Origin of the sequence: Kitasatospora sp. NPDC048298 (assembly GCF_043201465.1) — a bacterium.
GTDB lineage: Bacteria > Actinomycetota > Actinomycetes > Streptomycetales > Streptomycetaceae > Kitasatospora.
The window spans coordinates 1-54,394 of record NZ_JBICYZ010000063.1 but is presented as its reverse complement, the minus strand read 5'-3'; the positions used below and the strand labels follow the sequence as shown (position 1 = coordinate 54,394).

At 71.9% G+C, this 54,394-nt stretch carries 57 protein-coding genes, 1 pseudogene and 1 riboswitch (1 of these 59 cut by a window edge); of the genes and pseudogenes, 23 read left to right on the top strand and 35 right to left on the bottom strand.

Annotated elements, in window-relative coordinates; all coding sequences use genetic code 11:
* From ACGF0D_RS34085 to ACGF0D_RS34065, 5 genes are all read right to left on the bottom strand, one after another.
* A protein-coding gene (locus ACGF0D_RS34085) for a helix-turn-helix domain-containing protein (RefSeq protein WP_392922848.1) crosses the window boundary here: on the bottom strand, positions 1-593 show its 5' portion. Its footprint begins 241 nt before the window's first position; 593 of the gene's 834 nt are visible here — the first part of the coding sequence; its start codon is at positions 591-593; its stop codon lies off the left edge, out of view.
* The gene (locus ACGF0D_RS34080) at positions 590-1,117 is read right to left on the bottom strand and encodes a DUF6879 family protein (protein ID WP_392922845.1); all 528 of its coding nucleotides are present in this window, start codon (positions 1,115-1,117) and stop codon (positions 590-592) included. Before ACGF0D_RS34080 ends, ACGF0D_RS34085 begins: the two co-directional genes overlap by 4 nt.
* Complete coding sequence (locus ACGF0D_RS34075; RefSeq protein WP_392922842.1) at positions 1,101-1,292, bottom strand: hypothetical protein; 192 nt, start codon at positions 1,290-1,292, stop codon at positions 1,101-1,103. Before ACGF0D_RS34075 ends, ACGF0D_RS34080 begins: the two co-directional genes overlap by 17 nt.
* 245 nt (positions 1,293-1,537) lie before the next feature.
* On the bottom strand, positions 1,538-2,107 hold the full coding sequence (locus tag ACGF0D_RS34070; RefSeq protein WP_392922839.1) for a hypothetical protein: 570 nt from the start codon (positions 2,105-2,107) through the stop codon (positions 1,538-1,540).
* 59 nt (positions 2,108-2,166) lie between these two features.
* Positions 2,167-2,520: a UBP-type zinc finger domain-containing protein gene (locus tag ACGF0D_RS34065; RefSeq protein WP_392922837.1), complete on the bottom strand. Its 354-nt coding sequence runs from the start codon at positions 2,518-2,520 to the stop codon at positions 2,167-2,169.
* Positions 2,521-2,661: 141 nt separating this feature from the next.
* Here ACGF0D_RS34065 and ACGF0D_RS34060 point away from each other — a divergent pair, with 141 nt between their 5' ends.
* A complete protein-coding gene (locus ACGF0D_RS34060; protein WP_392922834.1) occupies positions 2,662-3,222 on the top strand; it encodes a YceI family protein in 561 nt (186 codons plus the stop codon).
* 134 nt (positions 3,223-3,356) lie between these two features.
* Here the strand turns inward: ACGF0D_RS34060 and ACGF0D_RS34055 are convergent, their stop codons facing one another.
* The gene (locus tag ACGF0D_RS34055) at positions 3,357-3,842 is read right to left on the bottom strand and encodes a ricin-type beta-trefoil lectin domain protein (RefSeq protein ID WP_392922831.1); all 486 of its coding nucleotides are present in this window, start codon (positions 3,840-3,842) and stop codon (positions 3,357-3,359) included.
* A gap of 505 nt (positions 3,843-4,347) precedes the next feature.
* Here ACGF0D_RS34055 and ACGF0D_RS34050 point away from each other — a divergent pair.
* Positions 4,348-5,745, top strand: coding sequence for an IPT/TIG domain-containing protein (locus tag ACGF0D_RS34050; RefSeq protein WP_392922828.1), 1,398 nt, complete (start codon positions 4,348-4,350; stop codon positions 5,743-5,745).
* A gap of 53 nt (positions 5,746-5,798) precedes the next feature.
* Here ACGF0D_RS34050 and ACGF0D_RS34045 read toward each other — a convergent pair whose 3' ends face one another.
* Complete coding sequence (locus tag ACGF0D_RS34045; protein WP_392922826.1) at positions 5,799-6,476, bottom strand: class I SAM-dependent methyltransferase; 678 nt, start codon at positions 6,474-6,476, stop codon at positions 5,799-5,801.
* A 201-nt stretch (positions 6,477-6,677) separates the two neighbouring features.
* Between ACGF0D_RS34045 and ACGF0D_RS34040 the strand changes: the two genes are divergently transcribed.
* Positions 6,678-7,316 (top strand): nucleotidyltransferase domain-containing protein, encoded by a 639-nt coding sequence (locus tag ACGF0D_RS34040; protein ID WP_392922823.1) that lies wholly within the window; start codon positions 6,678-6,680, stop codon positions 7,314-7,316.
* A gap of 63 nt (positions 7,317-7,379) precedes the next feature.
* On the opposite strand, the gene ACGF0D_RS34035 is transcribed toward ACGF0D_RS34040, so the two are convergent.
* Complete coding sequence (locus ACGF0D_RS34035; RefSeq protein ID WP_392922820.1) at positions 7,380-7,889, bottom strand: RICIN domain-containing protein; 510 nt, start codon at positions 7,887-7,889, stop codon at positions 7,380-7,382.
* Positions 7,890-8,121: 232 nt separating this feature from the next.
* Between ACGF0D_RS34035 and ACGF0D_RS34030 the strand changes: the two genes are divergently transcribed.
* Complete coding sequence (locus ACGF0D_RS34030) at positions 8,122-8,667, top strand: hypothetical protein (protein WP_392881494.1); 546 nt, start codon at positions 8,122-8,124, stop codon at positions 8,665-8,667.
* Positions 8,668-8,718: 51 nt separating this feature from the next.
* On the opposite strand, the gene ACGF0D_RS34025 is transcribed toward ACGF0D_RS34030, so the two are convergent.
* Positions 8,719-8,922: a DUF397 domain-containing protein gene (locus ACGF0D_RS34025; RefSeq protein WP_392881492.1), complete on the bottom strand. Its 204-nt coding sequence runs from the start codon at positions 8,920-8,922 to the stop codon at positions 8,719-8,721.
* Positions 8,915-9,781: a helix-turn-helix domain-containing protein gene (locus ACGF0D_RS34020; RefSeq protein WP_392881489.1), complete on the bottom strand. Its 867-nt coding sequence runs from the start codon at positions 9,779-9,781 to the stop codon at positions 8,915-8,917. Before ACGF0D_RS34020 ends, ACGF0D_RS34025 begins: the two co-directional genes overlap by 8 nt.
* Before the next feature lie 232 nt (positions 9,782-10,013).
* On the opposite strand from ACGF0D_RS34020, the gene ACGF0D_RS34015 reads away from it, so the two are divergent.
* Together ACGF0D_RS34015 and ACGF0D_RS34010 are read left to right on the top strand one after the other, a co-directional pair.
* Entirely contained in the window at positions 10,014-10,376 is a 363-nt protein-coding gene (locus tag ACGF0D_RS34015; RefSeq protein WP_392881486.1) for an ATP-binding protein, read from the top strand.
* Positions 10,373-10,624 carry a hypothetical protein gene (locus ACGF0D_RS34010; RefSeq protein ID WP_392881484.1) on the top strand — a complete coding sequence of 84 codons (252 nt, stop codon included), beginning with the start codon at positions 10,373-10,375 and terminating at the stop codon, positions 10,622-10,624. The genes ACGF0D_RS34015 and ACGF0D_RS34010 overlap by 4 nt, the downstream gene beginning before the upstream one ends.
* Before the next feature lie 100 nt (positions 10,625-10,724).
* Here ACGF0D_RS34010 and ACGF0D_RS34005 read toward each other — a convergent pair whose 3' ends face one another.
* The 5 genes from ACGF0D_RS34005 to hisC all read right to left on the bottom strand — a co-directional run bounded on the left by ACGF0D_RS34005 (position 10,725) and on the right by hisC (position 16,248).
* On the bottom strand, positions 10,725-11,390 hold the full coding sequence (locus ACGF0D_RS34005; RefSeq protein ID WP_392922817.1) for a DUF5666 domain-containing protein: 666 nt from the start codon (positions 11,388-11,390) through the stop codon (positions 10,725-10,727).
* A 10-nt stretch (positions 11,391-11,400) separates the two neighbouring features.
* Positions 11,401-12,612, bottom strand: a complete 1,212-nt coding sequence (locus tag ACGF0D_RS34000; protein ID WP_392922814.1) for an ABC transporter permease — start codon at positions 12,610-12,612, stop codon at positions 11,401-11,403.
* Positions 12,609-13,448 carry an ABC transporter ATP-binding protein gene (locus ACGF0D_RS33995; RefSeq protein WP_392922811.1) on the bottom strand — a complete coding sequence of 280 codons (840 nt, stop codon included), beginning with the start codon at positions 13,446-13,448 and terminating at the stop codon, positions 12,609-12,611. Before ACGF0D_RS33995 ends, ACGF0D_RS34000 begins: the two co-directional genes overlap by 4 nt.
* Before the next feature lie 9 nt (positions 13,449-13,457).
* Entirely contained in the window at positions 13,458-14,861 is a 1,404-nt protein-coding gene (locus ACGF0D_RS33990; RefSeq protein ID WP_392922808.1) for an efflux RND transporter periplasmic adaptor subunit, read from the bottom strand.
* 307 nt (positions 14,862-15,168) lie between these two features.
* Positions 15,169-16,248: a histidinol-phosphate transaminase gene (gene hisC, locus ACGF0D_RS33985; RefSeq protein ID WP_392881469.1), complete on the bottom strand. Its 1,080-nt coding sequence runs from the start codon at positions 16,246-16,248 to the stop codon at positions 15,169-15,171.
* Positions 16,249-16,590: 342 nt separating this feature from the next.
* Between hisC and ACGF0D_RS33980 the strand changes: the two genes are divergently transcribed.
* The 5 genes from ACGF0D_RS33980 to ACGF0D_RS33960 all read left to right on the top strand — a co-directional run bounded on the left by ACGF0D_RS33980 (position 16,591) and on the right by ACGF0D_RS33960 (position 22,860).
* On the top strand, positions 16,591-17,748 hold the full coding sequence (locus tag ACGF0D_RS33980; RefSeq protein WP_392881466.1) for a LacI family DNA-binding transcriptional regulator: 1,158 nt from the start codon (positions 16,591-16,593) through the stop codon (positions 17,746-17,748).
* Positions 17,749-18,169: 421 nt separating this feature from the next.
* Positions 18,170-19,327: a metallophosphoesterase gene (locus ACGF0D_RS33975; RefSeq protein ID WP_392881930.1), complete on the top strand. Its 1,158-nt coding sequence runs from the start codon at positions 18,170-18,172 to the stop codon at positions 19,325-19,327.
* Between the two features lie 289 nt (positions 19,328-19,616).
* Positions 19,617-20,507, top strand: coding sequence for a hypothetical protein (locus ACGF0D_RS33970; RefSeq protein WP_392922806.1), 891 nt, complete (start codon positions 19,617-19,619; stop codon positions 20,505-20,507).
* A gap of 130 nt (positions 20,508-20,637) precedes the next feature.
* Positions 20,638-22,137: an alpha/beta hydrolase family protein gene (locus ACGF0D_RS33965; RefSeq protein ID WP_392922804.1), complete on the top strand. Its 1,500-nt coding sequence runs from the start codon at positions 20,638-20,640 to the stop codon at positions 22,135-22,137.
* Between the two features lie 159 nt (positions 22,138-22,296).
* Positions 22,297-22,860: a hypothetical protein gene (locus ACGF0D_RS33960; protein ID WP_392881457.1), complete on the top strand. Its 564-nt coding sequence runs from the start codon at positions 22,297-22,299 to the stop codon at positions 22,858-22,860.
* Between the two features lie 23 nt (positions 22,861-22,883).
* Here the strand turns inward: ACGF0D_RS33960 and ACGF0D_RS33955 are convergent, their stop codons facing one another.
* Entirely contained in the window at positions 22,884-23,813 is a 930-nt protein-coding gene (locus ACGF0D_RS33955; RefSeq protein WP_392922801.1) for a LysR family transcriptional regulator, read from the bottom strand.
* 130 nt (positions 23,814-23,943) lie between these two features.
* On the opposite strand from ACGF0D_RS33955, the gene ACGF0D_RS33950 reads away from it, so the two are divergent.
* Positions 23,944-24,330, top strand: coding sequence for a VOC family protein (locus tag ACGF0D_RS33950; protein ID WP_392922798.1), 387 nt, complete (start codon positions 23,944-23,946; stop codon positions 24,328-24,330).
* Positions 24,331-24,393: 63 nt separating this feature from the next.
* Here ACGF0D_RS33950 and ACGF0D_RS33945 read toward each other — a convergent pair whose 3' ends face one another.
* The 5 genes from ACGF0D_RS33945 to ACGF0D_RS33925 form a co-directional block, all read right to left on the bottom strand.
* On the bottom strand, positions 24,394-24,831 hold the full coding sequence (locus ACGF0D_RS33945; protein WP_392922796.1) for an SRPBCC domain-containing protein: 438 nt from the start codon (positions 24,829-24,831) through the stop codon (positions 24,394-24,396).
* 137 nt (positions 24,832-24,968) lie between these two features.
* Positions 24,969-25,391, bottom strand: a complete 423-nt coding sequence (locus ACGF0D_RS33940; protein WP_392881446.1) for a hypothetical protein — start codon at positions 25,389-25,391, stop codon at positions 24,969-24,971.
* A gap of 260 nt (positions 25,392-25,651) precedes the next feature.
* Positions 25,652-26,059 carry a type II toxin-antitoxin system VapC family toxin gene (locus ACGF0D_RS33935; RefSeq protein WP_360242984.1) on the bottom strand — a complete coding sequence of 136 codons (408 nt, stop codon included), beginning with the start codon at positions 26,057-26,059 and terminating at the stop codon, positions 25,652-25,654.
* Entirely contained in the window at positions 26,056-26,286 is a 231-nt protein-coding gene (locus tag ACGF0D_RS33930) for an antitoxin (RefSeq protein WP_392922794.1), read from the bottom strand. Before ACGF0D_RS33930 ends, ACGF0D_RS33935 begins: the two co-directional genes overlap by 4 nt.
* 124 nt (positions 26,287-26,410) lie before the next feature.
* On the bottom strand, positions 26,411-26,563 hold the full coding sequence (locus tag ACGF0D_RS33925; protein ID WP_392922792.1) for a thiamine biosynthesis protein ThiC: 153 nt from the start codon (positions 26,561-26,563) through the stop codon (positions 26,411-26,413).
* Positions 26,564-26,789: 226 nt separating this feature from the next.
* Here ACGF0D_RS33925 and ACGF0D_RS33920 point away from each other — a divergent pair, with 226 nt between their 5' ends.
* Positions 26,790-28,181: an FAD-binding oxidoreductase gene (locus ACGF0D_RS33920; RefSeq protein ID WP_392922790.1), complete on the top strand. Its 1,392-nt coding sequence runs from the start codon at positions 26,790-26,792 to the stop codon at positions 28,179-28,181.
* A gap of 165 nt (positions 28,182-28,346) precedes the next feature.
* Here ACGF0D_RS33920 and thiC read toward each other — a convergent pair whose 3' ends face one another.
* The 4 genes from thiC to ACGF0D_RS33900 form a co-directional block, all read right to left on the bottom strand.
* Positions 28,347-30,155 carry a phosphomethylpyrimidine synthase ThiC gene (thiC, locus tag ACGF0D_RS33915; RefSeq protein ID WP_392922787.1) on the bottom strand — a complete coding sequence of 603 codons (1,809 nt, stop codon included), beginning with the start codon at positions 30,153-30,155 and terminating at the stop codon, positions 28,347-28,349.
* Positions 30,150-30,284: riboswitch (TPP riboswitch) on the bottom strand. It overlaps the preceding gene by 6 nt.
* 180 nt (positions 30,285-30,464) lie before the next feature.
* Complete coding sequence (locus tag ACGF0D_RS33910; protein ID WP_049653234.1) at positions 30,465-30,665, bottom strand: DUF5326 family protein; 201 nt, start codon at positions 30,663-30,665, stop codon at positions 30,465-30,467.
* 224 nt (positions 30,666-30,889) lie between these two features.
* Positions 30,890-31,561, bottom strand: coding sequence for a thiaminase II (tenA, locus tag ACGF0D_RS33905; RefSeq protein WP_392881434.1), 672 nt, complete (start codon positions 31,559-31,561; stop codon positions 30,890-30,892).
* A gap of 44 nt (positions 31,562-31,605) precedes the next feature.
* A complete protein-coding gene (locus ACGF0D_RS33900; RefSeq protein WP_392881927.1) occupies positions 31,606-31,923 on the bottom strand; it encodes a cupin domain-containing protein in 318 nt (105 codons plus the stop codon).
* Positions 31,924-32,043: 120 nt separating this feature from the next.
* Here ACGF0D_RS33900 and ACGF0D_RS33895 point away from each other — a divergent pair, with 120 nt between their 5' ends.
* A complete protein-coding gene (locus tag ACGF0D_RS33895) occupies positions 32,044-32,424 on the top strand; it encodes a phage holin family protein (RefSeq protein ID WP_392881431.1) in 381 nt (126 codons plus the stop codon).
* Between the two features lie 127 nt (positions 32,425-32,551).
* On the opposite strand, the gene ACGF0D_RS33890 is transcribed toward ACGF0D_RS33895, so the two are convergent.
* A complete protein-coding gene (locus ACGF0D_RS33890; RefSeq protein WP_392881428.1) occupies positions 32,552-32,977 on the bottom strand; it encodes an SsgA family sporulation/cell division regulator in 426 nt (141 codons plus the stop codon).
* Positions 32,978-33,173: 196 nt separating this feature from the next.
* A complete protein-coding gene (locus ACGF0D_RS33885) occupies positions 33,174-33,974 on the bottom strand; it encodes an IclR family transcriptional regulator (protein WP_392881426.1) in 801 nt (266 codons plus the stop codon).
* Positions 33,975-34,215: 241 nt separating this feature from the next.
* Between ACGF0D_RS33885 and ACGF0D_RS33880 the strand changes: the two genes are divergently transcribed.
* On the top strand, positions 34,216-34,776 hold the full coding sequence (locus ACGF0D_RS33880) for an NUDIX domain-containing protein (protein ID WP_392881423.1): 561 nt from the start codon (positions 34,216-34,218) through the stop codon (positions 34,774-34,776).
* On the opposite strand, the gene ACGF0D_RS33875 is transcribed toward ACGF0D_RS33880, so the two are convergent.
* From ACGF0D_RS33875 to pdhA, 4 genes are all read right to left on the bottom strand, one after another.
* Positions 34,777-36,345: a globin domain-containing protein gene (locus tag ACGF0D_RS33875; RefSeq protein WP_392922784.1), complete on the bottom strand. Its 1,569-nt coding sequence runs from the start codon at positions 36,343-36,345 to the stop codon at positions 34,777-34,779.
* Positions 36,346-36,577: 232 nt separating this feature from the next.
* Entirely contained in the window at positions 36,578-37,924 is a 1,347-nt protein-coding gene (locus tag ACGF0D_RS33870) for a dihydrolipoamide acetyltransferase family protein (RefSeq protein ID WP_392922860.1), read from the bottom strand.
* Positions 37,924-38,892, bottom strand: coding sequence for an alpha-ketoacid dehydrogenase subunit beta (locus tag ACGF0D_RS33865; RefSeq protein WP_392881923.1), 969 nt, complete (start codon positions 38,890-38,892; stop codon positions 37,924-37,926). The genes ACGF0D_RS33870 and ACGF0D_RS33865 overlap by 1 nt, the downstream gene beginning before the upstream one ends.
* A gap of 77 nt (positions 38,893-38,969) precedes the next feature.
* Positions 38,970-40,112, bottom strand: coding sequence for a pyruvate dehydrogenase (acetyl-transferring) E1 component subunit alpha (gene pdhA, locus ACGF0D_RS33860; RefSeq protein ID WP_392922782.1), 1,143 nt, complete (start codon positions 40,110-40,112; stop codon positions 38,970-38,972).
* A gap of 164 nt (positions 40,113-40,276) precedes the next feature.
* Between pdhA and ACGF0D_RS33855 the strand changes: the two genes are divergently transcribed.
* Positions 40,277-40,723: an Lrp/AsnC family transcriptional regulator gene (locus ACGF0D_RS33855; RefSeq protein ID WP_392922779.1), complete on the top strand. Its 447-nt coding sequence runs from the start codon at positions 40,277-40,279 to the stop codon at positions 40,721-40,723.
* Between the two features lie 31 nt (positions 40,724-40,754).
* Here the strand turns inward: ACGF0D_RS33855 and ACGF0D_RS33850 are convergent, their stop codons facing one another.
* Positions 40,755-41,339 (bottom strand): TetR/AcrR family transcriptional regulator, encoded by a 585-nt coding sequence (locus ACGF0D_RS33850; protein ID WP_392881414.1) that lies wholly within the window; start codon positions 41,337-41,339, stop codon positions 40,755-40,757.
* A 139-nt stretch (positions 41,340-41,478) separates the two neighbouring features.
* On the opposite strand from ACGF0D_RS33850, the gene ACGF0D_RS33845 reads away from it, so the two are divergent.
* The 6 genes from ACGF0D_RS33845 to ACGF0D_RS33820 all read left to right on the top strand — a co-directional run bounded on the left by ACGF0D_RS33845 (position 41,479) and on the right by ACGF0D_RS33820 (position 51,744).
* Positions 41,479-42,747, top strand: coding sequence for a hypothetical protein (locus tag ACGF0D_RS33845; protein WP_392881412.1), 1,269 nt, complete (start codon positions 41,479-41,481; stop codon positions 42,745-42,747).
* Between the two features lie 161 nt (positions 42,748-42,908).
* On the top strand, positions 42,909-44,609 hold the full coding sequence (gene paaN, locus ACGF0D_RS33840) for a phenylacetic acid degradation protein PaaN (RefSeq protein ID WP_392922777.1): 1,701 nt from the start codon (positions 42,909-42,911) through the stop codon (positions 44,607-44,609).
* A 146-nt stretch (positions 44,610-44,755) separates the two neighbouring features.
* Positions 44,756-46,246 (top strand): FAD-dependent monooxygenase, encoded by a 1,491-nt coding sequence (locus ACGF0D_RS33835; protein WP_392922774.1) that lies wholly within the window; start codon positions 44,756-44,758, stop codon positions 46,244-46,246.
* 445 nt (positions 46,247-46,691) lie between these two features.
* A complete protein-coding gene (locus ACGF0D_RS33830; protein ID WP_392922771.1) occupies positions 46,692-48,848 on the top strand; it encodes a protease pro-enzyme activation domain-containing protein in 2,157 nt (718 codons plus the stop codon).
* 300 nt (positions 48,849-49,148) lie between these two features.
* On the top strand, positions 49,149-50,156 hold the full coding sequence (locus tag ACGF0D_RS33825) for an XRE family transcriptional regulator (protein WP_392922768.1): 1,008 nt from the start codon (positions 49,149-49,151) through the stop codon (positions 50,154-50,156).
* Positions 50,157-50,424: 268 nt separating this feature from the next.
* A complete protein-coding gene (locus tag ACGF0D_RS33820; protein ID WP_392922765.1) occupies positions 50,425-51,744 on the top strand; it encodes a peptidoglycan-binding protein in 1,320 nt (439 codons plus the stop codon).
* A 39-nt stretch (positions 51,745-51,783) separates the two neighbouring features.
* Here ACGF0D_RS33820 and ACGF0D_RS33815 read toward each other — a convergent pair whose 3' ends face one another.
* Positions 51,784-52,530, bottom strand: a complete 747-nt coding sequence (locus ACGF0D_RS33815) for a TrmH family RNA methyltransferase (protein WP_392922762.1) — start codon at positions 52,528-52,530, stop codon at positions 51,784-51,786.
* A 5-nt stretch (positions 52,531-52,535) separates the two neighbouring features.
* Complete coding sequence (locus tag ACGF0D_RS33810) at positions 52,536-53,171, bottom strand: TetR family transcriptional regulator (protein WP_392922760.1); 636 nt, start codon at positions 53,169-53,171, stop codon at positions 52,536-52,538.
* Between the two features lie 100 nt (positions 53,172-53,271).
* On the opposite strand from ACGF0D_RS33810, the gene ACGF0D_RS33805 reads away from it, so the two are divergent.
* Positions 53,272-53,919, top strand: a complete 648-nt coding sequence (locus tag ACGF0D_RS33805) for a hypothetical protein (protein ID WP_392922758.1) — start codon at positions 53,272-53,274, stop codon at positions 53,917-53,919.
* Positions 53,920-54,291: 372 nt separating this feature from the next.
* Here ACGF0D_RS33805 and ACGF0D_RS33800 read toward each other — a convergent pair.
* Positions 54,292-54,394: pseudogene (locus tag ACGF0D_RS33800) on the bottom strand (transcriptional regulator); the annotation flags it as partial.

Sequence of the window (54,394 nt, the reverse complement as noted above, 5' to 3'; positions counted from 1 at the left end):
ACCCGGATGTCGACATGGGAGAGTCGGGAAGCGGAGAGGATGCGGTCCAACTGTCCAGCCATCATCGCGGGCGGCACAAGACGCCAGCGGAGAACGGACTCGGTGATGACGAACCGGAGTGTCTTGGTGGCATCGTAGAGCGACTGCTGTCTCGCCAACCGCGCGGCAACCGCTCGCAACAGCTGATCCTCGCTGATGTCCTTCCTCCCGAAGACCGCTCGCACGTACTCCGGGGTCTGCAGGAGTCCGGGAACGAGGGAGGGCTGGAATACCCGGAGGAGCCTGGTGGAGTCGTCCAGGGCTTTGATCTGCTGCTGTTTGCGATGGTGACCGAGGCGTCGGATCAGCCGCCAGGCCGTTGCTTCTGTGGCCTGTGCCCGTGCGACGGCCATGTACTCGGCCTTGACCTCCTCGGGCACTCCTATGGCCGTGAGGATGCGCTCCACGTCCACGACGGTGGGCGACACCTTGCCGGTCTCGATCTTGCTGAGCTTGCTGGGAGACATGACAGCACTGCGGGCCACGGCCTTCGCTTCCTTACCGGAAGCCTGCCGAAGTTCCCGCAGCGCCGCCCCGAGCTGGGTTCTGTTCACTCGCTGTGCTCGGCCCACCATTCCGAGAAGGGCACCGCATGTGCCATCGCAGTGTCCCGGTACGCCTTGTAGTCGGCTGCCCGACTTCCTTCGAGGAACTCGGCGCCGAGGTACTTGCCGTTCTCGTCGTAGCCCATCGAGACGGCGGTCTCGTCGTCGAAGAGCCAGAAGTCCGGGGCCTCGGGAAGCGGGTTCTCCCGACCGGTGGTGTCGAGGATGAAGAACTCCTCGCCGGCCGCCATGTTGCGGTGGTATCCCCAGGCGAGCTCGAACCGGAGGTAGTCCGTGAGTGGCCGCGAGAGGATGTGCACCCGGTACATGCGCTTCCCGGCCTTCGCTGCTGCGGCCACCGTCCTGACCCATCCGGCGTTCCTGTAGTCGTCCGGCTGCTCCTCGCCCGCGAGGAAGGCGCGGTAGGCGTCGACTCCACCGGACTGGCTGTAGTCGTCGAGCGTCTCCAACCGGAAGGCCTCGTGTTCGAACGCCGAGAACCAGTCCCCGAGGGTCCTAGATGAGGTTGTCACGGACGGCCTTTCGAATGAGTTCGACAGGAATCTCGACCACGGACTCATGAGCCGGGATCCGGAGACCGTGCTCGGTCATGTGCTCGCCCTGGACGGCGATGGTGCCTCGATCCGTGAGGTACAGAGTCGGGCACTCGCCCTCGTCGCAGGAACCTACAAGCCGGGTCAGCTTCACAGTGCCTCCTTGCTCGTTCCGGTCTCCGGACGATGCTCCCGAAGTGAGCCAGGTGCGGGCAAGACGTTCACGTTGCCGGTTCTGGAAACTGGGCTTACATCGAACACCTGCCGGAAAACGCAGCGTCACACGGACGACCCGGCGGCCCCTTGCGAGGCGCAAGGGGCCGCCGGAACGAAGCCAGTCCACGAGTTGGGCTGATCATTGAACGCCGACAGAAGGCGGAAGCGTCGCCATCGGACGGGTCAAGCCGAACAGCTGACGCCGAGCTGGCCGGCGGCTTGCTGGGAATTCTGCAAATGTGACACGGCGCCGCCGAGGTCAGAACTCGCTGCTTGAACTGCCACAGTCACACTGTTCGGATCGTACACATTGGCGGAGCCAAGATCTGCGGACGCCCTGTAAACGCTCTGCGAGCCAGCCGCCTGCTCATTGATGATCGTATCCACATCCGAATGGTTACTTCCCGGTCGAGGTATCGCCTGGAGGTCACCTACGAGCTTCTGCTGGTCCCCAGCAAGAGAGTTGACCGCGTCTGTGAGGCTGTTGAAATCTCCCTGTGGAACCGATCCCACCTGGGCGTCTTGGTACACCACGGCGAGCGCTTCCTGTGCACTTCTCAGGTCCTTTTTGACGTCCCTGGCGTCCTGGTTGCAGACGCTCGTGGCTTTCGACTTCCATTCACCGATCGAAGACGGTTTCGGCCACAGCGTGAAATAGAGCGTCAACGCTGCCGCGATCGCCGCCACGATTCCGGCCAGCCATCCGATCTTCACCGACAGGCTGCTCTTCTTGGCCGCTTGATTCTCGCTCATCCTGCACCACCTGAAATCGGGGGCACCGCGTGTGCTGCCTTCTCCATCGAACGTGGGCGTCAGTGGAGCTGGGACTGCCAGTCGGCGGGGACCTGGCCGGCGGGGCCCGGGGTGGGTTGGGTGGTGGGGTGGGCGGTCGGGGGTGCGAGGGGCGGGCCTTCGTAGTAGGCGCCGGTGTCGAGGTTCCAGAACCAGTCCTCGCCGGGCTCGAAGCTGACCAGGAAGGGGTGGCCGGCCTGGCGGGCGTGCTTGGTCGCGTGCTGGCCGGGGGAGGAGTCGCAGCAGCCGATGTGGCCGCAGGCCGCGCAGCGGCGCAGGTGGAGCCACCAGCCGCCGCCGGCGAGGCACTCCGCACAGCCGTCGCCGCTGGGCGCCGCGGTGGGGTCGATTCCGGGGATCGGGTCGCCGGTCATGCCTGCCTCCTCGGCTGGGCGGTCCGTCCCCACCAGCGTGGCCCCGCCGTGGTGGTGCTGCCAGTCCGGCGTGGTCCTACGCTGGCTGAGGGGGCTCGGGGCAGCACCGTCATCACCGGCACCACCTCACACGGAGTCGCCATGGCCGCCACGAAATGGTTCTTCGAGCCCAGCCACACCGGCGCGGAGTTCCGCGCCCGCCACATGATGGTCACCTATGTGCGGGGCCAGCTGAAGAACGTGCAGGGCCTCCTGGAGGTCGATCCGGACGCCCCGGAGAAGGCCCGGGTCGAGGCGACCATCGACGCGACCCAGGTGTACACGGGCGCGCCCGAGCGGGACGCGCACCTGCGCAGCGCCGACTTCTTCGACGTCGAGCACCACCCGACCTGGACGTTCGTCGGTTCGAAGGTCCACCAGGTGAGCGCGAGCTGCTTCGAGGTCACGGGGGAGCTCACCATCCGCGGTGTGACCCGCCCGGTCACCTTCGACGTGACGTACCTCGGGCAGTGGGACACCCCGTGGTGGGAGGACGGGCGTGACCTGGGCCCGCGGCGGCGCGCCGGCTTCACCGCGACCACCCGGATCAACCGGCAGGACTTCGGCGTGAGTTGGAACGACGTGGTGGACCGGGGCGGTGTGGTGGTCGGCGACATGGTCGACGTCGAGGTCGATGTCGAGGCGGTCCTGGAGAGCGTCTGACCGGCCCACAACGGACAGCCGGGCACCCCGGTACAGCGGGGTGCCCGGCCGATGAAGCCGGATGAAGGCCCTACCGGCGTCCACTGCCACGGGGTGACGATCGGGAGCGGCGGGTCGGGGAGGGCCGGCGGGTATCAGGCGAGCGCCAGGCTGATCTGCTCGTTGAAGACCACCCAGTGCTGGCCCGGGTCCTTGGCGTCACACGGCTTGGTGGAGATGTTCGGGGTGCCCCAGGCGTTGGCGAGGCAGTAGGCCGGGGCGAAGGTCAGGGAGATCTGCTGGCCGTTGACCGTCCAGTACTGCCCCTGGTCGTTGGGGTTGCAGGCCTTCGTGGAGACATCCGGGGCGTTCCAGGTGTTGGCGAAACAGTAGGCCGGCGCCTTGGCGAGGGAGATCTGCTCGCCCGAGAGCTTCCAGTGCTGGCCGTTGTCGTTGGCGTCGCACGGCTTGGTGGAGACGTTCGGGGTGCCCCAGGCGTTGGCGAGGCAGTAGAGACCGGGGGTGCGCGTGGCGCGGTGGGTGGTGTCGGTGTCGGCGGCCCCGGCCCCGCCGGCCGGCAGGAAGGAGGCCGTCAGGGCCAGCGTGGCGACGGCGAGCGTCTTGCGGAGTGCAACAGCCATGAGGCGGATTCCGTTCTCGCTGGAGGCCATGCGGTTCGCGCACAGCCATGGGGGTTCTTTCCCTGCTCGGGCCCGAGCGCAAGGAAAGTGATAGCAGCGATCGCGGACGAACCCATGGTGTCGTGCAGGATGTTCATCCGAACGAGCAACCCGGTGCACCGGGCTGACGGGACGTGTGACCAGCTCGGAGATCCGGGGCCGCTTCCCGGAGCACGCGTTCGACGCAGCCGGTTCCGGGCCGGCCGCAGCCGCGGTGGCATCAGATCCCGCTTTCGCGCCGGGATTTGAGGGAACTGGCCTCCGGTTGTGAATACTGTGCGATGATCGCCGTCGGTGGCACACCCCGCACAACCGGCTCCCTGACGTGACCAGCGGCGGCTGGGTGCGGTGGGCCCCACCGACGACTGCCGTTCAGCGGGCGGCCGCGCTCCGCGCGCCCCCGCTTCGCCGCGCCGGACCGGGATCGCCCGTCGTGGCGCGGCCCAACTCCCTTCGAAGGGCGTCCATGTCTCGTTCCGTCCTCGCCACGACGTCGGCCCGCCGCACCGCGGCGCTGCTCACCACAGCGACCGCCACGCTCGGCCTGCTGACCGTGGCAAGCCCCGCTCACGCCGACTCCGCCGTACAGCTCGCCGGCCCGGCCGGGCCCCTGCCGACGAACACCGCCTACACCGTTACCGTCAACCTCCCCAACAACAACCCCAACTTCCGCCTCAACTCCTCCAACATCAAGTTCGCGCTGTCCGGCGCCGCCGCCACGGTGACGTCAGCGCGGACCTCGGACGGCTTCTGGAACTGCGACTTCGCTGCCGGATCGTCCGGATCGTGCTGGCACCTCGCCAACATGGCATCCCCTGTGACGATCACCCTCACCGTCATGCCGACCGCGGGCGGGACCGTCACCACCGACGTCAAGGCCTTCGACTTCACCGGCGCCAAGCAGGTGGGGAGCGACAGCAGCAGCACGCGGATCGCGTCCCCGGCTCCCGCGGTGACCGGCCTCGCCCCCGACCACGGCCCGCTCGCCGGCGGCACCAAGGTCGTCCTCACCGGAACCCACCTCACCGGGACGACCGCGGTGAACTTCGGTACCACGCCCGCCACCGCGTTCACTGTCGACAGCGACACGCAGATCACCGCCACCACCCCCGCCGGGAGCGCCGCGGGACCGGTCGACGTCACCGTCACCACCCCGGGTGGCACCGGCGCCGCGGGGAAGTACACCTACGAGGAGGGCTCGTACGTCTTCTCGCAGACCTCCGACCCCACGTCGGGTTCGACCGTGAAGACCGGTGACAAGGTGACCTACACCGTCACCGTCACCCAGCGGGGCACGGGCGAGGTCAGGGGCGCGACCGTGACCGGCGACCTGTCGAAGGTGCTGGACGACGCCGCCTACAACGGTGACGTCAAGGCCACCTCCGGCACCGCCGAGGTCAAGGACGGGAAGCTGTCCTGGGCCGGCGACCTGCCGCAGGGCGGCACCGCGACGATCACGTACTCCGTGACCGTCAACGGCAACGGCGACAAGCAGCTGCACAGCGCCGTCACCACGTCGGACGGCAAGCGCGGCACCTGCGCGGCGGAGAAGGACTGCGGCACCGACCACACCGCGACCGCCGCAAGCACTCCGACGCCCACCCCGACGCCCACGCCCACCGGCGGCCAGACCCCCGACCCCACCGCGTCGACCACGGCGCCGGTGACCCCGGAGTCCTCCTCGGCTCCCACCACACCGCGGACGTCGTCCGACACTCAGACCCGGTCGACCGCGCGGGCCTCGGGCGGCTCCCTCGCCAGCACCGGATCCACCACCCTCACCACGGCGACGATCAGCGGCGCCCTGCTGATACTCGGCGGCCTCACCGTCGCCCTCAGCCGCCGCCGGCGCCGCCACGGCTGAACCGGCAGACTCTGACGGCGTACGGCCCGAGGGTTCGGGCCGTACGCCGCAGTTCAGTGACGGGGCGCCCTTCGGGCCTTGGCGGTGACGATCAGAGTGCCGATGTGCCCCTCGGTCGGCGCGTCGAGAACCGTGGCTTCCGCCGACTCGAATCCACTCCGCAGGAGCAGGCCGACCCACCTACGGGGTGTGTAGGAGTAGCGGTACGCATAGAGCGCCCTCCCGGCGAATCCACCCTTGTACATGCCCTGCGGGCCATACGCGCCGGGGATGGCAGGGGGTTGCGAGAAGGCCAGGATGCCGCCGGGGTTCAGGCGGGAAGCGATGAGGGGGAACAGCTTCAGCGGGTCCGTGAACCACACTGCGCCGAAGATCGAATAGACCGCGTCCCACGTCTCGTCTGTGCCGCTCAGATAGTCCAGGACCTCCGCACACCGGATCCGGACGCCGGACGCCCCCCAGCGCTCGGAGACCTTCTCGACCATGACGGGCGAGAGATCCACTCCTGTGACCTTCACGCCCAGATCGGCCAGCGCGGCCATCGCGCGGCCGGCACCGCACCCGATCTCCAGGGCGCTGGCCGGCGACCCGAGCAACTCCGCGCCGGGCCCGTGATCGGCGTACTGGGTCCAGCGGAACACCGGCCCGGTGTCGAAGACGTCGTCCTTGATGCCGGCGGCGTACGTGTTCCAGAGTTCGCGCTCGGACTCGATGTCGTGCTGTGCAGGCAACGGGCTTCCCTTGAGGAGGAGTTGGCAGGCGAGTGCCCCTGCCCCAAGGTACGAGACAGGGGCGGCCCGGTGTCAGGGGGACGCAGGGCGGAGTGGGAAGTCGGCCGGCCCGACTTCCCACGCAGGTTGGCGTCGGAGCGGCCCTGAGCTGTGGTGGCCGGGCCGGCGGGATTCGGCCGGTGCGGCACGTAGGTTGGCATGATGACCGACTCATTGCCGCCCGGCGGCGTCGTGCTCGATGCGGACGAACTGGCAGCCCGGTGGGCGAATCCGTGGCGGCCGGAACAGGCGGCGGAACGGCTGGCCGGGGTGAGCACCAGCTGGTGCGTCGCGGCGGGTTGGGCGCTGGACCTGTTCCTCGGGCGGGAGTCGCGGCCGCACGGTGACCTGGAGATCGCGGTGCCCGCGGCGGGATTCCCGGAGATCCGGGACCGCTTCCCGGAGTACGTGTTCGACGCGGCAGGCTCGGGACGGGTCTGGCCGGCGGCCGGCGCCGAGGCCCTGGCGGCCACCCACCAGACCTGGCTGCGGGATCCGGCGGACGGTCGCTTCCTGCTCGACGTCTTCCGCGAGCCGCACGACGGCGGGACCTGGATCTGCCGACGGGACGAGGGGCTGCGGCTGCCGTACGAGGAGATCATCGAGCGGACGGCCGACGGGATTCCGTACATGGCACCAGAGTTGGTGCTTCTGTTCAAGGCGAAGGCGGTACGGCCCAAGGACCAGGCGGACTTCGGCACCGTGCTGCCGCTGCTGAGCCGGGCGAGGCGAGAGGCCCTTGGTGGATGGCTGGAGCGCGTGCACCCCGGGCATCCATGGCTGGTGGAGCTGGCGGGGTAGCGGACACTTCGAACGTCGTGGCCCCGTCGAGCAACGGCTCGACGGGGCCACGACGTTACGGGCCTAGAAGTAGATGAGGGTCCAGAGCTGGTTGAGCGAGGGCTTGCCGTACGTCTGGACGAGCTTGACGTTCTTGCCGACACCCTCCGCCGTCAGGACCTCGTTCAGGTTCTTCCTGCTTGCGATCGTGGTGTGCTCCTGGCCGGTGTCCACGACCCACTGCTGCGTCAGTTTCCCGGGCTCGCAGGGCTCCAGTCGGACGTCCTGCCCGGTCCCCTTGTCGGTGACGCAGTTCCTGCTGTTGTCTCCCTCGATCGTGTAGATCCCGGTCCCTTCGGCGGTTTCATCGACCTTCGTGAAGTACCAGCCCTCCAGGGAGGTGGCCCCCGGCTTCTGAGTCACGACTGCCCAGGTGCTGGTGTACGCGAGGTTGGTGTCGTCCGCCTCGTTCTGCGCTCGCGCCCAGAAACCCACCGTGTCTGCGGCGGCCGCCACAGACGAGGTGCCGACCACGGCACCCGAGAGCATTACTGCCCCCATCGCGGCTACGGCGATCTTCCTGGTGATGCTCACTCGTTCTCTCCTTGATATTTCCCGCACCCACGACCATGGGTGCCGACGGGAACGTAGCAGCACAAGGTTCGTACAGAGTCTTTTCGGACATGAGATCGTTGGCGAACAACTCGGATGACCTAGCCGGTTGATTCAATCGGGTCATTGCCGGGCGAGAACATGCGGTCGCAGCTCACCACGGGAACCATTCGATGGCATGAGGTCGCACAACTGAACGCCCGAGGAGAAAGCAGTGGCCATGACCAGGAGAGTATCCGTCGCAGCCGCGGGGGCGGCCCTGATTTCGGCCTTCACGGCCGCTACTGCGGTACCGGCCGCAGCCGACTGCGAGGATCCGCCGACTGCCGCCCGGGCGAGATTCTTCGCCAACGTCCGGAACGAGGGGGATGGGACATATCTCTATCACCCCATCGGCAACTACGTCCAAACCTTGGACTCGATTTCTACCGCCCACCCGTTGGATGTGACCTGGGATTTCCAATACGTCGGAGAAACGGATGGAGGGACCGGGATCTATGCGATCAGGTCAGATGGAACCACGTCGTGCATCACGAACAACGGTCTCGGCAACCGCGCCATCCTGGCACCTTGCGACAAGGCCGACCTCGCTCAGCAATGGGCGGTGACAACGGCCCAGGAGCACAGCGCGATCGTGAACATGAAGTTCAAGAACACCGCACTGCGATCGAATGGGACCGGCAACGATGTCACGCTCGTCTCGACCGTCGGCCCGCCCACCAGAAATCAGCTATGGACCTTCAGCTACGTGGGGCAGTGAGCCTCGCCCTCTGGCCTGTCGCGCAGGAGCGACAGGCCAGAGGGCGGATCGCTAGGCGGTGGTGGTGGTCAGGTGATCGAAGTCGCCGGCCTTCGTGCCCTCGAGGAGGGCGGCGAACCTGGGGGTGGTCGTGCGGACGATGACGTCGCCCTCGTCGGACTCGCGGAGTTCGATCGCGGCGCCAGACACACGGACCTCAACACAGTCGGCGTTCGAGCCGGAGTAACTTGACTTCTGCCAGGGAGAGTTACGCATATTTACTTTCCATGTTCTTCTTGATTGACCGAATGAACTCTCGGGAGTCCTCCTCCGAGAGAGCAGCCGAACCAATCTGGGCGAGCAGTGACCGAAATCTGGCTGTGTGGGCTGGCGCATCGAAGAGCAGGTTGCCTACACCCGAGTCCGCTTGGACTGCGTCAAGCTCCCGAACTGGCCCTTCGGCATACGTGAAGTTCTCATTGGGGAGCGGGATCGTGTCGGCATCGAACAGCACGACTCGAATCGAGATGTTGGGCCGTTCGGAGGCTTCGACAAGGGCACCGAGTTGCTCTGCTTGGACCCTGGCTCCACTGAACTGCATGCGCAGTGCGGCCTCGTGGATGTATGCGGCGAACGGAGTCGATTCGGCTTGGACGATGTGCTGACGCCGCAAGCGAAAGGCCGTCCTCAAGTCGACCTCGTGACCCGGAAGAAGTGGATAGGAACGAGCAAAGATGGCTGAGGCATAGTCGTTCGTCTGAAGCAGCCCATGGATGAAGGCCATCGTGTAGGCCGAGAGCCCTCGTGCGTGACCTTCGATCTCGGCGATCTCAAGGAAGTCCTGCGAGAGGCGCCCGCGGTACTCCTCCCACCAACCGCCCTTGTCGCGGTCCGTGATGATGTCCGCCAGCGCATCGATCAAGGGCTCGTTCACGCACATGCACAACGCGGCGATCGTACGCAGGCGTTCGACGCTGATGCCGGTCTTCCCGCTCTCCATCTGGGTCACGTGGGCGGGGTTGATACCAAGAGCGCGAGCGAGTTGGCTGCCGCCGAGACCGGCCTGCTCCCGCATCCTGCGCAGCTCGGCTCCCAACCGCAGCTGACGGAGGGTCGGGTTCGATCGTAGGGCCATGGGATCAGTCTGCCTCAGAGCGGTAGCCACGTCCGGGTGAACTTCTCGCAGATCGCCACAAGTTTGTGGCGATCAACGCTATCGTCATTCCCAGATCGATCCGACGGATCGTCAGCATCCCATGGTTTCCGGGCAGTAGGCGCCTGCTGCCCTCCTGCCGAAGAGCAACCGCACCCCGGCCTGGCTCACGGCTCCCCTCTCCTCCCCACACCACAGCCTCGCGGAGGTTCCCGTGTGCACCCGTAACACCCCCTCGATCACCCTCACCCGGCAGGCCCTGCGGGACGTCCTGACCCGCGCCGCCTGGGACTCCGAGACCATCATCGCCGCCGAGTTGGCCCTCGACGAGCTGATCGTCAACGCCTGGCGGCACGCCGACACCGCCTCGCCCGTCGTCTACTTCTCCCTCCTCGACCGCACCCTCCGGGTCTGCGTCGCGGACGAGAGCTCCATGCTCCCCGACGAGCAGTCCCTCAACCTCCACGCCGAGTCCGGCCGGGGCCTCCAGCTCGTCGCCGGGCTCACCCACCGTTGGGGCGTCGACCCCCAGAAGCGTGGCAAAACGGTCTGGTACGAGCTGGACTCGGCCGCGTGACCCGCGAGCCGGTCGCGCCGGACGACCCCCGGATGCGGGACTTCACCCCCTCCCACATCACCGCCCTGCTCGGCGAACTCCACCGGCGCGGCCTCCCGTACGGGCTCCTCTGGGGCTCCGCCTCGGCCGGCGAGACCATCCTGGACGGCCGGCTCCTGGTCGACTTCGGCAACGCGCCGGTCTCCACCCTCCTCAACCTCCTCCACCTCCTCCGGGACCTGGACCGAGAGGCGGCGTGGGAGCGCTGACCCTTCCCCGACCGCGCTGACTTCCGACCGCGCCGAGCACATGCGGAGGCCCTCGCCCAGGGAAGGGGCGAGGGCCTCGCGGTCGTCCGTCGGCTCCGGGTCAGCCGCCGGACGGGTTCCTGGGCGCACCACCGCCACCTCCACCGCCACCACCACCGAAGCCGCCGCCGAACCCGCCCGTGCCTGCGGCCCCTTCGACGAGCTGGCTGGCGGTGTAGCCACCGTTGGCGTCGGGGGTGCCGACGACGGTCACGCTCTGGCCGGGCTGGAGGTCGGCGACCTTGCCCTCCTTGTTGAGCTGGACCTTCGTCGCGTCGCCGGTGGTGACCTTGATGGTGTTGCCGTTGCTGTCCGTCAGGTAGACGGTGTTGCCGTCCACGGCCTTGACCGTGCCGCGCGCGAACCCGCCCTGGCCCTGGCCCTGTCCACCCTGCCCCTGACCACCCTGGCCCTGGCCCCTACGACCGGAGCCGCTCTGCCCGTAACCACCGGCAGCTGTCTGGGCAGCCGCCGGACGGGCGGACTTCCCGCCCCCCGAGGAGGACCCCTGGCCCTGCTGGAACCAGACCCCGCCCGCGAACGCGCCGCTGGCGATCACGCCACCGGCCAGCACCAGGCTGAGCCAGGGCAGCTTCCTCCTCGGCGGCGCCGCCAGTTCGGCGCTCACGTCCCGCGCGTCCGGCGGGGTGGCGAGCAGGGCGACCTGCTCGGCCGGCGTACCGGCCTCGGCCGTGGCGACCGTGGCGATCTCTTTGCTGCTGCTCATGGATGGAGTCCTACTCGTGCCGGAGGGCGTCGATCGGCCGCAGCGAGGCGGCCCGGTTGGCGGGGTAGCTGCCGAAGAACAGCCCGATGGCGACGGCGATGGCGAACGCGCCCAGCACCGACTCGGGGATCACCACCGGTTTGATGCCGACGATGCTGAAGTGCGAGCCGGCGATCCCGGCCGCCACGCCCAGCCCCGCGCCGATCACCGACAGCAGCGTCGACTCGGTGAGGAACTGCCCCAGGATCACCGCGCGCGGCGCGCCGAGCGCCTTGCGGATGCCGATCTCGCGCGTCCGTTCGGTGACCGTCACCAGCATGATGTTGGTGATCCCGATCCCGCCGACGAGCAGCGAGATCGCCGCCACCGCGCCGAGCAGCACGGTGAAGGTCTTGGTCGTGCTCTCCCTCGCCGTGAGCAGCGAGGCCTGGCTGGTGATCCGGAAGTCCGCCTTGGCCGGGTCGGCGATCGCGTGCGTCCCGAGCAGGACCCGGGTGATCTCCGACTGAGCCGCCGTGGTGCTGTCCGCAGACGAGGCCTGGACCAGGATCTGGTTGACGGAGCCGAAGCCGGTGAAGGCGTTCTGCACCGTCGGGAGCGGGGCGATCACCACGTCGTCGGGGTCGGTGAAGCCGCTGCCGCCCTTGGCCTGGAGCACGCCGACCACGGTGAACGGCGTGCCGCCCAGCACCACCGACTTGCCGACCGGGTCCTCGGTGTCGAACAGCTGCTTGGCCGTGGTCGCGCCGAGCACCGCGACCTTGCGCGAGGCGAGGACGTCGTCGTCGGTGAAGTACTCGCCGTGCGCGACCTTCTGGTTGGCGGTCTCGAAGTACGACGGGTAGGTGCCGACGACCGAGCCCGGGCTGTACGAGATGTTCCCGTAGAGCGCCGTCGCGCTGGTGGTGACCACCGGGGCGACCGACCTGATCGCCCCGCTGGAGGAGTCGCTCGCCAGCGCCTTGGCGTCGGCGACCGTGAGCTTCTTGACCGAGGAGGTGGCCCGGGAGCCGCCGTTCGCCGAACCGGAGCTGACCGTCAGCGAGTTGGTGCCGAGCGAGGTGATCGACTCCTTCACCGCCACCGACGAGCCGTTGCCGACGGCCAGCAGCAGGATCACCGAGGCCACGCCGATCAGCACCCCGAGCATGGTGAGCGCCGAGCGCACCTTGTTGGCGGCCAGGCCGCCGACCGCGAAGCGGAGCGTCTGCCAGAGGATCACGCCGGCACCCCCGCCCCGTACGACGCCCCCGCCTCGTACGACATCCCCGCCTCGTCGAGGTAGGGCGGCGGGCCCTCCACGGGCGCCTGCCGGAGGTCGCTCACGATCTGCCCGTCCACCAGCCGCAGCACCCGCTTGGCGTGCCGCGCGACCTCGTCCTCGTGGGTGATCAGCACGACCGTGCGGCCGGTGGCGTTGAGCCCGTCGATCAGGGCCAGCACCTCCTCCGTCGAGCGGCTGTCGAGGTTGCCGGTCGGCTCGTCGGCGAGCAGCATCGCGGGCGCCGTCACCAGCGCCCGGGCCACCGCGACGCGCTGCTGCTGGCCGCCGGACAGCTCGTTGGGCTTGTGGCCGGCCCGCTCGGCGAGCCCGACCAGGGAGAGCGCGGCCATCGCCCGGCGGCGCCGTTCGGCGGTGCGGACGCCCGCGTAGGCGAGCGGCAGCTCGACCTGGGCGAGGGCGGTGGTGCGGGGCACCAGGTTGAAGGACTGGAAGACGAAGCCGATCTTGCGGTTGCGCACCAGTGCGAGCTGGTGTTCGTCCAGGTGGCCGACGTCGGTGCCGTCCAGCAGGTACTGGCCGGAGGTCGGGACGTCCAGGCAGCCGAGGATGTTCATCAGGGTGGACTTGCCGGAGCCGGAGCTGCCCATCACGGCGACGTAGTCGCCCTGCTCGATGTCCAGGCCGACGCCCTGCGGTTCGCCGCTCCGCGGGTCGGACGGGCCGCGCAGCGCGTGCACGGTGGCGTCGCCGTGCCCGTACGCCTTGGCGAGCCGGCGGAGCCGGATCACCGGGACGGGGTGCGCCGGGACGCGCTTGTCGATGACGTGACGCATGACCTGGTCTCAGCCCCTGCCGCCGCGGCCGGTGCCGCCACCGGCCCCACCGGCCCCACCGCCGCTGCCGCCCGGGAAGACCTGGCCGCCACCGCCACTGCCGCCGCGGTTGCCGCCGACCCCCGGGAAGGAGGCGTTCGGGAAGCCGTTCCCGCCGCTGGTGGTGGGGAGTTCGACCTTGTCGCCCTCCTTCAGCCCGGAGACCACCTGCACCGTGCTGTCGCCCTCGACCCCGACGGTGACGGTGACCCGCTCGGAGGCGCCGTCCGGCTGCACCAGGGTCGCGGTGCGCGAGGCGCCGGTGCCGGAGAGCGCGGAGGTGGGCAGCGAGAGCGCGTTGTCGGCCTCACCGGTGATCACCTGGACGGTGGCGCTGAGGCCGGTGCGCAGCGTGCTGGTGTCGCCGGAGAGCTGGAGCGTGGCCGCGTACTGGACGGCGGCGGAGCCGGCCGCACCGCCGGAGCCGCTGCTGCTGGGCAGCGAACTGACCGACAGGACGGTCGCGTTGAGCTTGGTGTCGGACTGGGCGTTCAGGGTGACGGTGGCCGCCTCGCCCTTCTTCAGCTTGAGCGAGTCCAGCTCGGAGAAGTTGGCGGTGACCTGCATCCCGGTCGGGTTGGTGAGCACGATGAAGCCGCTCGGCGCGGCCGTCGAACTCGCGCCCGTCCCCGTGGACTTGCCGGAGGAGGAGGTCCCGGAGCCCGAGCCGGAGCCGGTGGCCCCGACGGTGTCGCCGACCTTGCCGGAGATCGAGGCGACGGTGCCGTCCACCGAGGCGGTCAGGGTGGTCCCGGCCAGCGCCGCCTGGGCGTTGGCGAGGTTGGTCTGGGCGGTGGTGACCTGCTGCTGGGCCTGGGCCACGGCCGCGTCGTCGACCTTGGTGGTGGTGATGGTGGTGGTCTGCGGGGCGGGCGTACTGCTCCCGCCCGCCCCGCGGCCGCCACCACCGCCGCCGCCGGCCCCGGCGCCGGGAGAGGCGTCGGAGGTGGCGCCCGGCAGCGGCTCGGTGGTCGTGGTGGTGACACCCGCCTGGGCCTTGGTGAGGTTGGCCTGGGCCGTGGTGAGGGACGCCTGGGCCGCGTCCACCTGCTGCTGGGCCGCCGTGGTGTCGACGGTGGCGAGCACCTGCCCCTTCTTCACGGCGTCCCCGACCGCGACCTTGAGCGCGGTGAGCCGGCCGCCGGTGGTGAAGTCCTGGGCGGCGTCGGTCGGTGAGACCAGGGTGCCGGTTCCGGACACGGTGGCCAGGACGGTGCCCTTGGACACCGTCGCGGTACGGGCCGTCGGCTTGGCGGAGGCCGGGCCGGAGCTGCCACTGACCGTGGCGTACACCAGGGCGGCCCCGCCCAGCAGGGCCACGCCGAGCGCGGAGTTGACGAGGACGGCGCCTCGCCGCCGTGGGAGCACCTTCATGCCGGACAGCTTCCCGGTGCGCTCTTGCGCTGCCCTGGGCACCGACTGGGAGAAGACTGACCGACCGGATCCGGGCATTCCGGGCGGATGCCCCGTCCTCCGTCGGCGCCTTGGCCGCTCCGTGGCCAGCCGTTGGCCGAACTCCCAGCGGGCTCCCAGCGACCCACAGCCTTCCGGGAGGAGGCACGGCGGGCGTCGAAGGACGTCGAAGACCCGAGGAGGCCCGTCGACGACCCGGGCGGAACGCCGCAGGGGCGCGCCGGAGGACCGGCGCGCCCCTGCGATCAACAGCAGGACGTCAGAGACGTCAGAGCGACTTGCGGAAGGCCTCCGCCACCGACAGGAAGATCGAGTTGCCCTCGGCCTCGCCGATCGACACCCGCACGCCCTCCGGGAACGGCCGCACGACCACGCCGGCCTCGGCGCACGCGGCGGCGAACTCGAACGAGCGCTCGCCGAGCCAGAGCCAGACGAAGTTGGCCTGCGAGTCCGGGATCTCCCAGCCCTGGGCGCGCAGCCCGGCCACCACCCGGGTGCGCTCCGCGACCAGCGCCTCCACCCGCTCCAGCAGCGCCTCCTCGGCGCGCAGCGAGGCGACGGCGGCGTTCTGGGCGAGCTGGCTCACGCCGAACGGGGTGGCGACCTTGCGCAGCGCGGCGGCCACCGGCTCGTGCGCGATCGCGAAGCCGACCCGCAGGCCGGCCAGGCCGTACGCCTTGGAGAAGGTGCGCAGCACGCAGACGTTCGGGCGGTCCCGGTAGAGGTCGATGCCGTTGGGCACCTCGGGGTCGCGGATGAACTCGATGTAGGCCTCGTCCACCACGACCAGGACGTCGCTCGGGACGGCGTCCAGGAAGCTCTCCAGCTCGGCGCGGTGGATCACGTTGCCGGTGGGGTTGTTGGGGTTGCAGACGAAGACCAGCCGGGTGTTCGGGGTGATCGCGGCGAGCATGGCGTCCAGGTCGTGGTCGCCGTTCTCCTTGAGCGGCACCGGGACGGGGGTGGCGCCGGAGACGGTGGCGACGATCGGGTACGCCTCGAAGGAGCGCCAGGCGAAGATCACCTCGTCGCCCGGGCCGGCCGTGACGAGCACCAGCGACTGGGCGATGCCGACCGAGCCGGTGCCCGTGGCGATGTGCTCGGCGGGCACGCCGAAGCGCTCGGCCAGCACCGAGGTCAGCTCGGTGACGCCCATGTCGGGGTAGCGGTTGAACGAACCGGCCGCCTGAACGGCCGTCTCCAGCACGCCGGGCAGCGGCTCGTAGGGGTTCTCGTTCGAGGACAGCTTGTAGGCGTCGGCGCCGGCCGGCTTGCCGGGCTTGTAGGTGGGGATGCCGTCGAGGGTCGGCCGCAGCCGCGGGCCCTGCGCTGACGTACCACTGCTCACGGTCGTACTCCGTTTCCAGTTGCGGAACTCTCCGGTGCGCTCGCCCGCCACGGACGGGTTCGCCTCCGTGCCCGGGACCTCGTGTCGCACCCGGAGCACCCGGTCGGGTGCCTTGCACGATACCGATCGCCCCTCACCCGTAGGAGTGAGATGCCCGGTCGGGTTACAGGCGCAGACCAGCCATTCTGCCGCGTTCCTTTGGCACATGTCAGAGGTAAGAAGGCTGGTTTCAGACGGGTATCGAAGGGGCGCACCCCGGCTCACTCTTGGAGAAACGTATCTCCGAGGGCTCCCGATGCGCCGGTCACAGACCCTTGTCAGGAGCCATACGATCGGTCCGCCATGACAGCAGCAGCCAACCAGAGCGGTCGGCGACCCACCACCTCGCGGCGTCTGGAGCGGGCCGGCATCCGGGATGTGGCAGCAGCCGCCGGAGTGTCGATCACCACTGTCTCCGACGCGCTGAACGGAAAGGGCCGCCTTCCCGACGAGACCCGCAGCCGGGTGCGCGAGGTCGCCGAGCGCCTCGGCTACCGCCCCTCCGCGGCCGCCCGCACCCTGCGCACCGGCCGGTCCGGCCTGATCGGGCTGACCGTCACGACCTACGGCGAGGAGCCGTTCACCTTCACCGAGTTCGCGTACTTCGCCGAGATGGCCAGGGCCGCCACCAGTGCCGCCCTGGGCCGCGGTTACGCGCTGGTGGTGCTGCCCGCCTCCTCCCGCCACGACGTCTGGGGCAACATCGCCCTGGACGGCACCGTGGTGATCGACCCGCCCGACCAGGACCCCCTGGTGAGCGAGCTGTACCGGTCCGGCGTCCCGGTGGTCAGCGACGGCAAACCCGGCAACTGCCCGGTCACCGCCTGGGTCGACAACGACCACGAGGCCGCCGTGCTCGGCATCCTCGACCACCTCTCCGAGGCCGGCGCCCGCCGGATCGGCCTGCTCACCGGCACCAGCACCGACACCTACACCCGGCTGTCCACCGAGGCCTACCTCGGCTGGTGCGCCAAGGTCGGGCAGGAGCCGGTGTACGAGACCTACCCGGCGCACGACCCGGCCGCCGGCGCCGTCGCCGCCGACCGGCTGCTCGCCCGCCCCGACCGGCCGGACGCGGTCTACGGACTGTTCGACCCCAACGGCACCGACCTGCTGGCCGCCGCCCGCCGCTACGGCCTGCGGGTGCCGGACGACCTGCTGCTGGTCTGCTGCAGCGAGAGCGACGTCTACGCGACCACCGAACCGCCGATCACCACGCTCTCGCTCAAACCGCGCAAGATCGGCACCACCGTGGTCAACCTGCTCATCGACGCGATCGAGGGCGTGGACTCCGGGACGGGCGTCGACATCGCCAGGCTCTTCCCACCGCGGTTCCGCACCGCCGGCACCGGGCCGCCGCCGGGCACCCTGATGCCGACCGAGCTGATCGTCCGCGCGTCCTCCCAACGCCGGAATCCGCGCACCACCGTCAGCCCGCCCCGCCCCCCGGGCGAGGTTTAGACCACCGCGCAGCAGCAGCCCCGCAGCCGGAGCACGGTACCCGGCCGGGGCTGACGAGACCGTACCGAGCCGGGACAAAACGGACCTTGCGGGTCCACCCGGCTGACGCTCCGGAGGATTGGATACCCACCAGGTGACGACGCCGGGAGAGTGGTCTTCCTATGATGGGCGAATGACACCCGAGGACCGCTTCCCCGGGCCCGAGCACCCCCACCCGGGCCCCCGCCACCAGCCGGACCTCGACGTGCTGCCGTACGGCACCTATTACGAACCCGACCCCGCCCCCGGCTACCAGGCCGCCCCCTACGAGGGCGAGGGCTACGGCGGGGAGACCTACAGCGGCTACGGCGGAGCCCGCTACCTGGAGCAGCACTGGCCCGCCGGAAGCCAGGGGCACACCGTGCACGCCCAGGGGATCGGCATGGACAACACCCCGACCTTCTCGCACCCGGGCAGCGGGTACGAGGGGCGGGAACAGGGCGGGTACGAAGGCCAGGAGACGGGCGGGTACGAAGGCCAAGAGCAGGGCGGCTACGAGGGGCGGGACCAGAGCGGCTACGAAGGCCAGGAGACGGGCGGCTACGACAGCCAGGACCAGGGCGGGTACGACGGCCGCGAGCAGAGCGGATACGAGCCCACCCTGCCCGACCAGCCCTCCCCGGCGCTCCAGCTCGCCGGCCGCGACGACCCGCCGACCATCGAACTCGGCCCCCCGCTGCCCGACCCCGCCGCGCCGACCTACCCGTACCCGGCCCCCGGCCCCGGCGAGCCGCCCGGCCCCGTCTACGTCGTCGGCGACGTGCACGGCTACCTGGAGGAGCTGCGCGCCGAACTGCGCCACCAGGGCCTGATCGACGACGACGGCCACTGGTCCGCCGGCCGCGCCCGGATCTGGTTCCTCGGCGACTTCACCGACCGCGGCCCCGACGGCATCGGCGTCATCGACCTGGTCATGCAGCTCGCCGCCGAGGCCGCCGCGGCCGGCGGCTACTGCCGCGCCCTGATGGGCAACCACGAACTGCTCTTCCTGGGCGCCGCCAAGTACGGCGACGAGCCCGTCCAGTCCACCGCCGGCACCGCCTCCTTCCTCGCCGCCTGGCGGCTCAACGGCGGCCAGCAGAACGACCTGGACCGGCTGGAGGCGCACCACATCAGCTGGCTCTCCCGGCTGCCCGCGATCGCGCTGGAGGACGGCCACCTGCTGCTGCACTCCGACACCACCGCGTACCTGGAGTACGGCGAGTCCATCCCCGACGTCAACGACGCCGTGCACGGCCTGCTCGCCGACGGCAGCGTGGACGACTGGTGGGACTGCTTCCGCCGCTTCACCAAGCGCTTCGCCTTCCGCGGCGACGCCGGGCCGATGGCCGTCCACGAGCTGCTGGACACCTACGGCGGCACCCGGATCGTGCACGGGCACAGCCCGATCCCGTACCTCACCGGCGCGGTGCACAACGACGACGGCCAGCCGCCGCACATCCCCGGGCCGTACGTGTACGCGGACGACCTCGCGGTGGCGATGGACGGCGGCGTCACCATGGAGGGGCGACTGCTGGTCGCCCGGCTGCCGATCGGCTGATCGGCGGCGCGTGGGCCGGGCGGCCGTCGAACCAGGCACGTCCGCCGACCGGTCGTCAACCCACCATCGCCGCAGAACAGTTGTTCCCGGCGCTCGGGCCGTCGCACGCGCGCGTCCCGGGGCGCGAAATTCCGGAAACCGACTGTCAGCCCGGGCGCGCCCGCCCCTACCATGAGGCACACCACACCCGGCCGCCCGTCCGGCGGCCCGCCTCCGCGCCCGTTCCGGCGCCCTGAGGGCCGCGCGCCCCCGGGGCGCGGCGAACGGGGTCCGCACGAACGGGGTCCCCATGTCCAACCCCCCGCCACTGCTCGCCGAGGACCGCGCGGAGTACGAGCGCCTCCTCACGGAAGCCCTGCGCGACCGCACCGTCCTCACCGCCCTGCGCGCGCCCGGCGCGCTCACCACCGACCAGCTGCGCATCAGCGCCCTGCGCGACGCCGACCGGATCAACGCCGCGGCCGCCACCGAGTACACCCACTACACCCGGCTGCGCGAGAGCCTGCACAGCGCGCCCCCGCCGCCGCCCGGCAGCGACAGCGCCGCGCCCGGGCTGCTCAGCCAACTGCGCTCCGGGGGCGGCGCCGGACTGTTCCCCGCCCTCACCGTGCTCACCCCGATCCTGGCCTGGGCCGCCGCCCTGTTCCTGCTGCTGATCGGCTACCTGCTGCGCGCCACCAGCCCGAACCTCGCGCTCGCCCACTCCCTGGTCACGGCCGGCTGGGTGGCGCTCGCCGCCGGCGTCGCCGCGATGGCCATCGGCATCGTCGGGCTGCTGCTCACCGCCCTGCGCGAGAGTGCCTCGACCGCCCCGGCCGGCACCGACCCGGAACTCGCCGCCGAACTCGGCGACGCCCACCGCGAGTGGCGCACCACGCTGCGCGAGCGCGGACTCGTCCCGTACCTGCTCGACGCGCTGCCGCCGGTGCCCGGCTCGACGGCCCGGACCGCGACGGGCACCGGGCCCGACTTCAGCAGCCCCGACTTCAGCGGCCCCGACTTCACCAGCCCGGACTTCAGCAGGCCCGGCTACACCTCCCCCGGGTTCACCAGCCCCGGCCCCGAAGGGCTGACCGACCCCCACGGCCGCACGCCCCGCCCGGCCGCCTTCACCCCGCCCGACTTCACCGGGCCCGGGTACACGCCGCCCGACTTCACCGGGCCTGACGAGGTCGGCTGAGCCTTCTCCCGCAAGGGGGCGCCCCGGGGGACATCCCCACCCCCGGTCCGGGTGCGGCCACCATCGTCGGCGACCGCGCCGCCCGCCAGGCTGGAACCCACACGTGGAGACCGACCGGGGGAGACCAGCGATGAGCACCGGACCCGACCGACCGTCACGCACCGGACCGGCGCCGCTGCCGGCCACCGCCCTGCTGGCGGCCCTGCTGGCGGCGCTGGCGGTGCTGCTCCCCGCCGCCGGGCCGGCGAGCGCCGCGCCCATGAGCGGCGCGCCCGTGAGCACCGCGTCGGCGACGGGCGGCGACCCGGTCCCCAGCCCGGTCGACTTCACCGGCGCGGGCGGCACCACCCTGCACGGCCTGGTGCTGGCCGCACCCGCCGCGCCGGCCGGCAGCCGCGGCCCGGGGCTGGTCATGCTCCCCGGCGCCGGCCCCGGCCCGCTGGCCGAGCTGCGGGCCGCCGCCGAGGCGTACGCGCGGCACGGCGTCACCACGCTGATCTTCGACAAGCGCACCGACGGCTACTCGATGACCCACCGGGACTACGGGCAGCTGGCCGACGACGCCCTGGCCGCCGTACGGCTGCTGCGCTCCCGGCCGGAGGTCGCGCCGGACCGGGTCGGCCTCTGGGCCCTGTCCGAGGGCGCCTGGCCGGCCACGCTCGCCGCCACCCGCTCCGCCGACGTGACGTACCTGGTCACCGTCGGCGCGGTCGGCCTCGGCCCGGCCCGCCAGCAGGCCTGGGCGTACCGGGGCTACCTGCACCACGCCGGCGTCTCCGGCTCGCTGGTCACCGCGCTCGCGGACACCTCGGTCCGGCAGCTCGCCGCCGCCGGGCTGTTCCCGGAGGCCGAGTACGACCCGGTGCCGGTGTGGGAGCGGGTCCGGCAGCCGGTCCTCGCCGAATGGGGCGCGCTGGACCGCGAGGCCGCGCCCGAGGAGAGCGCGACGACCATCCGCCGGGCCCTCGACCACGGCGGCAACACCCACTACACGCTGCGAACCGTCCCCGGCGTCCGGCACAACCTGCACCTGACCGGCGACGACGGCTACGACCGACCCGACCTCCTCCCGGCGGACTACGCCGACACCGAGTCCGCCTGGATCCAGCGGCTCGCCACCGGCCTCCCCACCGCCTCCGCCGACCCGGCCCCGCACCAGGACGCCGCCAGCCGCGCACTCGACCCGCTCCCCTGGTACGAGTCGACCTGGGTCGAGGCCGTCGCCACCCTGCTGTGCCTGACCGGCTTCGCCGGTTACGCCCTGACCGGCGCCGTCCGCCGTCTGCGCCGCCGCCCGCGCCCGGCCGCGCTGCCCCGGGCCGCCCGCTGGGCCGCCCTCGCCGGAACCGCCGCCGTCCTGGGCGCGCTCGGCTACCTGCTCTTCCTGATGCTCACCGCCGCGATGTACCCCGGGCCGGTCCTGTTCGGCCGCCCGGTGATCTGGCTGGCCGTCCAGCTGCTCGGGCTGTTCGCGCTCGGGGCGGCGGCCGTCGCCGCGGCCGGGGCCCGGCGGGAGCGGGCCGCCCTGGCCGCCGCCGGCCCGGTCGACCGGCTCCGGCTCGGCGCCCTGCTGCTGGCCGGGGCGGTGTTCCTGCCCTGGGCCCTGTCCTGGGGGCTGCTGCTGCCCTGACCGCGCGCTTCGTCTCCGGCATCGTCCTGGGGTCAAGGCCCGCTCCCTCGCCCGGGGGAGCGGGTTCAGCCCGGGTGAGGACGCCCCCGCCGGCGGATTCCGGGAACGTCGAAGCCGGTGGCGGACGGACGGCGTCCGCCCGGGGCGGGAGGCGGAACCATGGGCGCACGGACGATCGGGGCACGACTGCACGGCACACCCGCCCCGGGCGTGCCCCGCTGGGCGGTCCGGACCGGGTACGCGATCACCCTGGCCGTCCTGCCCTCCTGCCTCTGGCGGATCGGCGGCTTCATCCTCGGACTGCCGCTGTTCGAACCCGGCCCGACGCCCCCGGAGCAGGACCCGACCTCCTTCGACGGCGGCTGGGCGTACATCCTCGCGCTCAGCGTGGTCAGCGAGGCGCTGGCCCTCCTCTGCTTCGGCCTGGTCGCCCGCTGGGGCGAGGTGTGGCCGCGCTGGATCCCCGTCCTCGGCGGCCGGCCGGTCCCGGTGCTCGCCGCCGTGCTCCCGGCCGGGCTGGGCTCGGCGGCGCTGATGGTCTTCCCGTACTCGATGGCGATGTTCGCGTTCGGCCTGACCCTCCGGGGCGACCGGGCCTCGGGGCTGATCACCCACGGCTGGCAGACCGTCGCGTTCTGGGTCGGCTACCTGCCGCTGGCCGCCTGGGGCCCGCTGCTCGCCGTGCTCACCGTGCACTACTACCGTCGGCGCAGGGCGAGTTGAGCCGCTTCCCCAGGAACTTCCGGTCAGTCCGTCGCCGCCACCACGCACAGCGGCGCCGCCTCGGCGGTCGCCTCCGAGACCACGTCCGCCGCCGCCCGGACGAAGGCGCGGACCCGGGCGGTGGTGTTGCTCTCCAGCCAGACCGGGCCGCGCTCGATCGGCGGCGCGTCGTGGATCGGCACGTACGCGACGTCCGGGCGCGGGTAGTAGCGGCGGGAGTGCTCGCCGACCGGGAGGACACCGCGGCCCATCGCCACCAGGCTCAGCAGCTCGGAGAAGGTCGCGCCGGACGGCCCCTTGGGCACCGGACGGCCGGACGGGGTGCGCTCGGGCGTGCGGTCGCGCTTGAAGGCCGCCGAGGTGACGGCCGGGTACTGCACCACCGGGTGGTCGCCCAGCACCTCGACCGACACCGACCGCTCCGCGGCCAGCGGATGCCCGGCGGCCACCGCGAGGACCCGCCGCTCGGTCAGCAGCACCGGGCCGCGGGCCATGCCGTCGAACGGGTAGGAGGCGATCAGGACGTCGACCGAGCCGTCCTCCAGGCTCGAACGGGAGTTGGCGAGCTGCACCTCGCGCACGTCCACCCGGCACTCCGGGTGCCGCTCGCCGAACAGCGCGACCGCCCTGAGCAGCACCGGCGCCGTCCACTCGCCGAGGAACGCCACCCGAAGCTCCCCGGTGACGCCCCGGCCGGCGTCCTCCGCCCGACGCAGCGCCGCCTCCATCGCCGCCACCACCGGGACCAGGTCGTCGGCCAACTGCCGCCCCACCACGGTGAGTCGGACCGAGCGGCTGGTGCGGTCGAACAGCTTGCCGCCGATCCGGCGCTCCAGCTTCCGCACCACCTGGCTGACCCGCCCGGTGGTCAGGTGCAGCCGCTCGGCCGTCCGGCCGAAGTGCAGCTCCTCGGCGAGCCCGAGGAAGACCTCGACCTCCAGCCGTTCCAGCATCCCGGCCCCGCCCCTCGATCGTTGAATCCGGCTCAACGATCGTACGGCGATCCGGCATTGATCACCCGTGCGGCCCGGAGGATCGTGGAACCCGTCCCCAGCAGTCGCACCCGAGCGGAGCCGGTCACCCATGCGCGTCGTAGCCTTCGACCACCTCGTCCTGAACGTCGCCGACGTCGAGCGTTCGCTGGCCTTCTACTCCGGCCTCCTCGGCCTGGCCCCCGTGCGGGTCGACGAGTGGCGGGCCGGACAGGTGTCGTTCCCGTCCGTCCGGATCACCCCCGAGACCATCATCGACCTGGTCCACGGCCCCCGGCACGCGTCCAACGTCGACCACATCTGCCTCACCGTCGATCCCCTCGACTGGCAGGAGGTCATCGACGCGGGCACCTTCGACGTCCTCGAAGGCCCGGTCCCCCGCTTCGGCGCCCGCGGCACCGCCACCTCCGTCTACGTCCGGGACCCGGACGGCAACACGGTCGAGCTCCGCTGGTACCCGCAGGACGCCACCGCCTGAACGGGTGCCGTCCCGGACCCACGGGGGTGGACCGGGACGGCACCGAAACGCCCTGACCGCCGGTCAGTTCCGGCCGGCGAGGTGCTCGACCAGCCGGTCGAAGCTGGAGTTGAGCCCGGCCTCGGCCTCCGGGCCGCGGAACATCTCCGGCACCTCGGTCTGGTGCAGCACCACCTGGGTGCGGCCCTCGCCGAGCTCGCTGAAGGTGATCGTGGAGCGCATGCCCGAGCCCTCCTCCACCATCGTGAAGGACTCGCCGGCCCGGAACTCGGCGATCTCCGCCTTCACCGGGTACTGCTCGCCGGTCTCGTCGACCACCATGGTGCTGTCGTAGCGACCGCCCACCCTGGCCTCGACGGTCACGCTCTCCAGCGGCACGTGGGTACCGACCGGGCCCCAGAAGCAGACGAACCGCTCCGGCTCGAAGTACGCCTCGAACGCGTCCGCCGGGGTGCCGGGCAGCTCGCGGGTGATGGTCAGCTCGCCCAGGTTCTCGGTCATCTCGGTGTCTCCTGTGTGTCGGGTGATCGCTTGCACAGGGGTAGACCGGAACGGCGCCGAGAACTCATCGCTCCCCGCGAAACTTTTTCGACGGCCTCCGCCCGGGGTCGCCCCCGGGCAGGCTGCTCGACGTCAGATCACTTCTTCGGGGTCAGGCAGAGCACGAACTTCTCGCTGTCCATCTGCTGGGCGAGCGCGTCGAAGTCGCCGCCGCAGGCGTTCACGTCGAAGGTGTTGTCGACGACCTTCGACACCGTGTGGGTGGCCTTGCTGTCACCGCAGCCGACCGTGTCGACCTTCGGGTGGTTCTCGGTCCCGGTGACCTGCACGCAGTCGCCGACCTTGGCGCGCACCGGCCCGTCGGCCGCGTCGAGGACGGCAACCTTGACGATCGCCACGATGACGATCACCACGAGCGTGCCGAGCACGGAGAGCACCTTCTTGCGCTTGCTCTTCGTGGGCGCGGGCGCCGGCGCCTGCGGGGCCTCGGCGTACGGGGACGGAGTCGCGGCAACCGCCTCGGGGGACGACGGGGCCTGGGGGTTCTGCGGGGTGGTCATGAAATCCTCTGATGTGCGCAACGTAGCTGGTGGGGCCGCCGCACCCTATCGGCGCCCGACCTGCGCGTTTCCGGCATTCACGGCGATACCAACCCGCGCGTGACCCAAGTGAGATGCAAAGAATCGGCAATGCACCGAGGCATCGGCGACGAACTCGGTGTTCACGGCGGTGGATCCGGCGCCGTGCCCGTCGCGGATCTTCTGGAGATATTCGTCGAGCAGAAGGTCAACAAAGGCGCCACTGCACAGGGTTGCGTCAGTCAGGGGTGGATCGAGGCGAAGACCTCGATCTCACACTTCGCCGCACCGCTGCGTTTGATCCTCGCATCGCTGGTGATCAGTGGTACGCCCAGGGCTTCCGCCAGGGCGACGTACTGGGAGTCGTAGGCGCTGAGGTTGGCGTGCAGCTTCCTCACCCGGTCCCAGAAAGGCAGCGTCTCCCGTTTGGCAATGGGAAGCAGCCGGTATGCGGCGACCGCCCTCTCCACTTCCTTCTCGGTCAGCTTGCCGCCACGTTGCATGCCGAGGAGGGCTGACTGGATCTCGTAGTCAAGGAGGGTAGGAGCGTAGACGTCCCCAGCCTCGGCCAGGCGGTTGCGGATGAGCTCCCCGTCGGAACCGTGGGCCGTGAGAACCAGGACGAGGGCAGAGCAGTCAATGACGATCAACGCCCGGCTCGCCCTTCATCGACGGCAGCGAGAACGTCGGCGGCGCTGACGTTGGCAGTGGTTTCCCGGTTCAGCCTTTCCATCATCTCCGCCATTGTGGGCTTGGAGGCCTCCCTGGCGATCAGGTCCTGCATGAACGCCTGCAGCGACTTGCCGGCCTGAGCTGCGCGGACCTTCAGGGTCTGGATCTGGTCGTCCGGGACGTCCCGGATCGTGAGGGCAGTCATGTCTGCATTCTAGCTCCAGTATCTGCAAAATGCAGATACTGGAGTGCATCCGGAGCGAGAACAACGAAGCGCCGCCCCGAGAAGCGAAGCTCTCGGGGCGGCGCTCAGGTGCCAGGCTCCTGCGTCAGTCTGCGAGCGGGAGGTAGACCCGGTTGCCCTGAGCGGCGAACTCCTCGGACTTGGCCTGCATACCGGCCAGCTCCTCGGCGTCGAACTCGGTGTTGACGGCTCTGGAACCGTCGCCGTGCTCATCCCGAATCTTTTGGCTGATCTTCATCGACGACAACTTCAGCCCGAAACCAGCACATCAGGTCGCCGCTGCCGGCTCCATGTCCTCTACCGAGTGGGCACCGCATTCCTCGGACGGTCGTTGGTCGCACATCGCGTCCTGTGGGGCCGTCCACCAGCGCGGCGTAGCGTGAAAGGTGGCCAACCAGGGACCGTCGGCGAAGTGCGCCGATCGTTCCGCTGACAGGACGGGGCCCACGGCAGGAGCGGCGCAAATGAGCAAACAGACGGTTGAAGAGTTGACGGGCCGGGTGCACGGTGCGGTGGTCACTGCCGGCGACGAGAGCTATGACGAGGCCCGCAGGGTCTACAACGCCATGATCGACCGGAGACCGGCAGCGGTCGTGCGGTGCGCCAACGCGGGCGATGTCATGGCCGTGGTGAACTTCGCCCGGGAGAACCTACTCGACCTGGCGGTCCGCGGCGGGTCGCACAGCGCCCCGGGGTACGGGACCTGCGACGACGGCATCGTGGCCGATCTCGGTGGGATGCGCGGTGTCCGGGTGGACCCGGAACGGCGGACGGCCCGGGTCGAGGGCGGGGCCACCCTGGCGGACCTCAACGCGGCGACCTACCCCTTCGGCCTGGCCGTCACCGGCGGGATCATCTCCACCACCGGGGTCGGCGGGCTCACCCTCGGCGGCGGCTTCGGCTATCTGGCGCGCAGGCTGGGTCTGACCTGCGACAACCTGATCTCCGCTGACGTGGTGACGGCAGACGGCCGGTTCCTGGTCGTCGACGAGCGGAGCCACCCCGACCTGTTCTGGGCGCTGCGCGGCGGGGGCGGCAACTTCGGCGTGGTGACCTCCTTCGAGTACCGGCTCTTCCCGGTCCAGGACGTCTATGCCGGGCCGATCCTCTACGAGCTGGGGCACACGGCCGAGATCATGCGGTTCTACCGCGACGCCATCGTGGACGCCCCCGAGGAGCTGAGCGTCTTCCCCGGATTCCAGATCGCACCGCCACTGCCGTTCATCCCGGCGGACCGGCACGGCGACACCTTCGCGATGATGGTCGTCTGCTGGAGCGGCGCGATGGAGGAGGCCGAGCGGGCTGTGCGGCCGTACCGAGAGGTGGCGCCGGTGGTCGCCGAGATGGTCGGCCCGATGCCGTACCCGGCGGTGGTGGGCATGTTCGACGCGCTGCTGCCGCCCGGCCTGCACCAGTACTGGAAGGGCACGTTCGCCACCGAGCTCACCGACGGGGCGATCGCCGCACACGTCGAGTACGGTCCGCGGGTGCCGACGGTCAATTCGGCCTGCCACGTCTATCCGCTCAACGGCGCCGTCCACCGGGTTGCCCCCGATGCCACGGCCTTCTCCTACCGCGACGCCGACTTCGCCACCGTGATCGTCGGTGCCTGGCCCGACCCGGCCGACTCCGAGGCCAACATCGCATGGGTGCGCGACTACTACGCGGCCCTGGAACCGCACTCCGCTGCCGGCGGCTACGTCAACTTCGTCAGTGCCGACGACCAGCAGCGGGTCACCTCCGACTACCGCGACAACTACGCCCGCCTGGTCGCCGTCAAGCAGGCCTACGACCCCAGCAACCTCTTCCACGTCAACCACAACATCCGGCCCCGGATCACGAGCGTGGCCGGATGAGGACGGCTGCCGAGACGGCGGAGATCCTGTTCACCCGGGACGCCAGTGTCACCTTCCACGGGTTCCACGCCGACGGCGAGCGCGTCATCGTCGAGGAGTAACCGCAGGCGAGGGAGCACCGCCCCGGGAAGCGGAAGCTCTCGGGGCGGCACTTCGGACGCGGGGTCAGTCGGCCAGCGGGAGGTAGACCTTGTTGCCCTGGGCCTTGAACTCCTCGGACATGGCCTTCATGCCCTCTACGGCCTCCTCGTCGTAGTCCGGGGAGGGGGCGCCGTTGCCGAACTTCTCATTGATGGATTTGCTGATCTTCATCGAGCAGAACTTCGGACCGCACATCGAGCAGAAGTGGGCGGTCTTGGCGGGCTCGGCGGGGAGGGTCTCGTCGTGGAAGTCGCGGGCGGTCTCCGGGTCGAGGGCCAGGTTGAACTGGTCCTCCCAGCGGAACTCGAAGCGGGCGTCGGAGAGGGCGTCGTCCCAGGCCTGGGCCCCGGGGTGGCCCTTGGCGAGGTCGGCGGCGTGGGCGGCGATCTTGTAGGTGATCACGCCGGTCTTGACGTCGTCGCGGTTGGGCAGGCCCAGGTGCTCCTTGGGGGTCACGTAGCAGAGCATCGCGGTGCCCCACCAGGCGATCATCGCGGCGCCGATGCCCGAGGTGATGTGGTCGTAGCCGGGCGCGACGTCCGTGGTGAGGGGGCCGAGGGTGTAGAACGGCGCCTCGTCGCAGATCTCCTTCTGGAGATCCATGTTCTCCCTGATCTTGTTCATCGGGACGTGCCCCGGGCCCTCGATCATCACCTGGACGTCCCGCTCGCGGGCGATCCGGCCGAGTTCGCCGAGGGTCTGCAGCTCGGCGAACTGCGCCTCGTCGTTGGCGTCCGCGATCGAGCCGGGCCGCAGGCCGTCACCGAGGGAGAAGGTGACGTCGTAGGAGGCGAGGATGTCGCAGAGCTCCTCGAAGTTGGTGTAGAGGAAGTTCTCCTGGTGGTGGGCCAGGCACCAGGCCGCCATGATAGAGCCGCCGCGGGAGACGATGCCGGTCTTGCGGCGGGCGGTGAGCGGGACGTAGCGCAGCAGCACGCCGGCGTGGACGGTCATGTAGTCGACGCCCTGCTCGCACTGCTCGACGATGGTGTCCCGGTAGACCTCCCAGCTCAGCTCCTCGGCCTTGCCGTCCACCTTCTCCAGGGCCTGGTAGAGCGGCACGGTGCCGATCGGCACCGGCGAGTTGCGCAGGATCCACTCACGGGTGGTGTGGATGTTGCGGCCGGTGGAGAGGTCCATGACGGTGTCGGCGCCCCAGCGGGTGGCCCAGGTCATCTTCTCCACCTCCTCCTCGATCGAGGAGGTGACGGCCGAGTTGCCGATGTTGGCGTTGATCTTCACCAGGAAGTTGGTGCCGATGATCGCCGGCTCCACCTCCGGGTGGTTCACGTTGACGGGGATGACGGCCCGGCCGCGGGCCACCTCGGCGCGCACGAACTCGGGCGCCAGGCCCTCGCGCAGCGCCGTGAACTCCATCTCCGGCGTCACCACGCCCCGCTTGGCATAGGCGAGTTGGGTGACGGCGGCGCCATCGCGGGCGCGCAGCGGGCGGCGCGGACGGCCGGGGAAGACGGCGTCCAGGTTGCGCAGGTTCCCGCCGCGCGGCGAGGTGTGCTTGATCCCGTCGTCCTCGGGGCGCGGCTCGCGGCCGTCGTACTCCTCGACGTCGCCGCGCTGGCGGATCCAGGCGTCCCGCAGCGCGGGCAGGCCGCGCCGCACGTCGGGCTCGTAGGACGGGTCGGTGTACGGACCGGAGGTGTCGTACAGCGGGACGGACTTGCCGTTGGTGAGCCGCACCTCGCGGTACGGGACGCGCAGGTCGGGGCGCGATCCCTCGCGGTACGCCTTGCGCCAGGCCGGAGTCGGGTAGCCGGTGCGCTCGCTGCTGGGGGCGCCCTGGGCAGACTGCGGCTGTGCTTCGAACGTGGTCATCTGACCTCTACTCCCTACGCCGGCATTACCCGGTCAGGTTCCTGCGGTCGACGCAGCCGTCGGTCCGTCCGTCGACGTCCCGGTCAGCGTCCTCTCAGCCCGGTGCTCCGAGCTCCCGCGTCGCAGGCGGTGTTGCCTGCACACGACGCCCAACACCGTAGCGAGCCGATCGCCGCAGGTCCAGAGCGCAACGGCCGGGCCGGCCGGCCTCCCCGGGGGATCGGCCCCCGCGAGATGCGGGAACGGCCGAGGCCCGGCCCCCCGTCTCGCGGGGGGCCGGGCCTCAGGGCGGCGGTACGGGGCGAACGGTCAGCTCTTGGCGGCCTTCTTCACCAGGACCACCACGGCGGCCGCGATGCCGACCACCACCAGCAGCTTGATCACGATCGAGAGCAGTGCGCCGACGACGCCGAACACGAAGGCGACGATGTTCCAGGCCAGCACCAGGACCAGCACCGGGATGACGATGTTGCGCACCCAGGAGGGCAGCGACTTCCAGAGCTCAGCCATGTCGGTTCCTCTTCTCCCCTCGGGTCGGCCGCCGTCCGGTGCCGCATCCCGCTTGCTTTCGTACTTCGATCGTACGGTGGCGCGAGTGCCGGAACGAGGCCCAACGGCCCGGAGAGAACCCCGAGATCACCCCGAGCCCGAACCCCCGGGTGACCCCCGAGAATCCGCCCGGCCCTCGGCCCGAACCACCCCGGACGGCCGGGACGACGGGGCTCCCGTGCAGCTCAGACCGGCCAGCGCTCACCGCGCCAGGCGGCGTCCCAGAACATCCACTCGTAGCGCGAGGTGGTCACGAAGTGCTCGACCACCTTGCGGCGTTCGGCCGCGGACAGCTCCTCGCCCAGCCGGTCGGTGAGCGCCAGCACCCGGCGGACCACCGCCTGGAAGGCCTCGTCTCCGTAGGTGGCGATCCACTTGGCGTACAGCGGGTCGGGCGAGCCCTGGGCGAGCAGCGTCTCGCCGACCCGGGCATAGATCCAGTAGCAGGGCAGCACCGCGCCGACCGCCTCGGCGAAGGAGCCGCCGTAGACGGTGGCCAGCAGGTAGCTGGTGTACGCCCGGGTGGTGGGCAGCACCGGCTCGGCGGCGGCCTGCTCGGCGCTGCCGCCGAAGGCGGTGAGGAACTCGGCGTGCATGCCCTGCTCGGCGGCCAGCGCGCCGACCGCGTCGTCGGCGAAGGCCCGGACGTCCTCCTCGCCGGGTGCCTTGGCGGCGCAGACGGCGAGGGCGCGGGCGTAGTCGCGCAGGTAGTGCGAGTCCTGGACGACGAAGTGGCGGAAGGCCTCGCGCGGCAGGGTGCCGTCGGTGAGCCCGGCCAGGAAGGGGTGGGCCAGGATCTCGGCGTACACCGGCTCGATGGCCGCCCAGAGTTCTTCGGTCAGCGTCTTGGTGCTCATGACGCGACCCTAACCGCCGGGGTTCTCGGCGAGCGCCGGAGTTCTCAGTCCTCGGGCGGGGAGAAGACCACCAGGACCCGCAGTTCCTCGGTGACGTGGTGGAACCGGTGCGGGGTGCCGGCCGGCACGTACACCACGGTGCCGCGCCCGACCGTCGCGGTCTCGGCGCCGACGGTCAGTTCGGCCCGGCCGCTGATCACCTGGTAGATCTCGTCCTGGTCGTGCGCGGTCTGGGTGTCGGTGTCGCCGGGGGCGAGCGCGTACAGCCCGGCGGACATCCGGGGTTCGCGCAGGAACCGCAGGTAGGCACCGTCGTTGGCCGCCCGTTCGGCGTCCAGTTCGTCCAGCCGGAAGAGCTTCACCGCCGCCGTCCTCCCTCGTCCTCGGGGCCGTCCGTCCACCTCGCGGACCAGGGGCATTCAACACCACCCCGCCGTCCGGTGGTTCCGCCGGGACCGTGGTTCCTGCCAGGCTTGGGCGGCATGAAGGGTTTCGTCATCAAGACACTGATCAACGCGGCGGCCATCTGGGTCGCCGCCTGGATCGTCAGCGGCATCCGACTCGCCCAGGGGGACGCCGACTGGCAGCACAAGGCGCTGACGGTGCTCGGCGTCGCCGTCGTCTTCGGCGTGGTGAACTGGCTGATCAAGCCGGTGGTCAAGCTGTTCTCGTTCCCGCTGTTCATCCTCACGCTGGGCCTGATCACCTTTGTGATCAACGCCCTGATGCTGATGCTCACCTCCTGGGCCTCCGGGAAGCTGAACCTGGACTTCCACGTGGTCAACTTCGGTGCCGCGCTGGTGGGTTCCCTGATCATCAGCCTGGTGGCGTGGGGTCTGCACCTGGCCCTGGACGACGACTGACCGGTGTCGTGAGGACGACAGGAAGGGGCCCGCACCCGGGGTGTTCCACCGGGTACGGGCCCCTTCGACGTTCCTGCGCCGACCGCGTCGGCCGGGCCTGCCGGGCCGACCGCGTCCGCCGGGTCGTTCAACCCGCGTTCTCACGCCCCCTGAGCAGGTCCGCGAGCTGGGCGTCGATGTCCCGCCCGGAGAACTCCTGCCCCATCGGCACCAGCCGGTCGGTGCGCGCCAGGAAGGCGATCAGCGGCGCGGACGAGGCCCGCAGCAGGGCGTCGCCGTCGGGGGAGCGCAGCACGATGGAGACCTCCGAGAGCTCCTCGCCGACCGGGCGGACGTGCACGTCGCCCTCGCCGGCCGGTCCGCTGATCCCGTCGAGCAGCAGCTCCCTCGCGAAGTACCAGGTGACCGGGGCGTCGCCGGGCAGGTGGAAGGTGAGCCGGACGGCGTACGGGTCGTCGGCCTCGTACGCCAGGTCCACCGGGAGACGGAAGGAGAGCTCGTGCGAGACCACGAGGTTCATCACCAGGTGACCCTGGACTGTGCTGTGCTGCATGGCGCCAGTACCTCTCGTTCTGCCCGCGCCGTCGGTCCCTGGTCCGATGGCGGCCGGACATTCTTTCGACGGTTTTTGTGACGGTTTATGCAACCAATCCATGTTCGATCATCATCGTCCACGTTTGGGGATGTAGTGGACAAGGTGTGCTTTTTCAAATGGTGAACGAGCCGCAGCAGGTCCAGACCAAGTGGCGTCAGAAGATGAACGTCGGGCTCATCGCCCCCACCCCGCGCCGAAGTTGACGGGCCGCCGGCCCCAACCGGTCGGCCTGTTCGACCGGCAGCGACAGGGCCATGGTGGCGACCACCGGGCCGATGGTGATCGGGACCGCCGCGCAGACCGTCCCGAGCGCGTACTCCTGCCGCTCCAGCACGGGCATGGTCGGCCGCAGCGAGGCGAGCCGGCGCAGCACGGCGCTCTCGCCGGTGAGGGTGGACGGGGTGATCCCGGCCGGCGGGTGGCGGGCGAGGTGGTCACGGCGCGCCTCCTCGGGCAGCTGGCCGAGCAGGCACTGGCCGATGGCGTGGGCGTGGGCGGTGGCCCGGAAGTCGGCCCAGGGCTCGACGGCGGGGCGGTTCGGGTCCTCGGCCACGTCCACCACCTGGACCTCGCCGTCCCGGTAGAGCGCGAAGTAGACGGCGGCGCCGAGTTCGTCCCGTAAGCACTGCATCCGGGTCCGGAGGTCGGGATCGCCGGTCCGGGCGCGGGGGCCGGCGATGCCGTCGAGCGCGTCGCCGTGGAAGAAGCGCCCCTCGGAGCGCCGCAGGTAGCCCTCGTGGGCCAGGGTGCGCAGCAGGTGGTAGGCGGTGCCGAGGGGCAGCTCGGCGGCGCGGGCCAGCTGCTTGGCGGTCGCGCCCTGCCGGAAGTCCCCGACGGCCTCCAGCAGCCGCAGCGCCCGCTGGACGGAACCGATCAGGGTGGGTCCGCGCTCCGCCGCCGGCCGCTGTGGCACGGCCTCCCGCGTGATCTCGAACGGTTGTGCGATCCGATCCATGTCACCCGACCCCCAGCAGCCCGAGTCCCTCGTGCAGGTCCGTGCCCAGAGCGGGCACGCGGAACGAAACCTCCCATTTGCCCGATAGCTGCTCATTGCAGCACAGCGGACCCCCGAACGGATGCACCTGCCCGGATCGGCGTTTCGACCCGATCCCGGTGTGTTTCGACCCGTTCCCCTGGTTTCGCCCGCTCCCCGGCGCGGGAGACTCACGCACAACGCGCCAGCCCCGGAGGTGGCCATGGGCCCCGAGAAGCACACTCCGCCACCGAAGCACACCCCGCCACCGCGCCCGGTCGTGAAGCGCACCGCGCGGGCGATCCTGCTGGAACTGGACCCGGACGACCCGTACGGCCCGGCCTCGATCGTGCTGATCCGGCGGGTCCGGCCGGGCGCGCCGCACCCGTACTGGATCACCCCCGGCGGCGGGGTCGAGCGCGAGGACCGCACGGTGGTCGAGGCGCTGCACCGCGAGGTGGACGAGGAGCTCGGCGGCAAGGTCGTGGACGTGGTGCCCGCCTTCGTCGACACCATCAGCCACACGCTCCACGACGACGGCACCCTGCTGCACCCGCACGGGGTCAAGGTGCAGCACTTCTTCGTCTGCCGGCTCGCCTCGATGGACCTCAGCCGGCGGCACGGGCCCGAGGTGACCGACCCCAACGGCGAGTACGAGGTGGTCCGGCTGCCGTTCACGCGCGAGGGGGTCACCTCGGTCAACGTGGTCCCGCCCCGGCTGCGGGCGTACCTGGCGGCCAACATCGAGGGCATCCGCGCGCTCCTCGCCCCCGACCTCGGGTGATCAGCCGACGGCCGGCCCGCCGACCGGGTCGTGCCGGATCCGCCCGGCCGGCACCCCGGCGCGCAACAGCACGCCCACGCCCCGGCGCACCATCGCGGGCGGCCCACTGAGCACCGCCTCGCGGCCGCTCCACGGGCCGAACCGGCCCACCACCTCGGGCAGTTCACCGGCCAGCAGGCCCCCGGTCGGACCGACGGCGACACCGGACAGCGCCGGACGGACCGTCAGCCACGGGTGCCGAAGCTCCAGTTCGCGCAGCCCGTCCAGCTCGTACAGCTCCTCGGCCCGGCGGGCCCCGTAGAACACCTCGACCCGGCGGCCGGACGCACCGTACGCGACGGCCTCCTCGACCAGGGCGCGGATCGGCGCGATGCCGGTACCGCCGCCCAGGCAGAGCAGGTCGGGGCCGGCGGCGTGGTCGACGGTCATCGAGCCGGCCGCCGGGCCCAGCCGCAGCACGTCCCCGGGCACCGCCCGGTGGACCAGCGCGTTGCTCACCCAGCCCGCCTGGACGGCCTTGACGTGGAAGGTGAGCAGCCCGTCCGGGCGGGGCGCCCCGGCGAAGGAGTAGTGCCGCCAGACCCGCGGCCACCAGGGCGTCTCCAGGGCGGCGTACTGCCCGGCCCGGAACGGGTAGGCCTGGTCCGGGCGGACGGTGATCGCCGCGACGTCCCGGGTCCGGCGCTCGTGCCGGACGATCTCGCCCTGCCACCAGGGCGGCGAGGTGCGGGCGTCCTCCTCGGCGGCCTCGATCATGACCGAGGAGACCATCCGGCAGGCGCGGAGCCAGGCCGACTCGGCCTCGGCGTCCCAGCAGCCGGCCGCGTACCGGGCCAGCGTCCGCACCAGGCACTCCTCCACCGCGGCGCAGTGGCCGGCCGGTGGGCCGTACCGGCGGTGGCCGCGGCCGAGTTCGGCCAGCGTGGCGCGCAGGGCCGCCGGCCGGTCCAGCTCGCGCACGACGGCCAGCAGGGTGCGGAACAACCGGTCGCGGTGGACGTCCATGGCGGCGGGGAAGAGCGCGCGGAGCTCGGGGTGGCGCAGGAAGAGCAGCGCGTAGAAGTGCGCGGTGGCCCGGTCCGCGACCGGCTGCAGAGCGGCGACGCCGGCCCGGACCAGCTCGACGTCCCGGGCGGTGAGCGGCGCCTGCTCGGCGGCCCGACCTGGCCGGGCGGTCGGCAGCGCGGCGGACGGGGGCGTCGCCGGGAGCTGCCCGACCGGGGTCCGCACACCCCAGGCCTCGCTCCACCGGTCGCCCGGACCGGCCCAGTTGCGGCCGGGCGTGTCCGCGAACGGCGGGCGGAAGGCGTGGTCGGGGAGAGGAACGGGCGCGGGGGCGGGCGCGGGCGAGTGGACCGGGACGGTCGGCGGCCGGGTCGGCCGGGCCGGGATCACCGGACGGACCGGCTCCAGCAGCGACACCGGAGGCACCGGGGGCACCGACGCCACCGGAGGCAGCACCGCCGTCGGCGCGTCCGCCTCGGGTGCGGCCGTCGACAGGCCCGGGACCGAGGCGACCCCCGCCGAGCCGTGCCCGGTGCGGACCAGGACTGTCCCGCGGGACTTCACCGCTACGTTTCGAGTACCCAAGTGAATCGTTTCGCCTCCGGCCGGCTGCGCCACCACCTGGCTTGTCCCTGTTGGCGCCAGGGCAGCGTGGCACGGCCGGACCGCCCGTCCGACGAATCACGCGAAGCCCTGACAGCCGGGCCCGGAACGCGCTACTCTCCCCGGCCGCGGTCGCCCTGAGTGCCTCTCCGTGCACCCAGGGCGACCATGGCCCCGCGGTCGACGACCGGGCTCAGAGCTGCCGCAGCAGCATCCCCGGCTGCTCCACGCAGTCCGCGACGAACCGCAGGAAACCGCCGGCCGTCCCGCCGTCGCAGACCCGGTGGTCGAAGGTGAAGGACAGCTGGGTCACCTCGCGCACCGCCAACTCCCCCTGGTGGACCCAGGGTTTGGCGACGATCCGGCCGACCCCGAGCATCGCCGCCTCCGGGTGGTTGAGGATCGGGGTGGATCCGTCCACACCGAACACGCCGTAGTTGTTCAACGTGAAGGTGCCGCCGGTCAGTTCGGCCGGGGTGAGCGCACCGCTGCGCGCCGCCTCGGTCAACCGGCCCAGCTCCTCGCCGAGTTGCTCGGTGCTACGGCTCTGCGCGTCCCGCACCACCGGGACGACCAGCCCGCGCTCGCCCTGCGCGGCGAAGCCCAGGTGCACCGCCGCATGCCGGACGATTCCCGAACCGTCCTCCGTCACCGAGGAGTTGAGCTCGGGGAAGCGGGCCAGCGCGACCGTACAGATCCGCGCCAGCAGCGCCAGCACGCTCACCTTCGGCCCCGGTGTCGCGTTCAACTGCCGCCGCAGGGCCATGAGTTCGGTGGCGTCCGCGTCCACCCAGCAGGTCGCCGCCGGGATCTCCCGGTGGCTGCGGCTCAGCTTCTCGGCCACCGCCTTGCGCAGCCCGCGCAGCGGGACGACACCGTCCTGCGCGGCGGGCCCGGCGGGCGCCGGAGTCGCCACCTTGGCCGCGACCGCCCGTTCGACGTCCGCGCGCATGATCAGCCCGTCCGGCCCGCTCCCGGTGAGCGAGGCCAGGTCGACCCCCTGCTCCCTGGCCAGCCGCCGCACCAGCGGCGAGATCACCGGCACCACCGCCGGAGCCCGCACCGCCGGAGCCTGCACGGCCACGGCACCGCCAACCGCACCGGCCACCGCCGCAGCCGAGGCCGAGACCGGCTCCACAGCCGCAGCCGCAGCCGAGGCCGAAGCCGGCACCCCGACCCGGCGCCGCCGCCCGCCCCGGCCCGGCTCGGCGACCCCGAACCCGACCAGCGGCCGCTCCACCTCGGCGGTCACGACGCCCGGCTCGGCCACAGCCTGCCCGACGCTCCCCTCCGCCGCCGCCACCGCGACCGTCACCAGCGGAGCGCCGACGGCGATCTCCTCGCCCTCCTCGCCGTACCGCGCGGTGACCACCCCGCCGTACGGGCAGGGCACCTCCACCACGGCCTTGGCGGTCTCCACCTCCACCACCGGCTGGTCGACCGCGATCACCTCGCCGACCTCGACCATCCAGCGCACCACCTCCGCCCCGGTGAGTCCCTCACCGAGGTCGGGCAGCCGGAACTCCCGCACGACGGGCATCATCCTCGGTCCTCCCACTGGAGCCGGGCGACCGCGTCCAGGATCCGGTCCACCCCGGGCAGGTGGTGGTGCTCCAGCATCGGCGGCGGGTACGGGACGTCGAAGCCGGTGACCCGCAGCACGGGCGCGGCCAGGTGGTGGAAGCAGCGCTCGGTGACCCGGGCCGCGATCTCCGCGCCGGTGCCGCCGAAACCGCTCGCCTCGTGCACCACCACGGCCCGGCCGAGCGAGCGCACCACCCGGCAGACCGTCTCGTCGTCGAACGGCACCAGGGTGCGCAGGTCCAGCACCGCGAGGTCCCAGCCCTCGGCCCGCGCCGCCTCCGCCGCCTGCAGGCAGACCGGCAGCGAGGGGCCGTAGGTGATCAGCACGGCGGAGGTGCCGGTGCGCCGCAGCACCGCCCGGCCGATCGGCTCGACCGGCGCCGCCGGGTCGAAGTCGGCCTTGCCCCAGTAGAGCCGCTTGGGCTCCAGGAAGACCACCGGGTCGTCGGAGGCGATCGAGGCGCGCAGCAGCCCGTACGCGTCGGCCACCGTCCCCGGGGTGACCACGTGCAGGCCGGGGGTGCTGGTGTAGTACGCCTCGGAGGCGTCGCTGTGGTGCTCGACGCCGCCGATGCCGCCGCCGTACGGGATGCGGACGGTGATCGGCAGCGGGAGCCTGCCCGCCGTGCGGTTGCGCATCTTGGCGACGTGCGAGAACAGCTGCTCCAGCGCCGGGTAGGCGAAGGCGTCGAACTGCATCTCGACCACCGGGCGCAGCCCGTACATCGCCATGCCGATCGCGGTGCCGAGGATGCCCGCCTCGGCCAGCGGGGTGTCCAGGCAGCGCTCCGGACCGAACTCGGCGGTGAGCCCGTCGGTGATCCGGAAGACACCGCCGAGCGCGCCGACGTCCTCGCCGAGCACGTGCACCGACGGGTCCTCGCGCATGGCGTCCCGCAGCGCGGAGTTGAGCGCCTGCGCCATGGAGGCGGTGCGAGCACCGGAGGGGTGCCGCGCGGCGGCTCGGCCAAGGGCGGGGGCGGGCGACGGGTGGGAAGTGCTCACCGGTCCGCCACCTCCGCCTCGGCGGCCAGCTCGGCGGCCAACTGGTCGGCCTGCTCCCGCAGTTGCGGGGTCGGCTCGGCGAAGACGTGGGCGAACAGCGACATCGGGTCCAGGTCCGGGTCGGCGTGGAACTCGGCCCGCATCCGGGCGGCCAGCGCCTCCGCCTCCTCGGCCGCGTCCCGCACCAGCCCGTCGTCCAGCACGCCGAGTCCGCGCAGCGCCCGCTCCATCAGCAGGATCGGGTCGTGCTCGCGCCAGGCGGCCACCTCGGGCTCGGTGCGGTAGCGGGTGGCGTCGTCGGCGTTGGTGTGGGCGTCGATCCGGTAGGTCAGCGCCTCGACCAGGGTCGGGCCCTCGCCGGCCCGGGCCCGCTCGACCGCCTCGGTCAGCACCGAGTGCACGGCGGGCGCGTCGTTGCCGTCCACCAGCCGGCCCGGCATGCCGTAGCCGACGGCCTTGTGGGCCAGGCTCGGGGCGGCGGACTGGGCGCTGAGCGGGACCGAGATCGCGTAGCCGTTGTTCTGCACCAGGAAGACCACCGGGGCGCTCAGCACGGCCGCGAAGTTCAGCGCCTCGTGGAAGTCGCCCTCGCTGGTGCCGCCGTCGCCGAGCATCGCCAGCGCGACCACCGGCTCGCCGCGCAGCCGGGCGGCGTGCGCCAGCCCGACGGCGTGCGGGGCCTGGGTGGCGAGCGGGGTGCAGAGCGGGGCGGTGCGGCTGGCCCGCGGGTCGTAGCCGGTGTGGGCGCTGCCGCGCAGCAGGGTCAGCGCCTCCAGCGGGTCGACGCCCCGGGAGACCACCGCGAGGGTGTCGCGGTAGCTGGGGAAGAGCCAGTCGTGCTCGTCGAGCACCAGGGCGGCGGCGACCTGGCAGGCCTCCTGGCCGGTGGACGCCGGGTAGACGGCGAGCCTGCCCTGCTTGGTCAGGGTGGTGGCCTGCTGGTTGTACCGGCGGCCGACGACCAGGCGGCGGTACAGCTCGCACAGCAGGGCCGGATCGTACTTCTCCAGCGCGGGGGTGCCGAACGTCCGGACCGGGGAGGGGTCCGGAAGGAGGGGTGCCGGATCGGTGCGCGGGGCGGTCGCCCCGGGCATCCAACCGGGCACGCCCGTGTGGTGTCTGTGGTCGAGAACGGTCATCTCGGGGCACCTCCAGGGGTGGCGGGGGCTCCCTACCGATTGTTCGGTCGTCTGTTCATCTTGACCAGAAGCGTGACAAGGTGGTGGACATTCGGCCCGTTCGGCGGTCGACTGGTGGCAGTGCGTCCAATCGGTGGGGGTGGGGGGTCATGTCGGCTGAACAGATGTCCAGACTCGACCGGGTCGACCGGCAGATCCTGCGGCTGCTGCAGCAGGACGGTCGCGCCTCCATCCGCTCGGTGGCCGAGCGGGTGCACGTGTCCCGGGCGAACGCGTACGCCCGGATCTCCAGGATGGTCGAGGACGGTGTCATCCGCGGCTTCACTGCCAGGGTGGACCACGAGCGGGCAGGCCAGACCGCGTCCGCGTACGTCACCCTGAAAATCGTCCAGAACTCCTGGCGGACGGTGCGCGAACAGCTGCTGGCGCTGCCCGGGGTGGCGCACATCGCGCTGGTCGGCGGGGACTTCGACGTCCTGCTGCTGGTGCACACCGCCGACAACCAGGCCCTGCGGGAGCTGGTGCTGGGCAGCATCCAGTCCATCCCCCAGGTGCTCGGCACCCGGACGATGCTGGTCTTCGAGGAGACGGACCAGGTGCCGCCGCTCTAGAAACCGGTCAGCGCACCCGCGCAGAGACGGCTCAGCGCGCCCGCAGCCCGTCGAAGGCCAGGTGGACGACCGCGTCCGCGACCCCGTCGGCGGCCTTGAGCCCCGGCCGGTACCACTCCACGATCGAGTTGATCATCCCGAACAGCAGCCGGGTGGCCAGCCGGGGCTCCACGTCCGCGCGCAGCGCGCCGTCCGCGACCGCCGCCCGCAGCAGCTCGGCGACCTGGTGGTCGAAGTCCCGCCGGCGCTCCAGCGCCCACTGCTCGGTGGCCGTGTTGCCGCGCACCCGCAGCAGCAGCGTCACGTACGGCAGCTCGTCCAGCAGCACCTCGGCGGTGCGCCGCACCACGTGCTCCAGCCGCTCCACCGCCGGGCCCTCGACCGCGGCCGGCTCGGCCAGGATCGCGAACAGCCCGTCCAGCGCCCGCCCGACCGCCAGCCGCAGCAACTCCTCCTTGCCGCGCACGTGGTGGTAGATGGAGGACTTGGAGATCCCGGCCGCCCGGGACAGGTCCTCCATGGAGGTGCCGTCGTAGCCGCGCTCGTTGAAGACGTCGACGGTCACCGCGAGCAGTGACTCCACGGTGTAGGCGGTGCGCGTGGTGTGATCGGCCATCCTCCGAGTATCCCCGGCCGTACGCGGCGGTACGCGATCGGGTCCGACTGGTCCGTACCAACCAGGGGTGCCGGACAGGGCCAGGCCCTAGACTCTCCGGACGATCCGTCCACGTCCAGAGCACTGGGGTCCACGGCTGATGAACGCAATACCGGCAGTCGCCTCCGACGTGCCAGAGCAGCGCAGCGAGGATCCCGAGGGGACCTCACGCACCTGGCAGGAGCGCGGCCGCGCCCTGGTGGTCCGGTTCGGACCGGCCGTGTGGTGCTACGCCGTGCTGAAGCTGGTGGGCTTCACCGTCTTCATGAAGCTGCTCTCCTTCGCCGGGGAGTACGCCAAGAAGCCGGCCCGGTTCGGAGGCGGCGCCAACCCCTGGGACGTGGTGGCCAGCTGGGACGGCTGGTGGTACCAGCAGGTGGCCCAGTACGGCTACCACCCGGCACTCGTCCCGATCCCGAACGGCCCGGTCGGCTTCAGCATCGAGCAGAACTCGGCCGCCTTCTTCCCGCTCTACCCGGGCCTGATGCGGCTGACCTCGGACGTCACCGGCCTCGGCCTGTACGGCGCCGGGATGCTGGTCTCGGTGGTGGCCTCGCTGTTCGCCGCGGCCGGCATCTACGCCGTGGTGGAGAAGCTGACCGGCGACGCGCGCTCGGGCGTGATCGCGGCCGGCATCTGGGCGATCGCCCCGGGTTCCGGCGCCGAGTGGGCCGTCTACTCGGACTCCCTCTTCGTCGCGCTGGCCGCCTGGGCCTGCTACTGCGTGATGACCAAGCAGTGGATCGCGGCCGGGGTGGTCACCCTGGTCGCCGGACTCAACCGGCCGACCTCGGCGGCGCTGATAGGCGCCGTCGGCCTGGCCGCGCTGGTCGAGCTGTACCGCCGGGAGAGCGGTGTCCTGCGCCCGCTGGCCGCGATGCTGCTGGCCCCGCTCGGCCTGCTCGGCTACGTCGGCTGGGTGGGCTGGCGGACGGGCGAGTGGGGCGGCTACTTCCGGCTCCAGCACGACGCCTGGCTGCACTACTTCGACTGGGGCCAGGGCACCTGGCACGCGATCCGCGGGGTCCTGCTGGGCCGCAGCGACTACCCCTTCGCCTTCCCGCTGCCGGACCTGCTCGCCACCCTGATCGTGCTCAGCCTGCCGATGCTGATCGTGCTGCTGGTCCGGCTGCGCCCGCCGCTGGTGCTGACCGCCTACACGGTGGCGACGATCGTCTCGGTGCTCGGCAGCCTCGGCATCTTCGGCAACGTCTCCCGTTACCTGCTGCCCGCGTTCCCGCTGTTCATCGCGCTGGCGGTGGGGATGCGCAAGCTGAGCCTGCCGGTGCTGGCCACCGTCCTGGGCACCGGCGCCATCGCCTCCGGCTGGTACGCCGGGTACGTGATCTTCGAGCTGGGCGTGCCGTAAACCCGGACCACCCGAGCCCACGGGGGCGCGTCCGACCCGGACGCGCCCCCGTTCCGTCTCCCCGGATTCCCCTCGCCGCACCCTCTTCAGCCGACCGATCGTTCGGTTACCCTGTGACGTGTCCCGTCCTGCTTTTCGAGGCCCTCCCAGGAGCGCACAAGATGTCCGCAGCGGTCACCCACCCCCTCGTCAGCGAGCTGGTCGAGCGCCACCAGGCCACCCTGGACGCCGCACTCGCCGCCGCCGCCAAGCGCGACTACTGGTCGCCCTACCCCGAGTTCCCGAAGGCGTACGGCGAGAGCGGCCCGGCGGACGGCAAGGCCGCCTTCGACGCCCTGCTCGGCAAGCCCTTCACCCTCGACGGCCACCCCACCGACGGCGACCAGGTCGGCGGCGAGGCCTCCCCGTACGGCGTCGAGCTGGGCATCACCTACCCGCACGCCGGCCCGGACGCGCTGATCGCCGCGCTCACCGCCGCCCGCCCCGGCTGGGCCGCCGCCACCCCGCTGGAGCGCGCCGCCGTCTGCCTGGAGATCCTGCACCGGATCAACGCCCGCTCCCACGAGTTCGCCCAGGCCGTCATGCACACCACCGGCCAGGCCTACGGCATGGCCTTCCAGGCCGGCGGCCCGCACGCCCAGGACCGCGGGCTGGAGGCCGTCACCTACGCGTACGCCGAGCAGACCCGGCTGCCCCGGCAGGCCGGCTGGACCAAGCCGCAGGGCAAGCGCGACCCGCTGGTGATGACCAAGGACTTCACCGTCGTCCCGCGCGGCCTCGCGCTGCTGATCGGCTGCAACACCTTCCCCACCTGGAACGGCTACCCGGGCCTGTTCGCCTCGCTGGCCACCGGCAACCCGGTGCTGGTCAAGCCGCACCCGCGGGCCGTGCTGCCGCTCGCGCTGACCGTGCGGATCGCCCGCGAGGTGCTCGCCGAGGCCGGCTTCGACCCCGACCTGGTCTGCCTGGCCGCCGAGCACGACGGCGGCACCGTCGCCGCGACCCTCGCGGTCCGCCCCGAGATCAAGCTGATCGACTACACCGGCTCCACCACCTTCGGCGACTGGCTCGAGGAGCACGCCAAGCAGGCGCAGGTGTACACCGAGAAGGCCGGCGTCAACACGGTGGTGATCGACTCCACCGACGACTACAAGGGCATGCTGGGCAATCTCGCCTTCGCGCTGTCCCTCTACAGCGGCCAGATGTGCACCACCCCGCAGAACGTGCTGATCCCGCGCGGCGGCATCGCCACCGACCAGGGCGACAAGTCCTACGACCAGGTGGTCGACGACCTGGCCGGCGCCATCGAGGGCCTGCTCTCCGACGACACCCGCGCCGCCTCGATCCTCGGTGCCGTGGTCAACCCCGGGGTGCTCCAGCGCTCGGCCGCCGCGGCCGGCGGCGAGTACGGCGAACTCGCCCTCGCCCCGCGCGCGGTGACCTCGCCGGACTTCCCCGGCGCGACCGTCCGCACCCCCGCGCTGGTCAGGCTGGACGCCGACAAGCCGGACGACCGCGCGCTCTTCCGCACCGAGTGCTTCGGCCCGGTCTCCTTCGCCGTCGCCGTCGAATCCACCCCCGCCGCGGTCGAGTTGCTGCGCACCACGGTCCGCGAGAAGGGCGCCATGACGGCCTCCGGCTACACCACCTCGCCCGAGGTGGAGGCGCTGCTGGTCGAGGCCGCCCTGGACTCCGGCGTCTCGCTCTCGCTCAACCTGACCGGCGGGGTCTACCCCAACCAGACCGCCGCCTTCTCCGACCTGCACGGCACCGGCGCCAACCCGGCCGCCAACTCGGCCTACTGCGACGGCGCGTTCGTCGCCAACCGGTTCCGCACGGTGGAGATCCGCCGGCACTCCTGAGCCCCGTGGCGGCATCCCCCGGGCCCCGGCGGTCACCCACCGCCGGGGCCCGGCGGTTCACAGCCCCGACGGCGCCCGCGATGATGGAGGCTGGGAGAACGCCGGGAACGGCGTACGACCGCCCTCCGAACAACGGGAGCTGATACATGGCCGTGAAGCCGACGAGCGAAACCGACGTCCTGATCGTCGGCGCCGGACCGACCGGACTGCTGCTGGCCGGCGATCTCGCCGCCGCCGGAGTCGGCGTCACCGTACTGGAGAAGCGGGCCGCCGAGTCCAACCTCACCCGGGCCTTCGCCGTGCACGCCCGCAGCCTGGAGCTGCTGGACGCCCGGGGCCTGGCGGAGGAGCTGATCGCCACCGGCCGGCCGCTCTCCGAGCTGCGGATGTTCGACCGCTTCGGGATCGACCTCGGTTCGCTGCCCACCCGCTTCCCGTTCGTCCTGATCACCCCGCAGTACAACGTCGAACGGCTGCTGCTGGAACGCGCGGAGCAGGCCGGCGCCAGCGTGCTGCGCGGCGCCGAGGTCACCGGGCTGCGCCAGGACGCCGAGGGCGTGACCCTGGAGACCCGCGACGGGCAGAGCCACCGCGCCGCCTACGCGGTCGCCACCGACGGCGTCCACTCCACCGTCCGCGACCTGCTGGGCATCCCGTTCCCCGGGGAGTCGGTGGTCGACTCGGTGGTGCTGGCCGACGTCCGGCTGGACCACGAGCCCGCCCAGGCGATCACCGTCGGCGCCAACCAGGCCGGCTTCGCCTTCATCGCCCCGTTCGGCGACGGCTGGTTCCGGATCATCGCCTGGGACCGCGAGGAGCGGTACCCGGACGGCACCACCCCCTCGGCCGAGCAGCTCACCGCCCTCGTCCGGGCCATCCTCGGCGAGGACTACGGCCTGCACGAGGTGCGCTGGAGCTCCACCTTCCACAGCGACGAACGGCAGGCCCCCAACTACCGCTCCGGCCGGGTCTTCCTGGCCGGCGACGCCGCGCACTGCCACTCCCCGGCCGGCGGCCAGGGCATGAACACCGGCCTCCAGGACGCCGCCAACCTCTCCTGGAAGCTCGCCGCGGCGGTCCGGGGCCACGCCACCGACGCCCTGCTGGACACCTACCAGACCGAGCGGCACCCGGTCGGCAAGACGGTGCTGCGCACCTCCGGCGCGCTGATCCGGCTGGCGCTCGCCGAGTCCGCCCCCACCCGCGCCCTGCGCGGGGCGCTCACCGCGCTGGGCGGCCACCTCGACCCGGTCACCGAGCGCGGCGCCAGGCTGGTCTCCGGCATCGGCATCTCCTACCCCGCGCCCAAGGACAGCCACCCGCAGGTCGGCAAGCGCGTCCCGGACCTGCGGCTGACCGCGCTGAGCAAGCCCGCCGAGGGCGCCCCGGCCGGCCCCGACCGGCTCTACGAGGCGCTGCGCGCCGGGAAGTTCGTCCTGGTCAGCAATGACGAGCTGGCCGCCGCCGAACCCTGGGCCGACCGGATGGTCTCCGCCGCCCCCGCCGACCCGCACGGCAAGCTGCGCGACACCGTCCTGCTGATCCGCCCGGACGGCTACGTCGCCTGGGCCGCCGTCGACCCCGGCCAGGGCGAACTGCGCACCGCCCTCACCGACTGGCTCGGCACCCCGGCCTGACCTTCCCCGGGGCGGGCGCCCGGTCCACCGCGCGCCCGCCCGCCGAGGACCCCTCGCCGCAACTCCGGCCCGCCGCAGGCCCCTCGCCCCAACTCCGGCCCGCCGCAGGCCCGTCGCAGGCCCGTCGGCCGAGCCTTCCCGCCGGTCAGCGGCCGCCGGCCCCGCGGGTCCGGCTGCGCGTCAGTCAGCGCCCTCCCTCGGCTCGTTCCGATGACACGTCCGCTCCCGGCAGCCCGAATCGGTCTGGACCGGCTCCGGAATCACCGTCATTCACTGTATGGAACCTCCGAGTTTCCCACCTTCCACAGTTGACTGTTTTTTAGCAACGAATTGCTCGACCATGAGCCACTTCGCACACGGGTTCTGTCATGTTCGAGCCAGCGTTCTCGACCCCCTGAACGCCTGGTCCCTTGCCGGCCCCCACAGCCGGCCAGAGGAGGATCCGTTGCGCCCCCGCTCCCTTGCCCTCGCCGCGGCGATAGCCGTGCTGCCGCTGACCGCCGTCTCGCTCGGTGTCTCCACCGCGCAGGCCGCCACTCCCAACGCCACCCCGCGCGTCGCCCTGCCGAACACCGTGAACCCGGCGGTGGCCCACTCGGAGAAGAAGGGTGACGTCCCGGCCGCGCAGCAGATCGCGGTGTCCGTCAGCCTGAAGCTGCGCGACGCCGACGCCCTGGACCGCTTCCTCACCGCCGTCGCCACCCCGGGCACCCCGGAGTACGGCCACTACCTGACGCCGGAGCAGTTCACCGCGCGGTTCGGCCCGACCCAGGCCGCCGTCGACCAGGTCAGGACGTACCTGGCCCAGCAGGGCCTGACCGTCACCGAGGTGAGCGCCAACCGCCAGGTCGTCAACGCCCACGGCACCGCCGCCCAGGTCTCCCAGGCCTTCGGCACCCACGAGAGCTCGTACCTGGACCCGCAGCTCCAGCGCGCCTTCTTCGCCAACGACGCCGCCGCCTCGATCCCCTCCGACCTCGCCGCCGTGGTCCAGGGCATCAGCGGCCTGGACAACCACGCGGTGCGCAAGAACCGCCTGGCCACGCCGAAGGCCGTCACCCCGAACACCGCGAGCGCCACCCCGAGCGGCATGGCCCCGGCCCAGTACACCGGTGCGTACAACCTCAACAAGACCGGCGCGGACGGCACCGGCACCACGGTCGCACTGTGGGAGTTCGACGGCTACCAGTCCTCGAACCTGACCACCTACGACTCCCAGTACGGCCTGTCCGGCCCGGCCGTCTCCACCGTCTCGGTGGACGGCGCCAACTACGACTCCGCCCCCGGCCAGGGCCAGGGCGAGGTCGAGCTGGACAGCGAGATCGTCCGCGGCGCGGCGCCCAAGGCCACCCAGCTGGTCTACGAGGCGCCCAACAGCGACCAGGGCGAGATCGACATGGCCAACAAGATCGTGGCCGACAACAGGGTCTCGGTGATCTCGATCTCCTGGGGCTCCTGCGAGCCGGACACCACCGCCTCCTCGATGACGGCGGTCGACAACGCCTTCAAGCAGGCCGCCGCCCAGGGCATCTCGATCTTCTCCGCCTCCGGCGACGACGGCTCCCGCGACTGCACCCGCTCCACCAGCGGCTCCTCCGTCAAGGCGGTCGACTTCCCGGCCTCCAGCCCGCACCAGACCGGCGTCGGCGGCACCAACCTCAAGGTGTCCAGCGGCAACGCCTACTCCTCGGAGAGCGCCTGGAGCACCGCCGGCGGCGGCGTCTCCACCGTGTTCGCCAAGCCGAGCTGGCAGACCGGCACCGGCGTCAGCGGCACCATGCGCACCGTCCCGGACGTCTCCTCCAACGCCGACCCGGCCAGCGGCTTCGCGATCTACACGGCCGGCGCCTGGCAGGTCTACGGCGGCACCAGCGCGGCCGCGCCGCTCTGGTCCGGCTACGCGGCCCAGTTCAACCAGAAGGCCAAGGCCGTCGGGCAGCCGGTCCTCGGCGAGGCGAGCCCGCGGCTGTACTCGGTCGCGAACAGCAGCGGCTACGGCAGCACCTTCCACGACGTGACCACCGGCGCCAACCAGGACTTCTCCGCGAAGGCCGGCTACGACCAGGTCACCGGCTGGGGCTCCCCGGTCGCCGACGCGCTGACCACCGCCCTGCTCGGCGGCGGCACCACCCCGCCGTCCGGCGGCTGCACCGCCGCCCAGCTGATCACCAACGGCGGCTTCGAGACCGGCACCGCCTCCCCGTGGACCACCTCCAGCGGCGTGGTCGACAACAGCTCCTCCCAGGCCGCCCACTCGGGCAGCTGGAAGGCCTGGATGAACGGCTACGGCTCGGCCCACACCGACACCATGTCGCAGACCGTCTCGATCCCGGCCGGCTGCACCTCCGCCAAGCTGACCTTCTGGCTGCACATCGACACCGCGGAGACCGGCACCACCGCGTACGACAAGCTGACCGTCCAGGCCAACAGCACCACGCTGGCGACCTACTCCAACGCGAACGCCGCCGCCGGTTACGTCCAGCGCACCCTGGACCTGACCTCCTTCGCCGGCCAGACCGTGACCATCAAGTTCACCGGCACCGAGGACTCCTCGCTGCAGACCAGCTTCGTGATCGACGACGTCGCGCTGAACGTCAACTGATCACCGGCAGGTAGCACCACCGAACCCCCGCCGGGGCGGCCGCCGTCAGGGCCCGCCCCGGCGGTGTCCGTCCCAGCCCGCCGCAGGGGTGCGCGGGCCCGGGGCGGCGGCCCGTGTTTCCGGACTGTTTCAAGATCGCTAACCCTTCGGTCCACCTGCCGTGACCACTGTCATACGCACGACTGATGACGTAGCCTCTCGACCGTGCATAGGGTTCCCCAAAGCTCGGTGAAGCCGCTGGCGGCGCGCCCCGGCGCCGACCCGGTCCCACCGAACTCACCTGGTGGGGAGGGTCACCGCATGGCCGCACAGCAACCTCAGGACGCCGCGCGGCTGCGGCTGGTCGGATCGCACACGGAGCGCCCCGGACCGCCCCCCGCCGCCGTCCCCGTCCCGGCGCCCGGCCGGCTCACCCCGGTCGGCGGCTTCGCGGACACCCTGCACCTGGCCATCGAGGCCAGCGGCCTCAGCCTGGACCGCATCCGCGCCGCCCTCGCCGGGCGCGGCGTCCGGGTCAGCGTCACGACCCTCAGCTACTGGCGGCGCGGCCGCAGCCAGCCCGAACGGGCCAGCTCGCTGCGCGCCGTCCACCTGCTGGAGGAGCTGCTCGGCCTGCCGCACAGCGCGCTCTCCTCGCTGCTCGGGCCGCCGCGCCCGCGCGGCCGCTGGGCCGCCGCGGCCAACACCTGCCACCTCGGGCTGGAGGACGTCTGGCCGGGTGAGCAGCAGATCGCCGACATCTTCGCCGAGCTGAACGCCCCGCCGGCCGGCGAGCTGGAGCGGCTGAGCATCCACGACTCCTACTACGTGGACGCCGAGCGGCGCGGCAACCTGCTGCGGATGCGCCAGGTGGTGCGCGCCACGGTCGGTGGCGTCGGCCGCTGCCTGGTGGTGCACATGGCCGACGAGGAGGCCGCCGGCTGCCCGGAGATCACCTCGGTTCGGCACGGCCGGCTGGGCCGGGTGCGCCGCCGCCCGGAGGCCGGGCTGATCGTCGCCGAGCTGATGCTGGACCGCCCGCTCGGCCTCGGCGACAGCACGGTCTTCGAGTACGAGGTGGAGATCCCGCCCGGCGGCCCGACCACGGAGTACAGCCGCCGCTTCGCCACACCGGTGCGCGAGTACGTGCTCCAGGTGCACTTCGACCCGGCCGCCGTCCCGGCGCACTGCGAGCGCTACGACCGCGAGCCGGGCGCCGACGTCGACCACCGCCGCGAGCAGCTCTGGATCGGCGCCTCGGCGAGCGCCCACGTCCTGGCCCCGGACCAGCAGCCGGGCCACATCGGCATCCGCTGGGAGTGGGCGTAGCCCTTCCCGCGCCGGAAGCCCGAAGTCCCGAAGCCCCGTCGGACCGTCAGGGTCCGGCGGGGCGCCGCTTGTCACGGGTGAGGCCGGCCCCGAACGCCCCGCCACGTCCGGGAGTCGCACGAGTCTCACCCGTTCGGCTCAACCCACCGTGACGCATCCCGCCCGCTTTGGGACTTTGGTCCCGGTAACACGCGGAATCGGCCAGGGAAGGCCACTCCTGTCCCGCCGTCAGGCGGTGCCCGGACAGACCGCAGGAAAGAGGCGGAACATGACCCTGACCGACCTGTCCCCGCTCATGGAGTTCGACGACGTCGAACCGGCGGAGGACTGCATATGCGGGGGCTGCAACGCCCGCCGCCGCGCCCGGCTGCACGCCGCGCCGGTCCACGAGGACGGACACGCCGCCGCCCGCAGCGTCCGCCGCCGGGCCGCCGTGCTGATGGCCGCCATGGGCACCGCGATCGGCGGCGGGACGGCCGCCGCCACCGCGGCGCCCGCCCCCACGCCGGGCGACAGCAGTGCCACCCGCTCGCAGAACCCCCAGGGCGAGATCAGCGGCCTCTACGGCCAGGCGCCGGGGGCCCGTTCCCTCGCCGCCCCGCGCGCCGCCGCGACGCCGCTCACCCGGGCCCAGATCATCCAGCGCGCCCAGAGCTGGGTCGACCAGGGCGTGCCGTACAGCATGAGCCGCTACTGGTCGGACGGCTACCGCCAGGACTGCTCCGGCTTCGTCTCGATGGCCTGGGGCCTGAACAGCAGCCAGACCACCTGGACGCTGCCCAACTTCGCCGAGCGGATCGGCAAGAACGACCTCCAGCCCGGCGACATCCTCCTCTACAACAACCCGGCCAGCCCCCAGGCCGGCTCGCACGTGACGATCTTCGGCGGCTGGACCGACTCCTCCCGCACCACGTACGTCGCCTACGAGCAGACCGGGCCCTCCACCAAGAAGCGCTCCACCCCGTACGCGTACTGGAACAACTCCGGCGCGTACGTCCCGTACCGCTACACCGGCCTGTCCGCCGGCGGCAGCGGCAACGGCGGCGGCACCTCCTCCACCGCCTTCCCCGGCGCGGACAGGTTCGGCCCCGGCGCCGACAACGCGTACGTCACCAGGCTCGGCCAGATGCTGGTGCAGCGCGGCGGCGCCGCGTTCTACTCCACGGGCCCCGGACCGCGCTGGACGGACAGCGACCGCCGGGCCGTCCAGGCCTTCCAGCAGGCCCAGGGCTGGCGCGGCGGCGAGGCCGACGGCATCCCCGGCAAGGACACCTGGGACTACCTGGTCAACGGCAAGGGCCGCAACATCAACGGCGGCACCCCGCTGCCGCCCCCGCCGCCGCCCACCACCGAGGGCTTCCCCGGCGCCCAGTACTTCGGCCCCGGCCAGAACAACGACCACGTCCGGCGCCTCGGCGAACAGCTCGTCCGCAAGGGCTTCGGCGGCTCGTACACCGTCGGCCCCGGCCCGCGGTGGACGGAGAGCGACCGCCGCGCCGTCCAGGCCTTCCAGCAGGCCCAGGGCTGGCTCGGCAGTGAGGCCGACGGCTACCCGGGCCCCGACACCTGGCGCCGGCTCTTCTCCTGACACCCCGCCGAGGCGCGGTGCCCACCCGGGCGCCGCGCCTCAGCGCTTCCCCGACATCCAGTGGAAGAGGCCCATCGCGACACTGGTCGCCAGGTTGAAGCTGGACACTCCCGGCTGCATCGGCACCGCCACCAACCGGTCGGCGCGCGCCTTGAGTTCGTCCGACACACCGTGCCGCTCCGTACCGAAGGCCAGCAGCGCGTCGTCCGGGAAGGGCAGGTCCCGGATGTCCTCGCCCTCCGGATCCAGCACGAACAACGGCCCGTCCGGCAGCTCCGGCAGGCTCAACCGCTCGACCGCGGTCGCGAAGTGCAGCCCCGCACTCCCGCGCAGCACGTTCGGATGCCACGGGTCCAGGTCCCCCGTGGTCACCACCCCGGTGGCGCCGAACCCGGCCGCCAGCCGGATCACCGCCCCGACGTTCCCCAGGTTGCGCGGGTTCTCCAACAGCACCACCGGCGCCTTCCGCGGACGCCGCCCCAGCACCGCCCGGTTCGCCTCCACACCGGGCCGCACCGCCAGCGCCGCCACCCCCGTCGGATGCAACCGCGGCACCAGCCCCCGCAGGACCGGCTCCGGCACCTCCACCGCGAGCCCCTCCAACGCCGGAGCGACATCCGGCGCCAACTCGCCCGCCAACGCCGCCAGGGCCTCCCGGTCGGCGGTCAGCACCCACCGCACCTCGCCGCCGAACCGCAGCGCGTGCTTCAGCGCGTGGAACCCGTCCAGCAGCACCGCCCCCGGCTCCCGCTCGGCCGCCCGCCACCCGCGCACCAGCTCGTCCATGCCGTTCACTCTCCCACCTGCTCCCCGGGCCGCCCCGCCGCGGCGATCACTTCCTCGAACCCGAGCGGCCGCCCCAACGGCCCGCCCGCATCGCGGGCCAACCCGTCCAACGCGAGGTCCAGGTGCCGGTGGACCAACGAACCGTCCGCCTCCAACGCCGCCAGAGCGCCCGGCAACGGACGCGACACCCGGACGCAGAGCAGCACCAGGTCCCCCATCCCGACGTCGGCCCGCAGCCGCCCGGCCTCCCGGGCCGCGCGCAGCAGTTCCTCCACGGCCACCACGGCACCCCGACGGACCGCCACCAGCTCCTCGTCCACCACCAGGTGCTCCAGCAGCACCACGATCGCCGCCCCCATCCGCAGATCGGCGGCGGCGTGCACGAAGCGCCGCAGCGCCAGGTACGGATCCGGCTCGACGCGCCCTGCCTCCTCCGCGGCCCCGGCGAGCCGGGTCAGCAGGTCGGTGACCAGCGCGCGGACCAGCGCCTCCCGGTCCGGGAACCGCCGGTAGAGCGTGCCGGGGCCGACTCCCGCCCGCCGCACCACCGCGTCCAACGGGGCGTCCGGGCCCCGCTCCAGGAACACCTCGCAGGCGGCGTCCAGGATCCTGCGCCGGCTGCGCTCCGCGTCGGCCCTCATCCACAGCTCCCTAACCGGAGAAAATCTCTCCCCCTATGCTAGCGTCACCAGAACCGGAGAATAATTCTCCGCCTAACCGCCCTCCCCGAGGAGCGCCACCATGTCGACCAGCCTCACCGTCCGCACCGAGATCGACGGCACCACCCACCCCCGGGAGGCCGTCCTCGCCTGGGAACTCGACCGCGCCCGCGCCGCCCTGAGCCTGCTCAAGCAGCGCCTCGGCGACGACCGCACACGCGAACTCCTCACCCCGGACACCACCGCCTCCGACACCGCCCTGGCCTCCTGGGCCCAGGCCTCCGCCGGCCGCCGGCGCACCGCCGTCACCGAACTCACCGCCACCGGCATCGACGCCGAGACCTTCCTCACCTGGTGGCAGGGCCGCCTCCAGGCCGGCGACCGCACCGCCCTGCTCGCCGCCAACCCCGAGCACTACCTCGCCGACTCCACCGGCGAGCGGGTCGAGATCATCGAAACCATCGGCACCGGGCCGACCCGCTTCTTCCTCCACTTCCACGACACCCCCGGCGACGACACCTTCCCCGTCCGCATCGGCGGCACCGGCACCCTCGCCGACGGCACCGAGATCCTCCACGTCCTGCACGAGTTCGCCGACACCCCCGACGGCCTGCGCATCCGCCTCACCGTCCAGTTCCCGGAAGCCGCCCCCGACCTCCTCCCCACCGGCCACCAGTGGCACTTCGCCTGCGAGTTCACCAACTGGCTCGAGGCCGCCCACGCCGCCTGACCCCAACCACCCCCACCCAGCGGGCGCCCCACCACCCAACAAGGGAAACGCCCCCACCCCCAGCAACCACCCACCGCCCCCTCCCACCCCACCCGGCTGACACCCCACCCCCCCCAGCGAGGGAACCGTCCCCACCCCCAGCAACCACCCACCCACCCGTCCCACCCCAGCGAGAGGGACGCGCTGCGGGAGGGGGCGGCGGAGGGGGTGGGTGCGGAGAGGGGCGTGGCGGGTGATTTTCAGACTGCCAACGGTCTCAACGCCCCACCGCCAGGATTGGCAGTCTGAAAATCATCCAGCCCCCGGAGCGCCCCCCCCCCGGGCGGCCGCGCCGGGGGGGGGGGGGGGGGGGGGGGGGGGGGGGGGGGGGGGGGGGCGGGCGTCGGTCCGGCCGGCGAGTTCGTAGAGGTACGTCTGCTGGTCGTCGTCGAGGCGCAGGGCGCGGGCCAGGGTGGTGAGCACGGGTGCGGACGCC

Excerpts from the sequence above, each read along its gene's own strand:
- ACGF0D_RS33815 (WP_392922762.1), bottom strand. The coding sequence starts at position 52,530 with ATGGACGAGCTGGTGCGCGGGTGGCGGGCGGCCGAGCGGGAGCCGGGG.
- ACGF0D_RS33930 (WP_392922794.1), bottom strand. The coding sequence starts at position 26,286 with ATGACTGCCCTCACGATCCGGGACGTCCCGGACGACCAGATCCAGACC.
- ACGF0D_RS33885 (WP_392881426.1), bottom strand. The coding sequence starts at position 33,974 with ATGGATCGGATCGCACAACCGTTCGAGATCACGCGGGAGGCCGTGCCA.
- ACGF0D_RS33960 (WP_392881457.1), top strand. The coding sequence starts at position 22,297 with ATGGGCGCACGGACGATCGGGGCACGACTGCACGGCACACCCGCCCCG.
- ACGF0D_RS33945 (WP_392922796.1), bottom strand. The coding sequence starts at position 24,831 with ATGACCGAGAACCTGGGCGAGCTGACCATCACCCGCGAGCTGCCCGGC.
- thiC (WP_392922787.1), bottom strand. The coding sequence starts at position 30,155 with ATGACCACGTTCGAAGCACAGCCGCAGTCTGCCCAGGGCGCCCCCAGC.
- ACGF0D_RS34040 (WP_392922823.1), top strand. The coding sequence starts at position 6,678 with ATGACCGACTCATTGCCGCCCGGCGGCGTCGTGCTCGATGCGGACGAA.
- ACGF0D_RS33855 (WP_392922779.1), top strand. The coding sequence starts at position 40,277 with ATGTCCAGACTCGACCGGGTCGACCGGCAGATCCTGCGGCTGCTGCAG.
- ACGF0D_RS33940 (WP_392881446.1), bottom strand. The coding sequence starts at position 25,391 with ATGACCACCCCGCAGAACCCCCAGGCCCCGTCGTCCCCCGAGGCGGTT.
- ACGF0D_RS34025 (WP_392881492.1), bottom strand. The coding sequence starts at position 8,922 with ATGCGTAACTCTCCCTGGCAGAAGTCAAGTTACTCCGGCTCGAACGCC.
- ACGF0D_RS33835 (WP_392922774.1), top strand. The coding sequence starts at position 44,756 with ATGGCCGTGAAGCCGACGAGCGAAACCGACGTCCTGATCGTCGGCGCC.
- ACGF0D_RS33820 (WP_392922765.1), top strand. The coding sequence starts at position 50,425 with ATGACCCTGACCGACCTGTCCCCGCTCATGGAGTTCGACGACGTCGAA.
- tenA (WP_392881434.1), bottom strand. The coding sequence starts at position 31,561 with ATGAGCACCAAGACGCTGACCGAAGAACTCTGGGCGGCCATCGAGCCG.
- ACGF0D_RS33825 (WP_392922768.1), top strand. The coding sequence starts at position 49,149 with ATGGCCGCACAGCAACCTCAGGACGCCGCGCGGCTGCGGCTGGTCGGA.
- ACGF0D_RS33850 (WP_392881414.1), bottom strand. The coding sequence starts at position 41,339 with ATGGCCGATCACACCACGCGCACCGCCTACACCGTGGAGTCACTGCTC.
- ACGF0D_RS33870 (WP_392922860.1), bottom strand. The coding sequence starts at position 37,924 with ATGCCCGTCGTGCGGGAGTTCCGGCTGCCCGACCTCGGTGAGGGACTC.
- ACGF0D_RS33880 (WP_392881423.1), top strand. The coding sequence starts at position 34,216 with ATGGGCCCCGAGAAGCACACTCCGCCACCGAAGCACACCCCGCCACCG.
- ACGF0D_RS33925 (WP_392922792.1), bottom strand. The coding sequence starts at position 26,563 with ATGAAGATCAGCCAAAAGATTCGGGATGAGCACGGCGACGGTTCCAGA.
- ACGF0D_RS33845 (WP_392881412.1), top strand. The coding sequence starts at position 41,479 with ATGAACGCAATACCGGCAGTCGCCTCCGACGTGCCAGAGCAGCGCAGC.
- ACGF0D_RS33920 (WP_392922790.1), top strand. The coding sequence starts at position 26,790 with ATGAGCAAACAGACGGTTGAAGAGTTGACGGGCCGGGTGCACGGTGCG.
- ACGF0D_RS33895 (WP_392881431.1), top strand. The coding sequence starts at position 32,044 with ATGAAGGGTTTCGTCATCAAGACACTGATCAACGCGGCGGCCATCTGG.
- pdhA (WP_392922782.1), bottom strand. The coding sequence starts at position 40,112 with ATGACCGTTCTCGACCACAGACACCACACGGGCGTGCCCGGTTGGATG.
- ACGF0D_RS33995 (WP_392922811.1), bottom strand. The coding sequence starts at position 13,448 with ATGCGTCACGTCATCGACAAGCGCGTCCCGGCGCACCCCGTCCCGGTG.
- ACGF0D_RS34005 (WP_392922817.1), bottom strand. The coding sequence starts at position 11,390 with ATGAGCAGCAGCAAAGAGATCGCCACGGTCGCCACGGCCGAGGCCGGT.
- ACGF0D_RS33965 (WP_392922804.1), top strand. The coding sequence starts at position 20,638 with ATGAGCACCGGACCCGACCGACCGTCACGCACCGGACCGGCGCCGCTG.
- ACGF0D_RS33980 (WP_392881466.1), top strand. The coding sequence starts at position 16,591 with ATGACAGCAGCAGCCAACCAGAGCGGTCGGCGACCCACCACCTCGCGG.
- ACGF0D_RS33810 (WP_392922760.1), bottom strand. The coding sequence starts at position 53,171 with ATGAGGGCCGACGCGGAGCGCAGCCGGCGCAGGATCCTGGACGCCGCC.
- ACGF0D_RS34070 (WP_392922839.1), bottom strand. The coding sequence starts at position 2,107 with ATGAGCGAGAATCAAGCGGCCAAGAAGAGCAGCCTGTCGGTGAAGATC.
- ACGF0D_RS33975 (WP_392881930.1), top strand. The coding sequence starts at position 18,170 with ATGGACAACACCCCGACCTTCTCGCACCCGGGCAGCGGGTACGAGGGG.
- paaN (WP_392922777.1), top strand. The coding sequence starts at position 42,909 with ATGTCCGCAGCGGTCACCCACCCCCTCGTCAGCGAGCTGGTCGAGCGC.
- ACGF0D_RS34055 (WP_392922831.1), bottom strand. The coding sequence starts at position 3,842 with ATGGCTGTTGCACTCCGCAAGACGCTCGCCGTCGCCACGCTGGCCCTG.
- ACGF0D_RS34065 (WP_392922837.1), bottom strand. The coding sequence starts at position 2,520 with ATGACCGGCGACCCGATCCCCGGAATCGACCCCACCGCGGCGCCCAGC.
- ACGF0D_RS33970 (WP_392922806.1), top strand. The coding sequence starts at position 19,617 with ATGTCCAACCCCCCGCCACTGCTCGCCGAGGACCGCGCGGAGTACGAG.
- ACGF0D_RS33890 (WP_392881428.1), bottom strand. The coding sequence starts at position 32,977 with ATGCAGCACAGCACAGTCCAGGGTCACCTGGTGATGAACCTCGTGGTC.
- ACGF0D_RS33805 (WP_392922758.1), top strand. The coding sequence starts at position 53,272 with ATGTCGACCAGCCTCACCGTCCGCACCGAGATCGACGGCACCACCCAC.
- ACGF0D_RS34060 (WP_392922834.1), top strand. The coding sequence starts at position 2,662 with ATGGCCGCCACGAAATGGTTCTTCGAGCCCAGCCACACCGGCGCGGAG.
- ACGF0D_RS34050 (WP_392922828.1), top strand. The coding sequence starts at position 4,348 with ATGTCTCGTTCCGTCCTCGCCACGACGTCGGCCCGCCGCACCGCGGCG.
- ACGF0D_RS33955 (WP_392922801.1), bottom strand. The coding sequence starts at position 23,813 with ATGCTGGAACGGCTGGAGGTCGAGGTCTTCCTCGGGCTCGCCGAGGAG.
- ACGF0D_RS33910 (WP_049653234.1), bottom strand. The coding sequence starts at position 30,665 with ATGGCTGAGCTCTGGAAGTCGCTGCCCTCCTGGGTGCGCAACATCGTC.
- ACGF0D_RS33990 (WP_392922808.1), bottom strand. The coding sequence starts at position 14,861 with ATGAAGGTGCTCCCACGGCGGCGAGGCGCCGTCCTCGTCAACTCCGCG.
- ACGF0D_RS34020 (WP_392881489.1), bottom strand. The coding sequence starts at position 9,781 with ATGGCCCTACGATCGAACCCGACCCTCCGTCAGCTGCGGTTGGGAGCC.
- ACGF0D_RS33865 (WP_392881923.1), bottom strand. The coding sequence starts at position 38,892 with ATGGCGCAGGCGCTCAACTCCGCGCTGCGGGACGCCATGCGCGAGGAC.
- ACGF0D_RS33950 (WP_392922798.1), top strand. The coding sequence starts at position 23,944 with ATGCGCGTCGTAGCCTTCGACCACCTCGTCCTGAACGTCGCCGACGTC.